This window comes from Sphaerotilus microaerophilus (assembly GCF_023734135.1).
Taxonomy (GTDB): domain Bacteria; phylum Pseudomonadota; class Gammaproteobacteria; order Burkholderiales; family Burkholderiaceae_C; genus Sphaerotilus; species Sphaerotilus microaerophilus.
Genome location: NZ_AP025730.1, coordinates 4,951,595 through 5,007,075, shown reverse-complemented (window position 1 = coordinate 5,007,075; position 55,481 = coordinate 4,951,595). Strand labels below are relative to the sequence as shown.

Sequence of the window (55,481 nt, the reverse complement as noted above, 5' to 3'; positions counted from 1 at the left end):
GCGTCTCGAAGGCGAAGGCGTCGAAGCGGGCCTTCACCTCCGGGTCGGCCACCGCGCGGGCGACATCGGCGTTGATTTTGGCGCGCAGCGCGTTCGACAGCCCCTTGGGGGCGGCGAGCACGACGAAGGAGTTGACCTCGAAGCCGGCGGGCCCGCCCGCCTCGCCCACGGTGGGCACATCGGGCAGCTGCGGCAGGCGCTTGGGCGCGGCCACGGCGAGGTAGCGCAGCTTGCCGGCCCTGTAGACGCCCTGGCTGGAGGGGATGGACGCCCAGGCCCAGGCCAGCTCGCCGCTGCCGACGTTGCCGTACAGCTGGCCGACGTCCCGGAAGGCGACGTGCGACATCTTGGTGCCGGTGGCCTCTTCGAGCTGCTCGCCGCCCAGGTGGCCCGGGCTGCCGACGCCCCAGGAGCCGTAGCTCAGCGTGCCCGCGGCGGCCTTGGCGGTGCCCACCAGATCGCCCAGGGTCTTGTACGGCCCGGCGGCGGACACCGTGACCATGAAGGGCGTGCGGAACAGGACCGCCACCGGGTCGAAGGTCTGCAGCGTCACGAAGCCGCGCTGCTTGTACAGGTGCGGCAGCGCGGCGAGGTGCTCGCTGTCGAGCTGCAGCAGGGTGTAGCCGTCGGCCGCCACGCGGCGTGCCGCCTCGATGGCGATGAAGCCGCCGCCGCCCGGCTTGTTCTCGATGTTGACGCGCTGGTTCCAGAGCTTGCTGAGCTTCTCGCCCACCATGCGCAGCACGGCGTCCGGGCCGCTGCCGGGCGCGAAGGGGGTGATCAGCGTGACCGGCCGGTTCGGAAAGTCCACCGCCGACTGCGACGATGACTGCGCCTGCGCCGCCGGGGCGAGCAGGGCCGCGCCGAGCGCCCCGGCCAGCATGGCGAGCAGGCGGGTCTGGCGGCGCAGGAAGCGGCGGCGGGGGGAGGCAGCGGGCATGGGGCGGTCACCGGGGAGGAGGTGCCGCATTCTAGGGAGGCGGTCCGCATGCTGACGAGTCGGTGCGGACCCGCAGCTCTGTCGCCCAGGTCCCTCCCGAGACCGCCCGCCGGCCGAGCCTCAATCGATCTGGATCTTCGCGTCCGTCGCCACCTTGCGCCACTTCTCCACCTCGGCGGCGGTGTGGCGGGCCAGCGCCTCGGGGGCGTACTGGGCCTCGGGCAGCAGGTGGATGCCCTGGTCGCTCATCTTCTTCTGCCAGTCCTTGTCGGCCAGGGCCTTGAGGTAGGCAGCGTGCAGCTTCTGGATCACCTCCCGGGGCGTGCCCTTGGGGGCGTACAGGCCGTACCAGGTGGCCGCCTCGAAGCCCGGCAGCGTCCGCTCGGCCAGCGGCGGCACGCCGGGGCACCGCTGCGGCATCGCTGTCAGCGAGGTCAGTACGATCGCGCGCAGCCGCCCGCGTCGAGCAGGACATCGGCGTGACGACCCTGCCGCGCGAACGTGCCGAGGCGCTGCGGGCCGAGCCGAATTCACCGGCCCTGCGCATCCTGCGCCGCTACCTGGACGCCAACGGCGAGGCCTTCGAAATCACCGTGACGCTGCACCCGATGGGGCGCTTCACCTTCTCGATGACGCTGCAGCGCTCGCGGGAGTGAATCCGCGGGTGACCGGAGAGCGCACTGGTCACCTCGATGGCGCTGCCTGCAGCACCGCCCGGGCCAGCATCTCCGGTTCCTGCCCCGGCAGCATGCCGTCGATGACCAGCTGTGACAGGCCGTGCACCAGCGCCCAGGCCTTCAGCATGGTCAGCACGGCCTGCTGGTCCGTGGGGCCGCCCGGCCCCGTCTTGGCCGAGGCGGCGCAGCGGAAGGCCAGCGAGGCCTGTTCGATCGCCTGTTGAAGCGCCGGGTGGGCCGATCGGTCGGCCACCGCCGGGCCGAACATCAAGCGGAAGCGGCCGGGCCGGGCCACCGCAAAGCGCACGTAGGCCAGCCCCATGGCCTGCAGTGGTGAGGCATCGGCCCTGGCCTGAGTGGCCTGGAAGGCCTCGTTCATCGCCTGGCCAAAGGCCTCGAAGCCGAGCACCGCCAGGGCGCCGAGGTAGGCGTCCCGATCCCTGAAGTGGCGGTACGTGGCCGTGGCCGACACGCCCAGGCGCCGGGCGGCCTCCCGCAGCGTCACCGCCACCGGGCCGCCTTCGTCCAGCAACTCGTCACCCACCGCGAGCAGGGCGGCACGCAGGTCGCCATGGTGGTAGCGGGTCTTTCCTGGGTCTTGACGAGAGGTCATGGTCCCGACGATCATGCCAATGTTATCAACGTTAACATTGCAGCCATGCGCCTCCTGATCTCGACCGTCGGCAGCAGCGGTGACGTGCTGCCCTTCGTGCGTCTGGCCGCGCAGATGCGCCAGCGCGGGCACGAGGTGATCCTCTACGCCAACCCGATGCACGAGGCCCTGGTGGCGCCGGCGGGGGTGGTGTTTCGCCCGCTCGGCAACGCCCAGGCGCAGCGCACGGCCCAGGCCGACGCGCGCATCAACGAGTCCCGTTCCGGACTCACCCTGGTCGCGGCCTTCGTGATCAATCACGCGCGGCCGACCTGGGAGGCGATGAAGGCCGACGTTGTGCCCGGCCAGACGCTGCTGCTGGGCTCGACCTTCGCGTTCGGCGCCCGCCTGCTGCGCGAGACCGACGGCCTTCCCTTCGTCGCCGCGCAACTGGCGCCCTCGGTGTTCCGCTCCGAGCACCGCGCACCGCGACTGTCACCCATGGGCAGCACACTGGAGCGTTGGCCCCGCCCGCTCAAGCGCCTGCTCTGGCGCGGCATGGACCGCCGCTTCCTCGATCCACTCTTCACCGAGCCGCTCAACCGCCTGCGCGCCGAGCTGAACCTGCCGCCAGTCTCGCGGGTGATGCACCACTGGATCCACGAGGGCGAGGCCCTGCTCGGCCTCTTCCCGCCCGGCTTCGCGCCGCGCCAGCCCGACTGGCCCGCGGCGCTGGAAATCACCGGGTTCCCCCTCCTCACTGAGCCGGTACCGCCGCTCGCCCCCGAACTGGACCACTTCCTGACCAGGGCGTAACTGTTGGGGTCAGGTCTTGCATTTTGCCAACAGATGTCCAGTACGATCATGAATGACAAAAGACAAGACCTGACCCTTACCATGCCGCTATGCCGCTCAGGGGGATGTCCCAGCGCCGCCCGGCTGGCCATAATCGACGCAGCGACAGGCCGGCAACCAAGCAATCCCCATGATGATCTGCCTGCCGCCTACTCACGCAGAGGATGGTGCATGGTTCAGTTCAATACGGTTTATCTGCCGCTGGCTGCCCAGCCGCCCGCTTGCCTGCGCCTCGGGGGCGGCAGATAAACGCTAGCTGTTAGGCATCACATTCAACCAGTCGTGCGCTCCATCATCCTCATTCTTGCGACCGTCTTAGCCTCAGCCTGCAACAACGGGGGCGGCTACTACGTATCCACGCAAGCGGCGGCGTCAGCACCTGTGCCCGGCACTCCAAGACCGCCTGAGATGGTCCTGCCTCTCGAAGTCGATCTCAAGGTTGCCGAGACGTTCGTCCGCATCGGCTATGGCCTCGAGAAGGGTTTTCAGTCCACCGGCTTCCTGACCCCCAGGCTACGGACCGTTCAAGCGGTTCCGCTTATCAAGATGGTCAAGCAGTACAACGACTTCGAAGGGGAACGGGTTGCTGCTGCAGTGCAAGACCTACGTGGCAAGGTGTCAGGCGTCGAGTTCGGCCGCGATGGTTCACCCGTCCTCTTTATCGAGCTCCCCTACTGGACGCACCAACGCGAAGAGACAATGATCGAAGGCACGGGCGTGAAGATCGACGACAAAGACACCGAGCAGTTCATCACTCACTTGCGGAAAGTCTTCGTCAGCGACCTTAAGGCGTCTGAGTTCTCGGTCCGCGGTAGGACAGTGCGCGTCTGGTGGAGTTGACGGTGACGCCTAGTCAGGAGACGATTTGACACAGACGTGTCCTGACGAGTTTCCCACTACTTGAAGCCTGCAATACTTGATTTGCTCCTGGGCCACCTGACGATTGTCAGTCGAGCGCGATTGTGGGCGGCGGTAAGGTGGTGATCTCGATAAGTCGGTCAGCGTCCACGCTCCGTTGACCGCCCCTCAAGTCACCGGCGCCGGGTTGAACAGCACCAGCGCGTTGTGCAGCTTCCAGTGCTCGGCCCAGGTCTTTCGGCCGGAGGCCACCTCCAGCAGCAGGTGGAACAGGGCCCAGCCGGCTTCTTCGATGGTCTGCTCGCCGTCGGCGATGCGCCCGGCGTTGAGGTCCATCAGGTCGTGCCAGCGCCGGGCGAGGTCGCTGCGGGTGGCAACCTTGACCACCGGGCAGGCGGCCAAGCCGTAGGGCGTGCCGCGGCCGGTGGTGAAGACGTGCAGGTTCATGCCGGCGGCCAGCTGCAGCGTGCCGCAGATGAAATCGCTGGCCGGCGTGGCGGCGTAGACCAGGCCGCGCTGGCCGGGCCGGAGCTTCTCGCCCGGCGCCAGCACGTGGGCGATGGGCGCACTGCCGCTCTTGATGATCGAGCCCATCGCCTTTTCGGCGATGTTGGACAGGCCGCCGGCCTTGTTGCCGGGCGTGGTGTTGGCGGCGCGGTCGACCTGGCCGCGGTCGAGGTAGCGGTCGTACCAGCCGAGCTGGTCGATGATCTGCTGCGCCACCTGTGGCGTTGCCGCGCGGGCGGTGAGCTGCTCGACGGCGTCGCGCACCTCGGTGTTCTCGCTGAACATCACGGTGGCGCCGGCACGCACCAGCAGGTCGGCGCAGAAGCCCACCGCCGGGTTGGCGGTGACGCCGGAAAACGCGTCGCTGCCGCCGCACTGCACGCCCAGCACCAGCTCGCTGGCGGGCACGGTCTCGCGCTGGCGGGCGTTCAGGCGCTCCAGGTGGGGGCGGGCGTGCGCGACGATGTCATCGAGCATCGAGGTGAAGCCCACGTGCGCCTCGTCCTGCAGGCAGACCACATCGAGCGGTTCTTCCGAGGGGGGGCCTCCGGCGCTTCCAGTGCTCCCGGCGATCGGGATGCTGCCGGGGGGCAGCAGGCGCTCGGGCTGCAGCTTCTCGCAGCCCAGGCTGACGACCAGCACCTCGCCGCCGAAGTTGGGGTTGAGCGAGAGGTGGCGCACGGTGCGGATCGGGATCACCGCGTCGGGCGCGTCGATCGCCACGCCGCAGCCGTAGCTGTGCTCCAGCGCGACCACGCCGTCCACGTTCGGATAGTGCGGCAGCAGCTCCTCGCGGATGCGCCGCGCGGCGTGCTCGACCACGCCGGCCACGCACTGCACGGTGGAGGTGATGGCGAGCAGGTTGCGCGTGCCCACCGAGCCGTCGGCGTTGCGGTAGCCCTGGAAGGTGTGGCCGGTCAGCGGCTCGACCGGCGGGCGGGCCGCGGTGGCCATCGGCAGGCCGTGGAGCTCGCGCGCGGCGGGCATGCGCAGGCGCTTTTCGTGTACCCAGCTGCCGGCCGGGATGGGCTGCAGCGCGTAGCCGATGGGCACGTCGTAGCGCCGCACCACCTCGCCCTCGGCGAGGTCGGCCAGCGCCACCTTGTGGCCCTGCGGCACACGCTCGCGCAGCACGAGCCCGGCGCCGACCGGGCCGGGCAGCATGGTGCCGGCCGCCAGCCCGCCGTCGTTGGCGACGATGGCGACGTTGTCCGCTGCGTGCATGCGGATGACGAGCGGGGGGCGGGTGGAACTCATGGCGCCTTCAGTGAGAGTGGGTCGGTGACGTTGTTTGTTGTCGTACAACATGGATCATAGTTTCAGGTCCCTGCCACGGTGTCAAGTCAGCCGATTGACGGGTTTACCCTGTGCGATTGGTCGTCGCATCAGGGTGCCAGGTGGGTTGACACTGCGTCGTCATGTTGTACGATGACTAACGACAATTTCCTTCCCGCTTTGACGGAAGCACACGGAGACACCCGATGAAGAAGCTGTTCGCCCTGGCCGCTGCGTTCACCCTTGGCGCTGCGCTGATGTCCCCCGCCTTCGCCTGGCCGGACAAGCCCGTCACGCTGGTGGTGCCCTTCCCGCCGGGCGGTGCCTCCGACACGGTGGCCCGCGCCATCGGCCAGAAGCTGCAGGAGCGGCTGGGCCAGACCTTTGTGGTGGAGAACAAGGCGGGCGCCACCGGCACCATCGGGGCTGCCCAGGTCAAGCGTGCGGCGCCGGACGGCTACACCTTCCTGGTGACCTCGCTGGGTCCGCTGGTGATCGCGCCGCACCTGCTCAAGGCGGTGCCCTACGAGGCCGGCAAGGACTTCGACTACCTCACCGTGCTGGTGGCCGCGCCCAACGTGCTGGTGGTGCCGGCCAACTCGCCGCACAAGTCGGTGGCCGACGTGCTGGCCCACCTCAAGGCGAATCCGGACAAGATGAGTTTTGCCTCGTCGGGCAACGGTTCGTCCGACCACCTGACGGCCGAGCTGTTCTGGCTGCAGACCGGCACCTCCGGCGCCCACATCCCCTACAAGGGCGGTGGCCCGGCCATCTCCGACCTGCTGGGCGGCCAGGTGGACGCCGGCTTCATGAACATCAACTCGGTGCTGCAGCACATCAACGCCGGCAAGCTCAAGGTGCTGGCCATCACCAGCGAAAAGCGCTCGCCGCTGCTGCCCAACGTGCCGACGCTGGGCGAGTCGGGCATCAAGGGCGCCGACGTGCAGTCCTGGCAGGCCGTGGTCGGCCCCAAGGGCCTCCCGGCCGACGTCCGCGCAAAGATGCATGAAGGCCTGCTGGCCGCGCTGGCCGACCCCAAGGTCAAGCAGCAGTTCACCTCGGTGGGGCTGGAGATCGTGGGCAACACGCCCGAGCAGTTCGTGGCCTACCAGGCGCGTGAGAACGCGCGCTGGAAGCAGCTGATCGAGACCCGCAAGATCACCGCGGATTGAACCCCCCGTTGCGGCTGACGCCGCTCCCCCCCCCAGGGGGGCGCCTCCAGCGGACCGGCAGAGCCGGATCCGCGGCGGCTGCTTGCCAAATACCCATCGTCTGCCATGTCCTCTCACGCTCCCACCATCCAATCGCTGCGCGCCATCCCCGTTGCGGGGCGCGACGGCATGCTGCTCAACCTCAGCGGCGCGCACGCCCCCTTCTTCACCCGCAACCTGCTGGTGCTGACCGATTCGGCCGGCCGCACCGGCGTGGGCGAGGTGCCCGGCGGCGAGAAGATCCGCCAGACGCTGGAGGACGCGGCCGCACTCGTCGTCGGCGTGGGCAGCCACCTGGCGGTGCTGCAGGCGGTGCAGAAGGCCTTTGCCGACCGTGACCGCGGCGGGCGCGGGCTGCAGACCTTCGACCTGCGCATCACGATCCACGCGCTGGCCGCCATCGAGTCGGCGATGCTGGACCTGCTCGGCCAGCACCTCAACCTGCCGGTCTGCGACCTGCTCGGCGAGGGTCGGCAGCGCGATTCAGTCGAGATGCTGGGCTACCTCTTCTTCGTCGGCGACCGCACGAAGACCGACCTGCCCTACCACTCGGAGCCGGACGCGGACAACGCCTGGTTCCGCCTGCGCCACGAGGCGGCGATGACGCCCGAATCGGTGGTGCGCCTGGCCGAGGCCGCGCGCGAGAAGTACGGCTTCAACGACTTCAAGCTCAAGGGCGGCGTGCTGGCCGGTGATGCCGAGGTGGACGCCGTCACCGCGATCCACGAGCGCTTCCCGGACGCGCGCGTCACCCTCGACCCCAACGGCGGCTGGCTGCTGAAAGATGCCATCCGCCTGGGCCAGCGCATGCGCGGCGTGGTCGCCTACGCCGAGGACCCCTGTGGCGCCGAAGGCGGCTTCTCCGGCCGCGAGGTGATGGCCGAGTTCCGTCGCGCCACCGGCCTGCCCACGGCCACCAACATGGTGGCCACCGACTGGCGCCAGTTCGTGCATGCGCTCAGCCTGCAGAGCGTGGACATCCCGCTGGCCGACCCGCACTTCTGGACCATGGCCGGCTCGGTGCGCGTGGCGCAGACCTGCCGCGACTGGGGCCTGACCTGGGGCAGCCACTCGAACAACCACTTCGACGTCAGCCTGGCGATGTTCACGCATGTGGGCGCCGCCGCGCCCGGCAAGGTCACCGCCATCGACACCCACTGGATCTGGCAGGACGGCCAGCGCCTGACGAAGGAGCCGCTGCCCATCGTCGGCGGCCACGTCGCGGTGCCGAAGAAGCCCGGCCTGGGCATCGAGCTGGACATGGTCGAGGTCGAGAAGGCCCACCAGCTCTACCTGCAGCACGGCCTGGGCGCGCGCGACGACGCCATCGCGATGCAGTGCCTGATCCCCGGCTGGACCTTCGACCCGAAGCGGCCCTGCCTGGTGCGCTGACCGCAGAACAGGACCCCCCATGAGCCGCCCCCCTTATTCCCCTTTCCCCAACACCTTCCGCCAGGCCCTGCGCGCCGGCCGCACCCAGATCGGCTGCTGGCTGTCGCTGGGCAGCCCGATCACCACCGAGGTGGTCGGTGTGGCCGGCTTCGACTGGCTGCTGCTGGACGCCGAGCACGCGCCCAACGACGTGCTGACGCTGATCCCGCAGCTGATGGCGCTCAAGGACAGCCCGAGCGCGCCGGTGGTGCGCCCGTCCTGGAACGACACGGTGCAGATCAAGCGGCTGCTGGACGCGGGCTGCCACAACTTCCTGATCCCGATGGTGGACAGCGCCGAGCAGGCCCGCGCCGCGGTGGCCGCCACCCGCTACCCGCCGCAGGGTGTGCGGGGGGTGTCGGTCTCGCAGCGCAGCAACCGCTACGGCGCGGTGCCGGACTACTTCCAGCGGGTCAACGACGAGATTTGCGTCATCGTGCAGATCGAGACCCGCGCCGCGGTGGCTGCCGCCGCCGAGATCGCCGCGGTGGAGGGGGTGGACTGCCTCTTCATCGGCCCCTCTGACCTCGCCGCGGCCTACGGCCACCTTGGCCAACCCAACCACCCGGAGGTGCAGGCCGCCATCGCCGAGGTGCAGGCCGCCGCCCGCGCCGCCGGCAAGCCCACCGGGATCCTGTCACCGGCCGAAGCCGATGCGCGCCGCTACCTGGCCCAGGGCATGACCTTCGTCGCCGTGGGCAGCGACCTGGGCGTGCTGCGCATGCAGACGCAGGCACTGGCCGACAAGTTCCGCGACCCGGGCGCCGGACCGATCGCCGCTCAGTATTGAATCCGAAAGAAGCATTCCATGACGACCTCTTCGACTCCCTCCCTCAACCTCGGCTTCATCGGCCTGGGCATCATGGGTGCGCCGATGGCCGGCCACCTGCTGGCCGCCGGGCACCAGCTCTTCGTCAACACCCGCAGCGCGGTGCCGGCCGCGCTGACCGATGCGGGCGCCGTCGCCTGCGCCAGCGCCCGCGAGGTGGCCGAGCGCGCCGACATCGTCTTCACGATGCTGCCGGACACCCCGGACGTCGAGAAGGTGTTGTTCGGTGAGAACGGTGTCGCTTCCGGTCTGACTTCCAATGGTGGCGCCGGCAAGCTGGTCGTCGACATGAGCAGCATCTCGCCGATCGAGACCAAGCAGTTCGCCGCGCGCCTCGCCGCGCTGGGTGCGGACTACCTGGACGCCCCCGTTTCCGGCGGCGAGGTGGGCGCCAAGGCCGCCAGCCTGACCATCATGGTCGGCGGCAGCGAGGCGGCCTTCGCCCGCGTGCAGCCGCTATTCGCGCTGATGGGCCGGAACATCACCCACGTCGGCCCGGTCGGCGCCGGCCAGACCACCAAGGTGGCCAACCAGATCATCGTGGCGCTGAACATCGCCGCGGTGGGCGAGGCGCTGGTCTTCGCCAGCAAGGCCGGTGCGGACCCGGCCAAGGTGCGCCAGGCGCTGATGGGCGGTTTCGCGTCCAGCCGCATCCTGGAGGTGCATGGCGAGCGCATGATCAAGCGCACCTTCAACCCGGGCTTTCGCATCGCCCTGCACCAGAAGGACCTGAACCTGGCGCTGCAGGGCGCCCGTGCGATGGGCGTGGCGCTGCCGCAGACGGCCAACGCCGCGCAGCTGATGAACGCCTGCGCCGCCCAGGGCTGGGACCAGCTGGACCACTCCGCGCTGGTCAAGGCGTTGGAACTGATGGCGGGCCACGAGGTGGCACAGGCGCCGGCTGCCTGAGCTGGCTTACCCTCGGCCTCCCGTTCCGACCCCTGCAATGTGATGACCACCACCCCGACCGATGCCGAGGCGCGCGCGCTGCTGCGCCGCCTGTTCGATGCCGCCATCGCCTCGGCCCAGCCGGCGCTGTGCCTGCCACCGCACCTGCCGTCGGCCGAGGAACTGGCGGCGGTGCAGGCCGCGGGTGGGCGCATCGTCGTGATCGGCGCCGGCAAGGCCTCGGCGGCGATGGCCGCAGCGCTGGAGGCGCACTGGCAGCCGCTGGCCGCCAGCCAGGGCCTGCGCTGGGAGGGCCTGGTGGTGACGCGCTACGGCTACGCCCAGCCCTGCGCGCACATCCAGATCATCGAGGCGGCCCACCCGGTGCCCGATGCCGCCGGGCTGGCCGCGGCCGAGCGGCTGCTGGCCTACGTGCAGGGGCTGAGCGAGCGCGACCTGGTGATCTGCCTGATCTCCGGCGGCGGCTCGGCGCTGCTGCCGCTGCCCGCGCCCGGGCTGACGCTGGCCGACAAGCAGGCCATCAACCGCTCGCTGCTGGCCTCGGGCGCCACGATCCGCGAGATGAACGGCCTGCGCCGCCACCTCTCGGCGATCAAGGGCGGCCGCCTCGCCGCCGCCTGCCACCCGGCGCGGCTGCTGACGCTGGCGATCTCCGACGTGCCGGGTGACGACCCGGTGGACATCGCCTCGGGCCCGACCGTGGCGGACGCCACCACCTGCGCTGACGCGCTGGCCATCGTGCGGCGCTTCGGCATCGAGCTGCCGGCCGCGGCGCGGGCGTGGCTGGAGAGCGGCCAGGGCGAGTCGGTCAAGCCCGGCGACCCGCGGCTGGCGCGTGCCGAGCTGCGGCTGGTGGCGGCGCCGCAGCTGGCGCTGGAGGCGGCGGCCGAGGTGGCGCGTGCGGCCGGCTGGTCGGCGCACATCCTGGGTGATGCGCTGGAAGGCGAGGCGCGCGACGTCGGCAAGGTGCTGGCGGGCATCGCGCTGCAGACGGCGCGCCGCGGCCAGCCCTTCACGCCGCCCTGCGTGTTGCTCTCCGGCGGCGAAACCACCGTGACGCTGCGCGGCCAGGGCCGCGGCGGGCGCAACGTGGAGTGCCTGCTGTCGCTGGCGCAGGCGCTGGGCGGCGAGCCTGGCGTGTGGGCGCTGGCCGGGGACACCGACGGGGTGGACGGTGCGGAGGAGATCGCCGGAGCGATCGCCACGCCGGACACGCTGGCACGTGCCTGGGCGCAGGGGATGAACGCGCTCGACCGGCTGGCGGACAATGACGGCCACGGGTTCTTCGGCCGTCTCGGCGATTCGGTGGTCACGGGGCCGACGCTCACCAACGTGAACGACTTCCGCGCCCTCCTGATCGCCGGCCGCTGAGGCCACTGAAGGAAGCGGGAAGCGCCGATGTCCTGGCTGCCCGCCGCCAACCTCCTGCCGCCTTCTCGACGGCCTTCTCGACTGTCATCACGCCTGCCCATGAACGCTCCCTCTGCTGCATCGACCATCCCCCGACGCCGCCCCCGCACGCTGGCGCTGGAGCTGGTCGATGCGTTGGCCGAGCGCATCCGTGACGGCCGGCTGGCCACTGGCGACAAGCTGCCCACCGAGGCGGCGGTGATGGCGGAGTTCGGCGTCAGCCGCACGGTGGTGCGCGAGGCGATCTCCAAGCTGCAGGCGGCCGGGCTGGTCGAGACGCGCCACGGCGTGGGCACCTTCGTGCTCGGCCTGGGCGATGCGGGCGAGGGCCCGGGCTTTCGCATCGCACCCGAACAGATGGCCACGCTCAACGACGTGATCGCGGTGCTGGAGCTGCGCATCGGCGTGGAAACCGAGGCCGCCGGGCTGGCGGCGCAGCGCCGCACGGTACAGAACCTGGGCGTGATGCGCGCCGCGCTGGACGAGATGGCCGCGGCCGTCGAGGGCGGCCACGACGCCGTGCAGGCCGACTTCCAGTTCCACCGCGAGGTCACTCGCGCCACGCAGAACAGCCACTTCGCCGAGCTGATGGATGCGCTCGGCCTGCAGGTGATCCCGCGTGTGCGCCTGGAGCCGGGCCAGGCGCCCACGCCCGAGCGCCAGGCCTACCTGCGCCGGGTACAGGCCGAGCACGAGAGCATCTACGACGCGCTGGTGGCGCAGGACGCCGACGCCGCCCGCGCCGCGATGCGCACCCACCTGGCCAACAGCCGGGAGCGGCGGCGCAAGGCAGCCGCGGCGGGCTGAACCGGGTCCGGGTCTGGGGCCGGGGTCGGGGTCGGGCCCGGGCTCAGTCAGGCCCAGGTCGGCCCAGCAGACCGGGTCAGGCCGGCGATGCCGACGGTGACAGCGCTGCGCGCAGGCGCGGCCACTGCATCACCAGCGCGCAGGTGACCCAGCACAGCCAGGCCGACCAGAGCGTGTGGCTGGGGTAGTGCGCGCCGCGCAGCATCTGTGCCGCGCCGAACAGGCCGCCGACCAGCAGCACGCCCGCCAGCCAGGCGCGCGCGAAGCCCGGCCGGTGCCACCGCATCAGGAAGTACACCGCGAAGAAGGCGAAGGCCGCCACCGCGTGGCCGGAGGGGAAGCAGTGCCCGCCGCCGCCGTCCGTGACGCCAAAGGCCCAGTGCGACACATACTGCGCCCGGCCGCCAAACTCGGCCAGGTCCCAGGGGCAGCTGGTGTGGCTGCTGCGCTTGATGCCCGGCACCAGCACCAGGCAGGCCAGGGTGGCCGCCAGGGCGCGCCAGCGTTCGCCGCGCGCCGGGCCGGGCAGCAGCGGCCGCAGCGTGTCCACCAGCAGCAGGCCGAAGATGAGCCAAGCCAGCGCCCGCCCGCCGTCGTGCATCAGGCTGCTGGTCAGCCAGGCGTCGCGCCAGGCAAAGCCCTGCGCGTTGCCGACCAGGTGCATCACGGGCCGGTCCAGGCCGGAGCCGTCCCAGGCCAGCAGCAGGGCGGCGCCGGCCAGCGCCCAGGCCAGGTCGGTGCGCAGGCGGTGGCGGGGCGGCGCGGCAGTTGCTCCGGCGGACTTGGCGGCGGACATGGGTGGCGGCTCGCTCGGGGTCAGTGGGCCGCGGTCGCCGCGGCGGGGGGCGCGCTGTTCACCATACTGGGCGGCGTGCTGCGGCAGTCCTGCGTCAGGTCCCAGCGTGGCTCCTGCACGCTGCTGCGCACGTCGAGCAGGCCCAGCAGGGTGTGGAAGAGGTGGTCGTGGCTGGCCGGCTCGGCCGCTCGCCGCTGCAGGCAGGCCGTGTCAAGGCCCAGCGCCTGCGTGAAGCCGGGGGAGAACCACATCAGCATCGGCACCTTGGTCTGCACATCCGGCGCGATGGCGTGCGGGATGCCGTGCAGGAAGAGGTTGTTCTCGCCGAGCGACTCGCCGTGGTCGGAGGCATAGATCACCGCGCTGTCGACCTGGCCGGCGCTGGCCTGCAGCTGGCGGATCAGGCGGGCGACCACGTGGTCGGTGTAGAGCAGGGCGTTGTCGTAGGCGTTGACGATCTGCTCGCGGCTGCACAGGCGCAGGTCGTCGCTCTCGCACGCAGGGGTGAAGCGGTTGAACGCTGCCGGGTAGCGGCGGAAGTAGGACGGGCCGTGGTTGCCCAGCTGGTGCAGCACCAGCAACTGCACGCCCTTGGCGCTGGCGAGCCGCTGGTCCAGGCCCTGCAGCAGACCCTCGTCGAGGCAGCGGCCTTCGGCGCACAGGCCGGGCAGCTTGAGGGACTCGACGCTGTCGTTGGGCAGGCCGTCGCACACGCCCTTGCAGCCGGACTGGTTGTCGCGCCAGTGCACCGCCACGCCGGCACGGGCCGCCACATGGAGCAGGCCCTCGCTGCCGCGGATGCGCGACTCGTCGTAGTCGCGCCGGCCCACCGGGGCGAACATGCAGGGCAGCGACACCTCGGTGTTGGTGCCGCAGGCGGTGACGTCCTTGAAGGGAATCACCGGCAGTTGTGCCAGCTCGGGGGTGGTCTGGCGGGCATAGCCGTTCAGGCCCCAGTTGGCCGCGCGGGCCGTTTCCCCGACCACCAGCACCAGCAGGCGGGGGCGGGTGGCCGTGGCAGCCCAGCTCGGGCCGGGCCTGGCATCCGTGCCGATCGCCTGGCGCGGCAGCGCGGCGCCCTTGGCGTCGGCCGCGACCACCGCACCCAGTGACCAGAGGTAGTTCGCCGGGGTGATGAGGTAGCGCACTTCCTTGTGGTTGCGCATCAGCGAGGAGAAGGGCTGGAACACCGCCATCAGCGCACCGACGGCCGCCACCGCGGCCAGCAGCAGCGCGCCCAGGCGCACCAGCGCGGCGCGCCGCCAGGGGCGCTGCACCACGCGCACCCGCCACAGCAGCAGCAGCGGCAGCACGGCGTAGATCAGCAGGTGCGGCAGCAGCGTCCAGGTGAACAGCTCGCGCGCCTCGTGGACATCGGTGCGCAGCACGTTGCGCAGCATCGAGGGGTCCAGGAAGACGCTGTAGCTCTTCATGAAGAAGGTGGCAAAGGCGGTGGCCACCGTCAGCACCGCCAGCAGCGGCTTGACGGTCCAGCGGTTGGACACCAGCGCCAGCAGCAGGAAGTGCAGCGCCACCAGCAGCACGCCCAGCGCCAGGGCGAACCCCCAGCTGGCCGGGTCGGCCAGGCCGCGGTCCTTCAGCGCCGCACCGAAGAACAGCCGGTTCGCCGCCAGGGCCCAGAACAGGCTGGCCACCAGCAGCACCTGTTCGACGGTGGCCGGAATCGCAAAGCGCTGCGGCAGGTCGGGCGTCTCGGAGGTGGCGGGGCGTTGGAGACGCAGGGCAGGTCGGAACATGGCCCGTATTGGAACCGCATGGGCTGAAGCATGCGTGAAGTGGCTGCGCGAACCCGCTGCAGCGGTGGTACCTTTGCCCTCAGACCTGACTGTGCGATCCACCGACCGACCATGCGTTTGCTCCTGATCGAAGACGACGACATCCTGGGCGAGGGCCTGCGCGACTACCTGCGCGCCGAGGGCCATGGCGTGGACTGGTGCCGGCGCCTGGCCGACGCCGCGGCCTACCGCGGCGAGCCCTATGACGGCCTGCTGGTCGACTGGCAGCTGCCCGACGGCTCGGGCCTGGACTGGCTGCGCGAGCAGCGCCACCGAGGCGACACCACGCCGGCGCTGATGCTGACGGCGCGCGACCGGCTGAGCGACCGCATCCAGGGCCTCGACAGCGGGGCGGACGACTACCTCGTCAAGCCCTTTGCGCCCGAGGAGCTGGCCGCGCGCCTGCGCGCCATCACCCGCCGCGTGAGTGGGGGCACGGCGGCCCGGCGGCGCTTTGGCGAGGTGGAGATCGACCTGGCTGCCCGCAGCGCCACGGTGGGCGGCGTGCCGGCGGACCTGACTGCGCGCGAGTGGGCGGTGCTGGAGGCCCTGGTGCTGCGCGCCGGGCGCATCGTCGCCAAGACGGACCTGGAGAGGCTGGTGCTGGGCTTCGAGTCCGAGCTGGCCAGCAACGCACTGGAGGTGCACGTCTCGGCCCTGCGCCGCAAGCTCGGCCGCGAGTTGATCGATACGGTGCGGGGCCTGGGCTACCGCGTCGGGGTGCCGCAGTGAGGAAACGCCGGGCTGCCCCCCGTTTCCTCAACCCCCTTGGGGGGGCTGACGCGAAGCGGCAGGTTCGGGGGCTGGCATGACCTTGCCCGCGATCGGCCGCCGCCTGGCGCGCTCGCTGCTGGGCTGGTCGCTGGTGTGGAGCCTGGCGGTGGCCGCGGCGGTCTGGCTGGCGGCCAAGGACGAGGCGGTCGAGCTGCTCGACGACACGCTGATGAGCTCGGCCGAGGTGCTGGCCTCGCTCATGGTGGACCTGCCCGCGGCGGTGGCGGCACCGCCGGCGCGGGTGACGGTGGTGACCGATCACGGCTCGGGGCGTTTTGCCTGGCAGGTGGTCGGGCCACAGGGGCAGCTGCTGGTGCGCTCCTCGCTGGCGCCGGCACAGCCCTGGGTGCTGCTGCAGCAGCCGGGCTTCGGGGTTGCGGGGACCTGGCGTCTGTATGCGCTGGCGCTGGGTGCAGGTGGGCGTGTGCTCTACGTCGGGCAGACCTTCGAGGAGCGCTATGAAGCGCAGGCCGACATCGCGCTGAGCGCGGCGCTGGCGGCCCTGGCGCTGGGGCTGCTGGGCCACGTCTGGCTGCGCGCGCGCGTCAGCCACGAGCTCGCGCCGCTGAACCGCCTCAGCCAGCGGCTGAGCGGCTACGACCCCCTGGCGGCAGGGGCCTCGCTGGGGGCTGCCGAGCGCGAGGAGCTGCAGCCGGTGCAGGCGGCGATCGACGAGCTGGCGCGCCGGCTGGCGCGGCGCGTGGCCCATGAGCGGGCCTTCACCGCCCACGCGGCGCATGCCCTGCGCACGCCGCTGGCGGGCATCGACGCCCAGCTCGCCGTGGCGCTGCGCGAGGCGCCGGCCACGCTGCAGCCGCGCCTGCAGCGGGTGCGCGATGCGGCCGGGCGGCTGCAGCGGGTGGTGGCGGCGCTGCTGGCGCTGTTTCGCAGCGGCGTGGAGCTGCAGCCCCAGCCGGTGGACCTGGGGACGCTGCTGGCCCGGCTGCCCGCCGACGGCCTGCAGGTGGAGGTGCCGGCCGGCGCCACCCTGGTGGCCGACCCCGACCTGCTGACCGCCGCCCTGGTGAACCTGCTGGACAACGCGGTGCGCCACGGCGCGCACCGGGTGCGGGTGAGCCTGCCGCGGCCCGGCCAGGTGCGCCTGGAAGACGACGGGCCCGGCGTGCCGGCCGAGCGCCGCATCGCGCTGCAGCAGGCGCTGGATGCCCAGGCCTACGAGGGCCGCATGGGCCTGGGGCTGATGCTGGCCGACATGGTGGCGCGCTCGCACGGCGGGCGGCTGCTGCTGCCGCCCACGGCGGCCGGATTCGCCGCCGAGTTGCACCTGGCGCCCTGACCCGGCTTGGGGGGCTTGGCCGCCGCTGCGGTTCACGGTGGAGTGCGGGGTGTTTCGGCCCCTCATCCGCCCTTGGCGGCCGGTGGCGTTTCCTAGCATCAAAGGGTCGAAGGTCCGGTCCGTGGGGGGCCGCGCCTGCGACGGATTCGAGCGCTGCCGACCACCATGTCCGACCTCTCCCTGCCGCCGCTGACCCTGGTTCCGCTTGACGAGGAACTGCACCGCGCCCAGCCGGGGGCCGCGTCCGCCGGGTCCGGAGCGCGCCTGGAACCCTTTGCCTGGCCCACCCCGCCGCTGGCCGCCTACCCGTCGCCCACCTGCCAGATCGAGCCCGAGCCCTGCGTGGTGGAGAGCCGCACCGGCAGCTTTGTCTCGGGGCTGCTGACGGTGTTCGAGCCGGTCGAGGGCGTGGCGCGCGTGCAGATACCGGGCGAGAAGGCGGCGACGCCGCTGCGCTTCTCCCAGATCCGCCGCCTCACGCTGCAGCGCCCGCTGCGTGCGCTGACGCTGCAGACCGACGCCGACGCGGCGGTCGACCCGGCCCAGGCCCCCGTGCTGACCCACCACCCGGTGCAGCCCTACGAGGTGCTGTTGTTCGGTGGCACGACCTATACCGGCCAGACCGTGACCCACGTCGAGACCGAGGCCGGCCTGTTCCTGTTCGAACCCAAGGACGACCGCGGCTCGGTGGAGCGCCATTTCATCCCGCGCGCACTGATCGAGCGCAGCCAGGTGGGCGAACGCCTGGGCGACCTGCTGGCCGAGGGCGACAGCGAGCGCAGCCGGCAGATCGAGCAGGGCCTGGAGGCGCAGAAGAAGCTGCGCGCGCAGAAGCTGGGCGACATCCTGCTGGCGCGCCAGGTGGTCACCCCCGAGCAGCTGCTGGTGGCGCTGGACAAGCAGGCGCGCATGCCGCTGGTGCGCCTGGGCGAGGCCCTGGTGGCGCTGGGCTTCACCGACGACGAGCAACTGCAGCGCGCCCTGCGCCAGCAGGAGGCGGAGCGCACCCAGCCGCTGGGCGAGGTGCTGGTGCAGCGCGGCCTGGTCAGCCAGGAAGAGGTGCGCGTCGCGCTGGCGCGCAAGATGGGCTACCCGGTGGTGGACGTCACCACCTTCGCCCCCGACGCCGAGGCGCTGCGCCTGGTGCCGCAGGACCTGGCACGCCGCCTGAGCGTCCTGCCGCTGCTGCGCCGGGGCGGGCGCCTGGTGGTGGCGATGGACGACGCCACCCGCGACGACCTGATCAACACCCTCAAGGACGTGGCGCAGTGCGCCGTGCTGCCAGCGCTGGCGGGTGCCGGCGACCTGCAGACGGCCATCGAGCGCGCCTACCGGGACCTGGTGGCGGCCAGTGCTGCCGGTGCGGCGGAGATGCCGGCCTTCCCGGTGCTGACGGCCGAGCTGATCGATACAGCTCGGCCGCCCCGATCGGGTCGCCCGGCGTCGGCCCGCGCCGCGGGCAGGCCCGCTGCGGCGGTCTCGGCGACATCGGCGACATCGCCGGCGTCGGGCCACATGGTCTTCGACCCCACCACCAGCCGGCCGGGCCGCGCGGCGGGCGCCAGCGTGGCCGGCGCGCTCGATGTCGCTGCTGCGCCCAGTGCGCCGGCGCTGGCGGCCGCACTGGCCGATGCCCGTGCACAGCGGGCCGGCGTTGGCGGCAGTGGCCACGGCAGCCACAGTAGTCACAGTGGTCACTCGGGTGGCGGCAGCGAGTTGCGCGGCCGTGCCCGCCTGGAGCGGGCCGACAGCCCGGTGGTGCAGGCCATCGTCAGCCTGGTCAGCGAGGCCCTGGTCAAGGGCGCCAGCAGCATCCACCTGGAATGCCTGCCGGGCGAGGAGGGCGTCCAGGTGCGCCTGCGCCGCGAGGGCCAGCTGGAGACGCTGCCCGCTCTGCCGGCGGCCCTGCGCGGCACCCTGATCCCGCGCATCAAGGCGCTGGCCGAGCTGGACGTCACCGACAACCGGCGCGCCCAGCAGGGGCGGCTGTCCTTCGGCCGCATCGCGCCGGCGCACAAGATCGACCTGCGCATCGCCACCGTGCCCAGCGTGGGGGGGCTGGAGGACCTGGTGATCGGCCTGCCCGCCAGGCTCAAGCCGATGAAGCTTGACGGCCTGGGTTTTTCGACCGACGACCTGGAGCGCTACACCCAGCTGCTCAACCGCCCCGCGGGCCTGATCCTGCACGCCAGCCCGCCGCGCAGCGGCCGCACCACCACGCTGCATGCGGCGCTGGCACACCTGAACCGGCCCGAGCGCCGGCTCTGGTCCATTGAGGAGCGCATCGAACTCAGCCAGCCGGGTCTGCGCCAGATCGAGTTGCGCCCCGGTGGCGGCCAGGACGTGGAGCAGGCCCTGCGGGGACTGCAGCATGCCGATGCCGACGTGATCATGGTGGCCGACCTGCGCGAGCCCGGCGCCGCCCGGGCGGCGGTGGATGCCGCGCTCAATGGCCGGTTGGTGCTGGGGGCGCTGCCCGCGCGCGGCGCGGCGGACGCGTTGATGCGCCTGCTCGACCAGGGCATCGAGCCCTGGAACCTGAGCGATGCCCTGCTGGGCGTGCACAGCCAGCGCCTGGCCCGGCGCCTGTGCAGCAGCTGCCGCATGAGCCGCCCAGCCAAGGACAACGAGGTCAACGAGTGGCTGGACGCCTACCTGCACGGCAGCCCGGTGGAGGATGCCGAGGCCGAACGTGACGCGCTGCTGCGCAGCTGGATCGAGCGCTTCGGCCGCGAAGGCAAGCTGCGCCGCTACCAGAGCCCCGGCTGCGAGCGCTGTGGCAGCAGCAGCCAGGGGCGCTACCGTGCGGTCCATGAGCTGCTGGTGGTCGGGCGCGAGATGCGCCGCCTGCTGCGCGCCGGTGCGCCCGCCTGGAACCTGCAGCGCCAGGCGATGAAGGATGGCATGCGGACCCTGCGCCAGGATGCCTGCGAGAAGATGCTGTCCGGCCAGATCGGGCTGGACGAGGTCCGGCACATCGCGCTGGACATCTGACCGCCCTGGATCGGCCCCCGGCCGATCCGTCCGTGGGGCTCAGCGCCCCCGCAGGAAGAGCTGGTCCAGCTCGCGCAGGCCGATCTGCCGCCAGGTCGGCCGGCCGTGGTTGCACAGGTCGGCGCGCTCGGTGGCCTCCATGTCGCGCAGCAGCGCGTTCATCTCGGGCAGCGTGAGCTGGCGGCTGGCGCGCACCGCGCCGTGGCAGGCCATCGTGGCGAGGATCTCGTCGTGGGCGCGCGCCACCAGGGCCGAACCATCCCGTCCATCCGTCTCCGCCAGCTCGCCCAGTACCGCGCGGGCCAGCGCCACCGGGTCCGCACCGCGCAGGGCCGCCGGCAGGGCGCGCACTGCGAGCACGCCGGGCGACAGCGGTGCCACGTCCAGCCCCAGCTGCGCCAGCACCGCCGCCTGCGCCTCGGCGCAGGCCACCTCGGCCGGCGTGGCGGCGAAAGTGGCCGGGATCAGCAGCGGCTGGGAGGCGAAGGCGCTGCCTTCGGCCGATCCGGCCCCGCTGCGGCTGGCGGCGTACTGCGCCTTGAGCCGCTCGTAGACGATGCGCTCGTGCGCAGCGTGCATGTCGACCACCACCAGCCCGCGGGCGTTCTCGGCCAGGATGTAGATGCCGCCCAGCTGCGCCAGCGCGCGCCCGAGCGGCCACTGGGAGTCGGCCGGTGGCGTCGCGGCATCGGCGGTGGCTGCGGCCATCGACGCGGGCGCCAGGCCCAAGGGCGGGGCGGCGGCGATCGACCAGGCGGGCGCGCCTTCGCGCACCTGCAGCGCCGCGGCCGTCTCCAGGGCCAGCCCGGCCTGGCGCAGCGTGGGGCGCTCGTCGCGCGGCCAGGCCGGCCAGCCAGCGGGGGACGCTGGGGATGTGGGCGACGCGGGCGACGGCACAGCAACGGGCGAGCCGTCTGCGGGGAGATCCGGCGTTGCCGATCCTGCGTCCAGCTCGGCCGTGCGCGGCGGGGCCAGCACGTTCTCGACCGCGTGGCGCAGCGCCTGGTGCACCTCGCGCCCATCGCGAAACCGCACCTCGATCTTGGTCGGGTGCACGTTCACGTCCACCCGCTCGGGGGCGATGCCGATGAAGAGCACCCAGCTCGGCTGGCGGCTGCCGTGCAGCACGTCCTCGTAGGCGCTGCGCACGCCGTGGCCCACCAGGCGGTCGCGCACGTACCGGCCGTTGACGTAGGCGTACTGCGTGTCGGCGCGGGCGCGCGCCAGCTCGGGCAGGCCGACGCGGCCCTCGATCATCAGCGGCCCGGCCTGCCAGGCCACCGCCCGGCTGCCGGTGATGAAGTCCTCGCCCAGCACGTCGCGCAGGCGCTGCTCGGCGCTGGCCGGGCGCCACTGCTCGACCAGCCGGCCCTCGTGCCAGACCGCAAAGCCGCAGTCTGGCCGCGCCAGCGCGTGGCGGCGCACCGCTTCGAGGCAATGTGCCAGCTCGGTGGCGTCGGTCTTCAGGAACTTGCGCCGCGCCGGCGTGGCGAAGAACAGCTCGCGCACCTCCACCGTGGTGCCCACCGCGCGCGCGGCCGGGCTCAGCTCGCCGCTGCGTGCGTCCAGACGCAGCGCATGCGCGGCGTCGGCGGTGCGGCTGGTGACACTGACCTCGGCCACCGAGGCGATGGCGGCCAACGCCTCGCCGCGAAAGCCCATCGTTGCCACGCGCTCCAGCTCGGCCAGCGAGCCGATCTTGCTGGTGGCATGGCGCTTGAGCGCCAGCGGCAGCTCGGCAGCGGGGATGCCGCCGCCGTCGTCCTCCACCACGATGGCGCGCACGCCGCCGGCCGACAGGCGCAGCGTGACCTGGCGGGCGCCCGCGTCCAGGGCGTTGTCGACCAGCTCGCGCACCACCGAGGCGGGGCGCTCCACCACCTCGCCGGCGGCGATCTGGCTGACCAGCTCGTCGGGCAGCTCGCGGATGGCGCGGCGCGGCGGCAGGGCGATGGCAGGCGCGGGGATCGCCAGGTCGGTCTCGGGGAGAAGGAGGTCAGACATCGACCACCATTCTAGGAAGCGGGGCCCACCGCTGCCGCGGCGGGGGTGCTCGCCGGTTCCCGGCGGGCGTTCACAGGTTCTCAGCTGCGCCAGCGCCCGTCCGGCGTGACTTGCACCAGCTCGACGAAGCGCGAGCCCGACAGCTCGCGGCGGCTGAAGTCGACCTCCAGCCCGGCGATCGTCATCTTCAGGCCGTCGAGCACCGCGTGCAGCCGCGCCGGGCTGGTGTCGCGCCCGCAGCGCTGCAGGGCCTCGACCAGCACCTTGGCGCTCAGCCAGCCCTCCACGCCCGGGTAGCCGATCGGCACGCGCGAGGCGGTGGCCTGGCGGCGGAACTCGATCAGCGCGGCGTCGCGGGTGCTCCAGGGATTGGGCATCACCTGCGCGACCGACAGGGCGCGGCCACGCTCGCCCAGGCGCAGGATGTGCTCGTCCTGCGCCACCAGCGACAGGCCATAGCTCGCCGGCTGCTTGCCCAGGGCCTGGGCGGCGTAGAGCACCGGCACGGCCAGCCGTCCGGGCACGGCCAGCAGCAGCGCCTGCGGGCTCAGCGCCAGCAGCTTGCGCGCGGCCTCCTGCGGCACCCCCGCGTCCGCCGTGACGGCGGCCTGGCCCAGCAGTTTCAGCTGGCGGGCGGCGCAGGCGTCGCCCAGCACCCGCAGCAACTCACCGCCTGCCGGCCCCGGCTCGTGCAGGATCGCCACGCTCGTCAGCCCGGCCTCGGCGACGTGGCGGACCAGCGCCTCGGCCTCGCGGGCCAGGCCTGCCCGCAGGAAGTAGGCGATGCGGCTGCCCTCCAGGCGCAGGCTGTCGCTCACCTCCTGCCCGGCCACGGCCGGCACGCCGGACTGCCGCAGCAGCTTCAGCGACGCCAGCGTGCCCTCGTTGCCGGCACAGCCGAACAGCGCGGTGGCCTGCTCGCGCTGCACGAAGCGCCGGGTGGCGGCCAGAGATTCCTCGGCCTGGCCGTGGTCATCCACCGATTCCCAGCGGATGCGCCGGCCCCGGATGCCACCGGCCTGGTTGATCTGGTCGAAGACCAGCCTTGCGCCAGCACTGAATGCCGCCAGCCGGCCGGCCAGCGGCCCGCTCAGCGGGGCGAACTGCCCGAGCACCAGGTCGGGCACCGCGGCGTGGGCGCCCACCGGATGCAGCCACAGGGGGGCGGTGGGGGCCGCGAGGGAGGCGATGAGGAAGGGTCGGCGTTGCATGGCGAGGGGGTTGGCGTGGCGCCGAGTGTGCCCCCTGACCAAGGGGTGTGCTGCCGTGCGGGGCAGTTGGAACCCCGCAACGTGCACGAGTGCTCAGGAAGCCGTCATGGACCGACCCGGATAATCGCGCCCCCATGGACCTGCTGCTTTCCCTGCTCGATTTCGTGCTCCACGTCGACCGCCACCTGATGGCCTTCGTGCAGGCCTACGGCCCGTGGATCTACGCCCTGCTGTTCCTGATCATCTTCGTCGAGACGGGCGTGGTGGTGATGCCCTTCCTGCCAGGTGACTCGCTGCTGTTCGTGGTGGGCGCGATGTGCGGCGTCGGCCTGATGGACCTCTGGCTCTCGCTGGGCCTGCTGTTTGCCGCCGCGGTGGCGGGCAACCAGAGCAACTACACCATCGGCCGCTGGATCGGGCCGAAGGTGTTCCAGTGGGAGGACAGCCGCTGGTTCAACCGCCGCGCCTTCAACCAGGCGCACGAGTTCTACGAGCGCTATGGTGGCGTCACGATCGTGATCGCCCGCTTCATGCCCTTCGTGCGCACCTTCGCGCCCTTCGTGGCCGGCGTGGCGCAGATGACGCGGCGCAAGTTCACCTTCTTCGACGTCACCGGCGGCGCGCTCTGGGTGGGTGGCATCGTCACCGCCGGCTACCTCTTCGGCAACATCCCCTGGGTGAAGTCGAACCTGGAGAAGATCATCTGGGCGCTGATCGTGGTGCCCGGCCTGCTGGCGATGTTCGGCGCCTGGCGCGCGCGCCGCAAGGAAGCGCAGCAACTCGCCGCCGCACAGGGGCGCTGATCCCGGGAACCCGGGCCGGGGTCAGCGCGCCAGCTCGTGCAGCGCGCTGGCCAGCAGCCCCAGCGGCGCCAGTGCCGCAAAGCCCTGGATGAGGCGACGGAACACCGGCGTGGCGCGGTGCAGTTCCAGGTACTCACGCAGCAGCAACTGGGCCTTGACCCAGGCGATGGCGGCCACCGCGGCGGTCATCCAGAAGCGCGTGCCGCCGTCATGCGCCACCCCGGCGGCGGCCACGCTCAGCCCGGTCAGCGCCATCAGGGCCCACCAGGCCAGGGTCGTCGTGCTGGGGCGATGCATGGCCGGGCTCCTCAGGCAAACGCGTAAAAGAGGCTGAAGATCATCAGCCAGACCAGGTCGGTGGCGTGCCAGTAGACGGCCAGCGACTCCAGGCCGCGGCAGTCCTCGGCCGAGTAGGCCCCGGTGCGCAGCCGCACCCAGCCCCAGGCCATGCCCAGCAGGCCCCAGCTGGAGTGCACGAAGTGGTTGATCGTCAGGTAGTAGTACACGACCACGAAGATGCCGGCCCCGGCGTCCAGCCCCTGGCCCTGGTTCCAGTGCCACTCGGCCAGCTTGATGGCGGGGTAGGCCAGCCCGACGGCGAGTGCCAGCAGCAGCCAGCGCTGCGCCGCCACGCGCCGGCCCTCGCGCATGGCGCGCAGCATGCGGGTGAGCAGGTAGCCGCTGGTCACCATCACCAGCGTGATCAGCACGCCGCCCAGCGTCCACAGCCGCGCCGCCCCGGTCTGGAAGTCCTGCGGGTGGAACCAGCGCGAGCTGAAGTAGATGGTGAAGAACACCGCGAACTCGATGAACTCCAGGCAGATCGCCACCCACATCGCCCGGTGGCCGGGCAGGGTCGGCGCAGCCGGCCGTGCGGCGGCGGGTGCCGAGGCGGGGGCCGGGGTGGGGGGGTCAGGCAGCGTCAGCGTGGCCATGGGCGGATCATCCTTCGCCCGCGGCCGACCCTGCCGGCAACGTCGTGTCGGAGTTATCCCAGATCAAGAACCGGCTGCGCTCCCCGGCACGTGCCCCTGCGCAGCCGCCTGCACCGCAGCCTGCACGCCCGGACGGCGGCGCACGAAGCGGATCGGCTGCTCGCGCAGCGGCCGGGGGGCGGCACCCATGCTGACCAGCGCCTGGTCCAGCGCCCGGCCGGCGTCGTCGGCCAGTGCCGCCTGGCGGGCCCGGGCGATGGCGTCAGCGCGTTCGTCGTCGCCGGCAAAGGGCACCTGCCGCGCCAGCTGGTCGAGCACATGCAGCAGCGCCGCCTTGCCGCGCTCGTTGGTGCTGCCGTAGCCCTTGATCAGCCGCCCGCAGAGCGCAACCTCGTGGCCGCTGGCCCAGTGGCGGCGCGTCAGGTCCACCACACCCGCCAGCCAGTGCTCGATCAGCGCCTGCTCCTGCGCAAAGCGCTGGCCGCGAGGGCGCAGTGAGCGCATCGCGCCGAGCGTGCGCAGCGCCAGCGCGCCGCGCAGCGTGTGCGTGCCCAGCGTCAGCTTGAACGACCAGGGGGCGAGGCCGCGGCGCTGGCGGCGCTCGTCCCAGCGCTGCAGCGCACCGGCCAGCGGCGCGCTCAGCAGGCCGGCGATCTCGGGGATGCCCGGCTTGAAATGATCGAACACCTTCAGCACGTCGCCGTTCCCCGCGCGCGCCTCGGCACGGATGCGCGCCAGCCGCGCGGCGCGCAGCTTCAGGTCGGCCACGCGCACGATGTCGTCGAAGGCCATCCACAGCGCCAGCCAGCGCGCCATCTCGCGGGTGGTGGCCCAGGACTGCGCCGCGTGCGGGTCGGCCTCGCGCTCGGCCGCCAGCACGCGCTCCAGCCGGTCGGCGTACACGCTGGCGTAGTCCGCATCCTGGTACTCGACCAGCCGGGCATGGCCCAGCGCGAGCATCGGGTGCACGGCGGCCGGGAAGCGGCAGGCCAGCTCCGGCGGCAGCAGGGGCGGCGCCGGCACGCCCGGTGCCGCAGCGATGACCTTGCGCAGCGCCTCGCCCTGTTCGCGCTGGCGCTGCACCTGCTCGTAGGCGGCGGCAAAGCCGCGCCGGCTGGCCTCGGCGGTGCGGCCTCCGGTGCCGATGGCGGCCTCGTACAGCGCGCGCGCAAAGGGCAGCACCCCGCTGGCGGCCACCGCACCGAGCATCACCGCGCTGACGATGGTGCCGGCCTCCCGCGTGAGCGCGGCCATGTCGAGCAGGTGCTGCTCGCGGCTGTGCTGGCGCAGCACGGCCACCAGCCGGTCGCTGTCGAGCCGGCCATCGCCCAGCGGCATGCGCTCGGCGGTGGTCAGTGCGCGGGCGCGGCTGCTGATGACCTGGCTGCGCTCGGCCGAGGTCACCCCCAGGCTGACCTGGCGGGCCGTCTCCAGCAGCTCGGAGGAGACCAGCAGGTCCACCTGACCCGGCACCGGGTAGAGGCTGAACACCGGCCGGCGGCCGGTGGGGGCGGCGGGGTCGGGGGGCCGGGGCGCGAACTCCAGGTAGTAGGTGGTGGCGCCGGTGCGCTGCGCTACGCCGGGGATCGAGGTGCTCTGCACCGCATGGCCGGCGCGCTGCGCCACCTCCACCAGCCAGTCGGCCAGCACGCCACCGCCTTCGCCGCCCAGGGCGCAGAGCAGCAGGGTGATCGGGTGGTTCGTCGTGTCGATGTTCATCTTGGGGCCTCCTCAGGCGCTGCGCAGCAACCGGCCGACGATCGCCTGGCGCAGGGACGCCACCAGCCGCTCGTGCCAGGCCGGGTTCTGGATCACCTCGGCCTTGTAGAAGCTGGGGCAGAGCGTGGCGGCGTGGGCGTTGGCGCCGCACAGGCCGCAGCCGACGCAGCCGTCCAGCACCGTGGCGACGGGGTCCACCTTCAGCGGGTCCGGGTTGTCCTTCAGGCTGAGCGTCGGGCAGCCGGACAGCCGGATGCAGGCGTGGTCGCCGCTGCAGACATCCTCGTCCACGCCGAAGCGGCTGCGCACCACCCGCGCGCCGCGCTGCAGCAGGCCGGCGATCCAGGGCTTGATGCGGCGCTGGCGTTCCAGCTGGCACTCGCCCTCGGCGACGATGACCTTCAGCCCGCCCTGCGCGGTGGTGAAGGCCTCGATCAGCGTGTCGCGCATCGCGCCGACCTCGTAGCTGTGCAAGCTGCGCAGCCAGGTCACGCCCAGGCCGCGCAGCGTCTCCTCGATGGTGCGGTTGCGGTCGACCAGGCTCTGGTGCTTGTCGGCCGCCGCCGCCTTGATCTCCTCGTCGGGCGTGGAGATGATGTCCTGCGTACCGGTGGCCGAGGTGTAGCCGTTCTTCATGATCAGCAGCACCACGTCGTCGCCGTTGAACAGCGCGCTCTGCACGCCGGTGACCAGGCCGTTGTGCCAGAAGCCGCCGTCGCCGACGATGGCCAGCGTGCGCCGCGCCATCAGCGGCGCGACGCCCGCGGTGCTCGCCAGGCTCATGCCGTAGCCGAGGATGGAGTGGCCCGACGAGAAGGGCTCGAAGGTCGCAAAGGCGTGGCAGCCGATGTCCGCGGCGATGTGCACCCGGCCGACCTCCTGCTGCGCCAGCTTCAGCGCCGAGAACACCGGCCGTTCCGGGCAGCCGATGCAGAAGGCCGGCGGGCGCGGCGGCAGCGGCGCGCCCAGCGCCTGCGCCGCCTGCTCGCGGCGCTGGCGGTTGCCGGCCAGCCAGGCGGTGGCGGCGCTGGCGTCATGGCGCGGCAGGTAGCGCGCCACGAAGGGCGCCAGCCCCTGCGCGATCACCTCCACCGTGTACTCGCCGCCGTTGGGCAGCCCTTCGCTGCCTGTTCCTTTGCCGTGCAGCGGGGTCTGCAGGTCCTGCCGGCGCAGCAGCGTGGCCAGCTCCTGCTCGATGTACTCCGGCTGGCCCTCCTCCAGCAGCAGCACGCCGCGCTTGTCGCGGCAGAAGTCGAGCAGCTCGTCGTGCACCAGCGGGTAGGTGACGTTGAGCACGTGGATCGGGATCTCGCTGTCGCCGTACGCATTGGCCAGGCCGAACTGCTGCAGCGCGCGGATCGCCGCGTTGTACAGGCCGCCCTGCACGATGATCCCCAGGTCGGCGTGGGTGCCCGCAAAGGTCTCGTTCAGCCGGTGCTCGGTGATGTAGCGCCGCGCGGCGGGAATGCGCTGCTCCCCCTTGAGCTTCTCGTGGCGGAAGGTCACCGGCGGGTGGGCCAGGCGCATGTAGTCGAAGGCGGCTGGCTCGGCCTGCAGCGCGCGGGTGGAGATGGCCGGCGCGCGGTTGTCCCGGCACTCGAAGCTGCCCTGCACGTGGCAGGCGCGGATGCGCAGCTCCAGGATCGCCGGCATGTTCGACGCCTCGGACAGCGCGAAGCCGTGCTCCACCATTTCCACCATGCGCGCCAGGTCCGGCCGCGGGTCGAGCAGCAGCATGCAGCTCTTCATCGCGAAGGCGTGGGTGCGCTCCTGGATCACGCTGGCGCCCTCGCCGTAGTCCTCGCCGACGACGATCAGCGCGCCGCCGGTCACACCGGGCGAGGCCAGGTTCGACAGCGCATCGCTGGCCACGTTGGTGCCGACGATCGACTTCCAGGTCACCGCGCCGCGCACCGGGTAGTGGATCGACGCGCCCAGCATCGCCGCGGCCGAGGCCTCGTTCGAGCAGGCCTGCACGTGCACGCCCAGCTCGTCCAGGTAGGGGCGCGCCTGCACCATCACGTCCAGCAGGTGGGAGATCGGCGCGCCCTGGTAGCCGCCGACGTAGGACACGCCACTCTGCAGCAGCGCCTTGGTGATCGCCAGGATGCCCTCGCCATGGAAGGTGCTGCCCGCGCCCTGGCGCAGCTTCTCGATCTCGCGGCTGAATGACACTTCCATCGCCGGTCTCCTCTGTCTGGTCCGGCCTGCAGTGTCGGCTTCCCTTATTCAGTCGGCAATAGAATGAGGCGACTAAGTAATATCCATGCCATGGATGAGACTGGCGGTATTCCCGACGACCCCCTCGACCCATTCGATCCCTTCGACCGGCTCGACCCTGCCGCACTCGACCTGAACCTGCTGCGCGTCTTCGCCGCGGTGCACCGCTGCCGCAGCGTCAGCCGCGCCGCCGAGCAGCTCGGCATGAGCCAGCCGGCGGCCAGCAGCGCCATCGCCCGCCTGCGGCGCGAGCTGCGCGACCCGCTGTTCGCCCGCGCCCACCACGGCGTGCGGCCCACGCCGGTGGCCGACCAGCTCGCGCGGGCGGTGTCGCAGGCCTTCGGGCTGCTGGCCGAGGCGCTGGGCGATTCGCTGCGCTTCGACCCCGCCCGCTCGCGCCGGCGCTTCCGCCTGCACCTGAGCGACATCGGCGAGGCGCGCTTCCTGCCCGCGCTGATGGCCGAGCTGGGCCAGCGCGCGCCGGGCGTGACGATCGACTGCCGCGTCGCCGAGCCCGAGCGCCTCCCCGGCCTGCTCGACAGCGGCGAACTCGACTTTGCCTTCGGCTACCTGCCCAGCGTCAACAGCACCGCCGCCACCCAGCGCTGGCCGCTGGTCGAGGACCACTACACCCTGTTGCTGCGCCAAGGCCACCCGCAACAGGCCGCGCTGGCCGCGGCCCGCCACGACGACACCGCCCTGCGCGCGGAGATGGGCCAGCTCGGCTACGGCGTGGTGCGTTCGCACTCCGAGACGCTCGCCATCCTGCAGAGCCTGAACCTCTCCGACCGCGTGCGGCTCTCCGCCTCGCACTTCCTCGCCCTGCCGGCCATCGTGCGCCGCAGCGAGCTGGGCGTCGTGATGCCGGCCGAACTCGCCCGCGAATGGGTGCAAGGCGGCGAGTTCAGCCAGATCGACCTGCCCGGCCACTGGCCGGCCTTCGTCGTCTCGCTGCACGTCTCGCGGCTGCGGCAACCCGACGCGGCGCAGGCCTGGCTGGGGGAGGTGTTGCGGGGGTTGTTTGGGGGCGGGGCGGGACCGGCGGGCGCAACGTCGATTCCGCATTGAGTCTCGATGTCTGGGCCCCGTACCGCGTGAGGGTGACGTCAGCGTAATCTACGACTTGTGCGCGCTCCTATCTCAGGGCATCCAGAGACGGGAACACACACAAGTAGATTCAGACGGCCTAGAGGCTGGCCTGCGCGACCGGAGATACTCCTAGTCAGCCAGCATGAAGTCATGCTAGCGCAAAGCTCCAGCCTCGTCCATCTGACACGCCCAGCATGTCCATTGCAAAGAAGCCGCTGAAGACGCTGTTTGAAGCGATGTTCCATGGCAAGCGCACCTATGCGGATTTCATGCGTGAAGTGTCCGAGGACGACCTTGGGCGCACTCACATCCGGCAGGGAGCCAAGCGACGAGAACTTGTCAGCCCGGGCGATCGCCTCCGGGCCTATCACAGCTTCCTGCGCCTGTTCCTGATCGACTTTCTGCCGGTTCACGAGGGGACTGTGTTCTCGTACCGGAAGGGGGTCAGTGCCCGCGCTGCTGTGGAGCAGCACGCGTTGAGCCGCCACTTCTTCGTCACCGACATCGAATCGTTCTTCCCCAGCCTCTCACGCGACATCGTGCGTGGGACGATCACTGATGCGATGGCGGAGATCCCTATCTCGGACTTGCCGGACCATCTGGAGCATGTGCTCGACCTGCTTTGCGTGGACGATGCATTGCCGATCGGGTTCTCGACCTCACCGGGCCTCAGCAACGCTGCGCTCTACGCCTTCGATGTGGCTTTCCACGCATGCTGCCAGCAGCTTGGAGTGATCTATACGCGGTACGCGGATGACATTGTCTTGTCGTCGGGCGAGTGCGCCGCGGTGGAGTCGGGAGAGGAGGTCCTCAATGACCTGCTCGATCGGATGTTCAGCGGCAAGCTGCGGTTGCACCGTGGCAAGTCGAAGTACTTGCACGTTGGCGGAAAGATCAAGCTTCTGGGCATGGTGCTCCTCCCAAATGGGACCATCTCCGTCGACACGTCCGTCAAGGACGAGATCGAAACCATGCTTCACCTGTACCTCCGGGACCGCGAGCGGTTCAACACCATGCTGGAGGCCGGCCCCGCCAAGACCGAGGCTCGGCTTGCCGGTCTGCTGAACTACGTCAACACCGTGGACCAGTCGTATCTGGAGAAGCTGCGGCGCAAGTACGGCGCCGCAGCGGTTGACATGTTTCTACATCGGTCCTTTGGCTGAGGTTCCATGCGGTTCCAGGTAGACATCAGCGACGTCCGGCCGATCAAGACGCTCACATTCAGCGTGGACCTCGACCGAAACGCACCGCTATGCATCGTTGGCCGCAATGGCGCTGGCAAGACTACCTTGGCGAAGGCGATCATGAACTTCGCACTGTCAGACACGTTCCGGCGCACAACGTCCGATGGCGCGCTGCGTGAGAGCAGCTTTGTGCGTTACGCCCTGGACGATGCGTCGTTCGAATTCACCTACGACCCGGCTGTGGGCACGCTGAGCACTCACCAGCCGGTGCCGAAGTCGCTGCGGTCGTTGATCGCCGTTGAGCTGCCGATGCCCCACGGTCAGCGTTTCAGCTACTTCCACGCGCTCTCCGAGGCAGACGCAGAGATCCGCCGGGAGATCATCCTAGACAACGACACCCGGCCTGATGACCTGATCGGATTCCTGACTCGTATTTACGGCGAAGCGCGATTCGAGAGTTTGCGGGAAGTGAGGTTCTCGCGAGGTGCCTGCTGCTTCTATCGCGTCGATGGCGATCGCTACGTCCGGGAAGACTACTTCAGCTCGGGTGAGTTCTTCCTCGTAAACCTCTTTCGACGACTGCAGTCGGGAACCCGGCTTAACTTCATCGACGAGATCGATATTTCCCTTGATGCAGCGGCTCAGGCGCGCCTGGTCGATGAACTGCGCTTGCTGTGCAAGAAGTTTTCGGTCAACGTCGTGTTCACCAGCCATTCGCTCGCGCTCATGCAAACCCTGCGCGAGGGCGAGTTGCTCTATCTCGAGGCAGCCGGCGAGCAATCGACGCTGGAAGAGCGTTCATTTGCGTATGTGAAGAGTCTGCTGTTCGGGTTCCAGGGCTGGGACAGGTACGTCCTCGTAGAGGACGATGCAGCCAGACTGGTCATTCAGCACCACATTGACAGGTACTGTGTCCCAACTTATTACAACTACATCATTATCCCGGTTGGTGGCGTTCCCCAGGTTGTCAGTCTTCTGCAACGGAACCGTGACCAGGGCTTCCTTGCTCCAGCAGATGCGGTCATCGCGATCTTGGACGGAGACCAGGCTGAAACAGGCAACGCTGCAAAGATCGGCACCTACTGCATGCCGCTTTGGTCGCTCGAGAGCGCGTTTGAGACCGTGTACGACCAACCCGACTTCGCGCCTCGACTGCCGGATAGCGTGTGCGCCGCGCTTCCCGCGAAGGGTGTGAAGGGACGGCAAAAGGCCCTCTTCAAGGCATGCCAACGCGAGCGGCTCCTGCCCGACGTGGAGATCGTCGAACTGGCCTGCGCATCCAAGACTGATGAGATTCAAGCGTTCGCCGAAGAGGTTCTCCGCCCATTCCTGTCGTCTCATAGGGGCGCACCGGGCGTTGTGCCCACGGCAACACCGCAGCCTTAGCTCTCTGGCTACGATCCGACCGGCCGAAGTCGGACATCACGCCCCTGAGATCCAGAACACAGCTAGGCGTGCGACAGCAAACCGGCGAATTGAAGAAGGTGAATCGCGCGATGAGACGGCCCCAATCTCCCATCCTTGAGGCCGTGCATGACACGGCCGTGGGTCTGCACCGGGCCGGCGTCATGGATCAGGTCACGCTGCGTGAATTCGACCAGCTCTGCCTGCCGCCGGTCGAGCCCTTGCAGCCCGAACAAATCAAGCAGATCCGCGAAACCACCCGGGTCAGCCAGGCCGTCTTCGCCCGCCTGCTGAACACCAGCGTATCGACGGTTCAGAAGTGGGAAATCGGCCAGAAGAAGCCGACCGGCACGGCGCTCAAGCTGCTGCATCTGGTGCAAAAGCGCGGGCTCGAAGTGGTTACCTGACCCCCTGTCTCCGGGCGGGCTGCCGCCCCTCCACCGCGTCGAGGGCCGTTGGGTCACAGCCCCTTGAGCGGCACCACGTCACGGCCCTTGAAGGTGAACACGGTCACCGCCGAGGAGCGCAGGTCGTGCTTCTCGTCGTAGGCGTACTCGCCGGCGACGCCCGCGTACTTGCCCTTGGCGATGTGCTCGATGATCTTCTTCGGGTCGGTCGACTGCGTGGCCTGGATCGCGGCGGCCAGCAGGCCCACGCCGTCGTAGAACGCGGCGGCGTAGGTCAGCGGGTCGCGCTTGTACTCGGCGCGGTAGCGCTCGATGAACTTCTGGCCCTTCTCGACCTTGTCGAGCATCGAGCCGCCCTGGGTGCAGTAGGCGTTGATGCCCGTGGCGATCTGCGACAGCGTCACCGTCTCCGACGAGCAGATGCCATCACCGCCCAGCAGCGGCATGCTCAGCCCCAGCGAGCGCATCTGGCGCAGCATCGGGCCGGCCTGCGACGAGTAGCCGCCGTAGAAGATCGCGTCCGCCTTGGTGGCGCGGATGCTGGTCAGGATCGAGGTGAAGTCGGTCGACTTGTCGGTGGTGAACTCGGTGGCCACCACCTTGATGCCCAGGCGCTTGGCCTCCTGCACGAACTCGCGCGCCACGCCCTGGCCGTAGGAGGTGCGGTCGTCGATCACCGCCACGGTCCTGATCTTCAGCTCCTGGCCGGCGTAGGTCGCCATCTTGACGCCCAGCTGGTTGTCGCTGGCGCCGATGCGGAACAGGTTCTGATGGCCCTGCTCGGTCACCTTCGGGTTGGACGCCACCGTCAGCACCACCACGCCTGCGTCCGCGAACACCCGCGAGGCCGGCAGCGTCACGCCCGAGTTGTACGGGCCGACGACGAAGGGGATCTTCTTGTCCACCAGCGTCTGCGCCGCCTGCACGCCCTGCTTCGGGTCGGCCGCGTCGTCGTTCAGGTCCAGCTCGAACAGCACCGGCTTGGCGCCGATCTTGAGGCCGCGGGCATTGATCTCCTTGACGGCCAGCAGCGCGCCATCCCGGTTGTCCGTGCCGTTGGCGGCCTGCGGGCCGGTCAGCGGGCTCATGAACCCGAGCCGGATGCGCTCCTGCGCGTCGGCGGGGGCCGCCAGGCCGAGCCCGGCGATGGCAAGCGCCAGGGTGGCGGTCAAACTCTTCATGGGAAATTCCTTCGGGCGATGCAAGGTCGGTACGCAACCCGCCCCGCTCCGGGCGCCCACCCGGCGAGGCCGGCCGGGATTCTGCCGGAGCGCCTGCCGGCGCCCGTCCCGCGTCACGCACGGCTCTGACCCACGTCAAGGCGTGTGCGATGTGGTGCCGGTCTGTGCTTTGCGGCGGATGGGGGCGTCTAGCGCTTGGTCAGGTGGAACGCCACCAAGGCGTTCGCATGCCCGTGGCCGAGTCCGTGCTCGGACTTGAGCAGGGCGACGAGTTCCATGTGCTTGCGATCGCCGGCCGCCTGGAGGATGCCGAACCAGTGGTCGACGGGGTGGCCGTACTTCTTCTCGATCGACGGGAAGTAGGACGCCGGACCTTGGACTTTCGCAGGGGTGGCCATGGGTCGGATCCTCGTGAAGCCGGCACGGCCTTGCGGACATGCCGTTGGGTGCGTCCGGAGTCTGTCACAGGTCCGTCCTCAGGCGCCACAGCTCCGGGAACAGCACCGTGTCCAGCATCTGGCGCAGGTAGCTGATGCCACCGGTGCCGCCGGTGCCGCGCTTGAAGCCAATGACGCGCTCGACCGTGGTGAGGTGGCGGAAGCGCCAGAGGCGGAAGGCGTCTTCCAGGTCGGTCAGTTCCTCGCCGAGCTGGTACAGGTCCCAGTGTGCCGACGGGTCGCGGTAGACCGTCAGCCAGGCCTGCTCGACCGCGTCGCTGGCGGGGTAGGGCAAGGTCCAGTCGCGTTCGAGGTGGCTGGCCGGCACGGGCAGGCCGCGGCGGGCGAGCAGGCGCAGGGCCTCGTCGTAGAGGCCCGGCGCGCGCCAGGCGGCCTCGACGATGGCCAGCAGGTCCGGCCGGTGGGCGTGGGGCCGGAGCATCGCGGCGTTCTTGTTGCCCAGCGAGAACTCGATGCAGCGGTACTGCCAGCTCTGGAAGCCGCTGCTGTGGCCCAGGTAGGGGCGGATCGCGGAGTACTCGGGCGGCGTCATGGTGGCCAGCACGTCCCAGGCGTGCACCAGCTGCTCCATGATCTTCGAGACGCGCGCCAGCATCTTGAAGGCCGGCGGCAGCGCGTCGCGGGCGATGGCGCCCACGGCGGCGCGCAGCTCGTGCAACATCAGCTTCATCCACAGCTCGGAGGTCTGGTGCTGGACGATGAAGAGCATCTCGTTGTGGTCGGGCGAGAGCGGCTTCTGCGCGTTCAGCACGGCGTCGAGCTGCAGGTAGTCGCCGTAGCTCATGTCGCCCGAGAAGTCGAGCTGGGCGCCCTCGGTGGCGACGATGGATTCGCCGCGCGGGCCGGCGGCCCCCTCGGCGTGGTAGGGACAGGTCATGTCACGGCTCCTTTGTGCGTGAACTGCGGCTGCTGCCATTCGCCACTGGCCAGCACCGCCGCCAGGGCTTCGATCGCGTCGAACACGTCGACGAAGCGGGTGTAGAGCGGCGTGAAGCCGAAGCGCAGCAGGTGCGGTTCGGCGGCGCTGCCATCGCCGGCGCGGTAGTCACCGATCACGCCGCGCGCGATCAGCGCCTGCATCACCGCATACCCGTTGATCGAACCGTCGGTCGGAACGCCCAGCGACACCTGGCTGCCGCGCCGCCCGGCGTCCAGCGGGCTGTGGATCGTCAGGCCCGAACCGGCCAGGCGCTCGCGCACCAGCGCGATGAACAGCTCAGACAGCGCGACCGACTTGGCCCGCAGCGCCGCCATACCGCCCAGCGGCTCGGCGGTCAGCAGGCTGTCCACGCCGCACTCCAGCGCGCTCAGGCCGATCACCGAAGGCGTGCCGCAGAGGTAGCGGCCGATGCCCGGCGCCGGCCGGTAGCCAGGCTCGAAGACGAAGGGCGCGGCGTGACCCATCCAGCCCGACAGCGGCTGCCAGAAGCGGTCGGCGTGGCGCGGGTGCGCCCAGACGAAGGCGGGCGCGCCGGGGCCGCCGTTGAGGTATTTGTAGCCGCAGCCCACGGCGAAGTCTGCATTGGCAGCGTTCAGATCCACCGGCACCGCACCCGCCGAATGCGCCAGGTCCCAGAGCATCAGCGCGCCGGCGGCGTGCGCCAGTGCCGTCACCGCCGCCATGTCGGCCATGCGCCCACTGCGGTAGTTGACCTGGGTGAGCATCAGGATGGCGACGTCGGGCCCAAGGCGCGCCGGAATCGCGTCGATGTCCAGCAGCTCCAGCGTCAGGCCGTGCTGCGCGGCCACCGATTCGGCGATGTAGAGGTCGGTCGGGAAGTTGCTGCGCTCGGAGACGATCACCGTGCGGCGCGGGTCGTCGGCGCGGGCGATCTGTGCCGTGGCGCTGAGCACCTTGAACAGGTTGACCGAGGTGGAATCGGCCACCACCAGCTCGCCGGGCTTGGCGCCCACCAGCCGGGCGATCTTGTCGCCCACGCGCTGCGGCAGCGTGATCCAGCCGGCGCTGTTCCAGCTGCGGATCAGGCCCTGGCCCCACTCGGCGGTGACGACTTCCTGCACCCGCGCGGCGGTGGTGGCGGGCAGCACGCCCAGCGAGTTGCCGTCGAGGTAGTTGACGCCCTCGGGCAGCGTGAACTGCACGCGCAGCGGCGCCAGCGGGTCGGCCGCATCGCGCGCGGCGCAGGCGGCTCGGGTGATCGGCTCGGTCATTGTCTTGCCTCCAGGTTCACAAGGCGCGCAGCACCGCACGGACCGGTGATGCGCAGGCGCCGGCCAGCTTCAGTGGCAGTGCGATCAATTCGTAGTCGCCCTCGGGCACGGCATCCAGCACCAGGTTTTCCAGCACGCGCAGGTCGTGCCGGCGCAGGACCTGGTGGGCCTCCAGCGTCTTGCTGTCGGCCGGATCGACCGAGGGCGTGTCGATGCCGACCAGCCGCACGCCGCGCTCGGCCAGCCAGGTCAGCGCCTCGGGCGCGAAGGCGCTGAAGGCGGGGTTCCAGACGGTGTCGGCGCGCGCGCAGCTGCGCAGCAGCACGCGTGGCGGCAGGCCGGACTCGGCGTGGCGCAGCTGCTCGATGCCGATCAGCGGGCCGCAGCCGATGGCGTGGATCACCCGGCAGGGGCCAAGGTAGGCGTCCAGCTCGACCGCGTCGATCGACGCCGCGCCATCGGCGTAGTGCAATGGGGCGTCGGCGTGGGCGCCGATGTGCGGCGACAGCGTCAGCGCGCTGAGGTTGACCGGGCAATCGGGGCCGAGGCGGGCGGTCCAGCGCAGCGCGTAGGGCTCGTCGCCGGGGAAGATCGGCGCCTCGGCGCTGACCAGCGGCGAGATGTCGAAAAGCGCGGGGGTGTTCATGGGGCTGCGACGCTAAGGCGGTTCCGGACGGCGTGGTGTCGGTTCGTTCCAACAGGGCGGGCCAACCCTCATCCGCTGCGCGGTGGCCGCGTGCGCAGCCGGCCCAGCAGCTCGTAGAGCTGCTGCTGCTCGGGCAGGGGCAGGCCCTCGAACAGCGAGCGGATCCATTGCTCGTGCTCGACGGCCATCGCGGCGAAGTCCTCCCGGCCGCGGGCGGTGAGCACGACGCGCCAGGAGCGGCCGTCCTGCGGGTCGGCTTGGCGTTCGACCAGGCCGTCGGCCTCCAGCTGGGTGGTCAGCCCGGTGACGTTGCCGCCGGTGACCATCAGGCAGCGCGACAGCGCGCTCATGCGCAGGCCCTCGGGGTGGCGCTCCAGCTGGGCCAGGTAGTCGAAGCGCGCCAGCGTGGTGCCAAAGCGCTCGCGCAGCCGGCTGCGGATGTCCTGCTCGATCTGCGTGGTGCAGGCCAGCAGGCGCAGCCAGGTGCGCACGGCCAGGTGGTCGTCGTCGGCGGCGCGCGATTCCAGGCCGGGATGCGGTTCGTCCTGCGGAGGCAGGAGGGCAGGGCGCAGGGCGGGCTTCATGGCGGTGCGGGCGGTGTCGGGTGGGCTCAGGGTTTCAATGTACTTTAGTCCTAAAGCTTTAGAACTAAACTAAAACCCGAACCCGCAATGCGCCCTGGAGTGACCCAGCATGAAGATCGTCTGCATCGGTGGCGGCCCGGCCGGCCTGTACTTCGCGCTGCTGATGAAGCAGCTCGACCCCGCGCACGACATCACCGTGGTCGAGCGCAACCGGCCCTACGACACCTTCGGCTGGGGCGTGGTGTTCTCGGACGCGACGATGGACCACATGCGCCAGTGGGACGCGGTGACGGCCGACGAGATCCAGCAGGCCTTCAACCACTGGGACGACATCGAGCTGTGGTTCAAGGGCCGGCGCATCCGCTCGGGTGGCCACGGCTTCGTCGGCATCGGCCGCAAGAAGCTGCTCAACATCCTGCAGGCGCGCTGCGAGGCGCTGGGGGTGGAGCTGGTGTTCGACACCGAGGCGGAGTCGGACCTGGACTACGCCGATGCCGACCTCGTCATCGCCAGCGACGGCATCCACTCGAAGATCCGCGGCCGCTACGCCGAGGCCTTCCGCCCCGACATCGTCACCCGGCCGAACCGCTACATCTGGCTGGGCACGAAGCGGCTGTACGACGCCTTCACCTTCGACTTCCAGCGCACCGAGCACGGCTGGTTTCAGGCGCACATCTACAAGTTCGACGAGACGACCAGTACCTTCATCGTCGAGTGCCCGGAGCACGTCTGGCTGGCGCATGGCCTGGACCGGGCCGACCCGGCCGAATCGATCGCCTTCTGCGAGCGCCTGTTTGCCGACAACCTGCAGGGCGAGCGGCTGCTGAGCAACCTGCGCCACCTGCGCGGCTCGGCCTGGCTGAACTTCCAGCGCGTGGTCTGCGGCCAGTGGTGGCTGAAGAACGAGCATGGCAGCCACGTGGTGCTGGTGGGCGACGCGGTGCACACAGCGCACTTCGCCATCGGCTCGGGCACCAAGCTGGCGCTGGAGGACGCGATCGAGCTGGTGCGGCAGTTCAAGCTGCTGGGCCCCACCTCGGGCGATTCGCCCGAGCACCTCGGTGAGGTGCTGACCCGCTACCAGGCCGAGCGCAGCGTGGAAACCCTGCGCCTGCAGAACGCGGCCTGGAACGCGATGGAGTGGTTCGAGGTCTGTGGCGCGCGCTACTGCGACCAGCTGGAGCCCGAGCAGTTCATGTACTCGATGCTCACGCGCAGCCAGCGCATCAGCCACGAGAACCTGCGCCTGCGCGACGCTGGCTGGCTGGAGGGCTATGAGCGCTGGTTCGCCGGACGAGCCGGCCTGGATGCCGCGCAGGCCGTGCCGCCGATGTTCACGCCCTTCACGCTCAAGGGCCTGCGGCTGAAGAACCGCGTCGTCGTCTCGCCGATGGCGCAGTACAGCGCCGTCGATGGCCTGGTCGGCGACTACCACCTGGTGCACCTGGGCGCGCGCGCCCTGGGCGGCGCCGCGCTGGTGATGGCCGAGATGACCTGCGTGAGCCCCGAGGCGCGCATCACCCCCGGCTGCCCGGGCCTATGGAACGACGCGCAGGGCGAAGCCTGGCGGCGCATCGTGCAGTGGGTGCATGCGCACAGCGACGCCGCCATCGGCGTGCAGATCGGCCATGCGGGGCCGAAGGGCTCGACCTGCGTGCCCTGGCAAGAGGGCGGCATGGACCAGCCGCTGCCCGTCGGCAACTGGCCGCTGCTGGCCGCCAGCGCGCAGCCCTACCTGCCGATCGACAAGGGGGGCCAGCTGCCCCGCGCCATGACCCGCGCCGACATGGACCGGGTGCAGGCGGACTTCGTTGCCGCCGCCACCCGCGCCGCCGAGGCCGGCTTCGACTGGCTGGAGCTGCACTGCGCGCACGGCTACCTGCTCTCCAGCTTCATCTCGCCGCTGACCAACCACCGCACGGATGCGTACGGCGGCCCGCTGGAAAAGCGCCTGCGCTGGCCGCTGGAGGTCTTCGCCGCGGTGCGCGCGGCCTGGCCGGCCGAACGGCCGCTGTCGGTGCGCATCTCGGCGCACGACTGGGTGGACGGCGGCCTGACGCCGGCCGATGCGGTGGAGGTGGCCCGCGCCTTCAAGGCGGCCGGGGCCGACCTGATCGACGTCTCCTCCGGCCAGGTCTCGCCGGACCAGCGGCCCACCTACGGGCGCATGTACCAGACGCCCTTTGCCGACCGCATCCGCCAGGAAGCCGGCATCGCCACGATGGCGGTGGGCGCGATCAGCGAGGCCGACCACGTCAACTCGATCATCGCCGCCGGCCGCGCCGACCTCTGCGCCGTGGGCCGCCCGCACCTGGCCAACCCGGCCTGGACCCTGGCCGAGGCGGCGCGCATCGGCTACACGCCGATCGCCTGGCCGAAGCAGCTGGTCTCGGGCAAGTCGCAGATGGAAGCGCTGGCGCAGCGCGCCGCGCAGCAGGCCGGAGCGGTGAAGTGACGGGCCGGCACATCGTGATCACCGGCGCGGCGCGCGGCATCGGCGCCGCGATCGCCCACCTGCTGGCGGCCGACGGCCACCGGCTGACGCTGCTGGGCCGTCGCCTGGACGCGCTGCAGGCGCTGGCCGCCAGCCTGCCGCCCCCCGCGGAGGGACGGGAAGGGCGGCACCACTGCGTCGTCGCCGACGTGGCCGACGAGGCCCAGGTGCAGGCCGCCTTCGACAGCGCGCGCGCCGCGCTGGGCCCGGTCTGGGGCCTGGTCAACAACGCCGGCCAGGCACAGAGCGCGCCGCTGCACCGCACCTCTGCGGAGCTGTGGCAGCGCATGCTGGCGGTCAACCTGACCGGCTCCTTCCTGTGCTGCCGCGCGGCGCTGGCCGACCTGCGGGCCGGCGGGCAGGGCCGCATCGTCAACATCGCCAGCACCGCCGGCCAGCGCGGCTATGCCTACGTGGCGGCCTACAGCGCCGCCAAGCACGGCGTGGTGGGGCTGACGCGCTCGATGGCGCTGGAGCTGGCGGCCAGCGGCGTCACCGTCAACGCGGTGTGCCCCGGCTACACCGAGACCGACCTGCTGCGCGACAGCGTGGCCAACGTGGTGGCCCAGACCGGCCGCACGCCCGAACAGGCGCGCGCCGAGTTCGCCGCCAGCAACCCGCAGCGCCGCCTGGTTCAGCCCGAGCAGGTGGCCGACGCGGTGCGCTGGCTGCTGGGAGCCGGCGCGTCGGCGATCACCGGCCAATGCATCTCCGTCTCCGGCGGCGAAGTCATGTGAGGACACACCGATGAGCAACACGACATCCACCGACATCGATCCCGGCCTGCTCGCCGGCAACCGCCGAGCGCTGGCCGGCTACCGGGCCACCCACTTCCGCTGGGAGGTGCACGGCGCCGTGGCCATCATCACGCTCAACCGCCCGGAGCGCAAGAACCCACTGACCTTCGAGAGCTACGCCGAACTGCGCGACCTGTTCCGGGCGCTGAAGTACGCCGACGACATCCACGCCGTGGTGCTGGCGGGCGCGGGCAACAACTTCTGCTCCGGCGGCGACGTGCACGAGATCATCGGCCCGCTGGTGCGCCTGGCCGCGCCCGAGCTGCTGATGTTCACCCGCATGACCGGCGATCTGGTGGGCGCGATGCGCGCCTGCCCGCAACCCATCGTCGCCGCACTCGATGGCGTCTGCGCCGGCGCCGGGGCGATCCTGGCCATGGCCTCGGACCTGCGCCTGGGCACGGCGCGCTCGAAGACCGCCTTCCTGTTCAACCGCGTCGGCCTGGCCGGCTGCGACATGGGCGCCTGCGCGATCCTGCCCCGCCTCATCGGCCAGGGCCGCGCCAGCGAGCTGCTCTACACCGGCCGCACCCTGGGCGGCGAAGAGGGCGAGCGCTGGGGCTGGCTGAACCGGCTGGTCGCGCCCGAGGCGCTGCTGGCCGAGGCGCAGGCGCTGGCCGCGCAGCTCTGCGAGGGGCCGACCTTCGCCAACGGCATCACCAAGACCATGCTGCACCAGGAGTGGGCGATGACGGTGGACCAGGCCATCGAGGCCGAGGCGCAGGCGCAGGCGCTGTGCATGCTGACCCACGACTTCCGGCGCGCCTACGAGGCCTTCGCCGCCAAGCAGCGGCCGGTGTTCCAGGGGAACTGACGCGATGGCCGACACCGCCTACCTCGACTGGCCCTTCCTCGACGACCGCCACCGCGCGCTTGCGGTCGAGCTGGACGCCTGGGCCACGGCCCACGTGCCCCACCAACACGGCCTGGACGTGGACGCCGAGTGCCGCGCGTTGGTGAAGTTGCTCGGCGCCGCCGGCTGGCTGCGCCACGCGGTGGGCGGCACCGCCCACGGCGGCGCGGCCGAGGTGATCGACACCCGCAGCATCTGCCTGATCCGCGAGACCCTGGCGCGCCACAGCGGGCTGGCCGACTTTGCCTTCGCCATGCAGGGCCTGGGCTCGGGGGCGATCAGCCTGGCCGGCTCGCCCGAGCAGCGCGCCGCCTGGCTGCCCAAGGTGGCCGCCGGCGAGGCGATCAGTGCCTTCGCGCTGTCCGAGCCCGAGGCCGGCTCCGACGTGGCGGCGCTGGCCTGTGCCGCGCGGCGGGAATCGTCGAATGGGGGCGACGGCTACGTGCTCGACGGCGAGAAGACCTGGATCAGCAATGGCGGCATCGCCGATGTCTACGTGGTCTTTGCCCGCACCGGCGAGGCGCCCGGCGCCCGCGGGATCAGCGCCTTCATCGTGCCGGCCGGCACACCCGGCTTCGAGATCGCCGAGCGCATCGACGTGATCGCGCCTCACCCGTTGGCACGGCTGCGCTTCAGCGGCTGCCGCATCCCGGCGAGCGCACGCATCGGCGCGGCGGGCGAAGGGTTCAAGGTGGCGATGCGCACGCTGGACGTGTTCCGCACCTCGGTGGCCGCCGCCGCGCTGGGTTTTGCCCGCCGGGCGCTGGACGAGGGCCTGCGGCGCGCGACCACCCGCAAGATGTTCGGCGGCGTGCTGGCCGACTTCCAGCTCACCCAGGCCAAGCTGGCGCAGATGGCCACCACGATCGACTCGGCCGCGCTGCTGACCTACCGCGCTGCCTGGCAGCGTGACCAGGGCCGCAACGTGACCCGCGAGGCGGCGATGGCCAAGATGGTGGCCACCGAGGGCGCGCAGCAAGTGATCGACGCGGCGGTGCAGCTCTGGGGCGGCCTGGGCGTGGTCAGCGAGCAGCCGGTGGAGCGGCTCTACCGCGAGATCCGTGCGCTGCGCATCTATGAAGGGGCGACCGAGGTGCAGCAGCTCATCATCGCCCGCGAGTTGCTGAAGGAGGTGAGCGCATGATCCGCAGTGCACACCAGGACACCTTTGCGCGGGAACACCTGCCGGCCCCCGAGGCGCAGCCGCAGTTCCTCTTCGATCGGCCCGAGCTGCAGTTCCCCGAGCGGCTGAACTGCGCCAGCGAGCTGCTGGACCGACACATCGCCGAGGGCCGGGGCGACCGGGTGGTGATTCGCGCGCCCGGCGGCTTGGTCTGGACCTACGCCGAGCTGCAGGACCGGGCCAACCGCATCGCCGAGGTGCTGGTCGGCGAGATGGGCCTCGTGCCCGGCAACCGCGTGCTGCTGCGCGCGCCGAACAACCCGATGCTGGCGGCCTGCTGGTTCGGCGTGATCAAGGCGGGCGGCATCGCGGTGGGCACCATGCCGCTGCTGCGCGCCAAGGAGCTCAAGGCCATCATCGAGAAAGGCCAGGTCACACACGCGCTGTGTGATGTGCAACTGGCCGAGGAGCTGGCGATGGCGCGGCCCGAGGTGCCGGTGCTGCGGCAGCTGCGCCACTTCAGCGGGGACGGGTCGGACCTCTCGCCCGACGGACTGGAGGCTGCGATGGCCCGGCAGAGCGGGCACTTCACCCACGTGGACACCGCGGCGGACGACTGCTGCCTCTTCGCCTTCACCTCCGGCACCACCGGCATCCCGAAGGCGACGATGCACTTCCACCGCGACGTGATGGCGGTGTGCGCGGGCTTCCCGCGCCACATCCTGCGGCCCCGAGCGGACGATGTCTTCATCGGCAGTCCGCCGCTGGCCTTCACCTTCGGCCTGGGCGGCCTGCTGCTGTTCCCGATGACCGTGGGCGCGAGCACCGTGCTGCTGGAGAAGGCCGGCCCGCCGCAGCTGCTGGACGGCATCCAGGCCTTCGGCGCCACCACCCTGTTCACCGCGCCCACCACCTACCGCACGCTGGCCGCGCGCGGCACCGAGCTGCGCCGCACGCCGCTGCGCCAGTGCGTCTCGGCCGGCGAGGTGCTGCCCGCCGCCACCCGCGCGCAGTGGAAGGACGCCACGGGCATCGAGCTGATCGACGGCATCGGTGCCACCGAGCTGCTGCACATCTTCATCTCGGCCGACGAGGCCCACAGCCGCCCCGGCGCCACCGGTCGCGCAGTGCCGGGCTACCGCGCCCGGGTGGTGGATGACGACGGCCGCGAGGTTCCGCCTGGCACGGTCGGCAAGCTGGCAGTGCAGGGCCCCACGGGCTGCCGCTACCTGGACGACGCGCGCCAGGCAGGCTACGTCCGTGACGGCTGGAACCTCACCGGCGACGCCTACCTGATGGACGCCGACGGCTACTTCTTCTATCAGGCGCGCACCGACGACATGATCGTCTCGGCCGGCTACAACATCGCCAGCCCGGAGGTGGAGGATGCGCTCATGACCCACCCAGCGGTCGCCGAGTGCGCCGTGATCGGCGTGCCCGACGAGCAGCGCGGCCAGATCGTCAAGGCCTTCGTGGTGCTGCGGCCGGGCCAGGTGGGCGATGACGCGATGGCCCGGCTGCTGCAGGATCATGTCAAGCAGGCCATCGCGCCCTACAAGTACCCGCGCGCCGTTGCCTTCCGCAGCGACCTGCCGCGCACCCAGACCGGCAAGCTGCAGCGCTTCAAGCTCAAGGATTCGCAATGACCAAGCAAGTGCTGCAACCGGCTGGCTGGGCCGTGCCCAAGGGCTACGCCAATGGCGTGGCCGCCAGCGGCAGGCTGGTCTTCGTGGCCGGCCAGATCGGCTGGAACGCCGCCAGCCAGTTCGACAGCGACGATCTGGTCGACCAGGCCCGCCAGGCGCTGCTGAACGTGCGTGCGGTGCTGGCCGAGGCCGGCGCCGGCCCCGAGCACATCTGCCGCATGACCTGGTACCTGATGGACAAGCGCGACTACCTCGCCCGTGCCGCCGACATCGGCCGCGCCTACCGGGAGGTGCTGGGCCGCGAGTTCGCCGTCGCGATGAGCGCCGTGCAGGTAGCGGCGCTGGTGGAGGACCGCGCGAAGGTGGAAATCGAGGTGACGGCGGTGGTGCCCGGCGGTTGAGGCAGTCTGCCACGGTGGCTTTGGCGGAGGGAGGCAGCGCACAATCGAGCGACTCTCTCGCTTCCCAGCCGCCCACCGGCCCGCTCCATGCCCGCTGTCTCCCTCCCGCCCGCCGCCCTGCGCCTGACGATCGATCCGGCGTCGCTGCCCTTTGCCGACACCGCCGAGCTGATCGGGCAGCCGCTGCCCTGGATCGGCCAGGAGCGGGCCGAGCAGGCGGCGCGGTTCGGGCTGACGATGCAGGCGCCGGACTACCACCTGTTCGTGCTGGGCGAGGTGGGCACGGGCCGCAGCACGCTGATGCAGCAGATGATGCGCGAGGTGGCGGCGAGCCGGCCGGTGCCGCCGGACCTGGTTTACCTGCACCACTTCGAAAACCCCGAGCAGCCGCGCGCGCTGCGCCTGCCCGCCGGCGAGGGGCGGCTGCTGCGCCAGCTGATGGGCGACTTTGCCAAGACGCTGCACGAGCAGATCCCGAAGCGGCTGGCGTCACCGGAGGCCAAGGCAGCCATCGAGCGCATCGAGGCTGCGGCGCAGGCCGAGGACGAGCGCACCTTTGTCGAGCTGGCGGCCTGTGCCGAGGCGCACCACTTCGCGCTGCTGCGCGAGGAGGGCCACTTCATCTTCACCCAGCGCGACGAGGCCGGCGAGCCGCTCACCGCCGCCAAGGTGCTGACGCTGAGCCTGGCGCAGCGCGCCGCCAACGAGGCGGCCGAGGCGGCGCTGCGTGCGGAGATCGCGCCGCACCTGGAGGCGATGCAGGTGCGCGAGCTGGCCAAGCGCGAGGCGCTGGCGGCACTGCGGCGGCAGATGGTCAAGCCGCTGCTGGAGCATGCGCTGCAGGCCATCCGCGCGGCGCTGCGCAAGCAGATCAAGGACGGGCGCAAGCTGGCGCAGTACCTCGACGGCGTGCAGGCGGACGTGCTGGACAACCTGGCGCTGTTCCAGCCTGCCGCCGTGGACGGCGATGTGGACGAGGCCGAGCGCGTCGCCGGGCTGATGGCGCTGACGGCGCGGCTGCGCGTCAACGTGGTGGTCGACCACGCCGAGGCCCACCACGCGCAGCAGGGCGCGCCGGTGATCGTCGATGACAACCCGACGTGGCGCTCCCTGTTCGGCAGCATCGAGTACGAGAGCGAGAACGACGTGCTGGTCACCGACTTCTCGCGCATCCGCGCCGGCAGCCTGCTCAAGGCGCATGGCGGCTTCCTGCTGCTGCACCTGCGTGACCTGATGAGCGACCCGCAGGTCTGGGAGAAGCTGCGCCGCTTCCTGCGCAGCGGGCGGCTGCAGATCGAGGAGCCGGGGCTGGCGGTGGCGCCGATCTCGGCGGTGTCGCTGCAGCCCGAGCCAGTGGACGTGCAGGTCAAGATCGTGCTGATCGCCTCGGTGGAGGAGTACTACCTGGTGCAGGAGGGCGACCCGGAGTTCGCCCGGCGCTTTCGCTGCAAGGTGGACTTTGCCGAGAGCTTCGGCGCCTCGCCCGGCTCCTACCTGGCCAGCGCGATCTTCGTGGCCCAGCTCTGCGAGCAGCACGGCCTGCCGCAGGCCTCGGCCGCGGCGGTGGCGGCGCTGATCGAGGCGACCCACCGCGAGGCGGAGGACCAGCGCCGCCAGAGCGCGCTGTTCGGCCGCACCGAGGCGCTGCTGCTGGAAGCAGCCGCCCTGGCCCAGGCACGCGGCGCGGCGCGGGTGGCCCCTGAGGACCTGCTGGCCGCCCGGCAGGCGCAGCGCCACCGCCACGACTACCCCGAGCAGCGCCTGCAGGAGAGCATCGTCGACGGCGAGCGGCTGATCGCCGCCAGCGGCGAGCGCGTGGGCCAGGTCAACGGGCTGACGGTGGTCGACCCCGGCGACCACGCCTTCGGCTTCCCGGTGCGGGTGACCGCGCGCAGCCACGCGGGCGAAGAGGGCCTGCTGGACATCCAGCGCGAGGTGGAGATGGCCGGGCCGATCCACAGCAAGGGCGTGCTGATCCTGCACAGCCACCTGGCGGCGCTGTTCGCGCACATCGCGCCGCTGGCGATGAACGGCTCGGTGGTCTTCGAGCAGGAGTACAGCGGCGTGGAGGGCGACTCGGCCTCCTGCGCCGAGTTCTACGCGCTGCTGTCCAGCCTGGCGGGCACGCCGCTGCGCCAGGGCATCGCGGTGACGGGGGCGATCAACCAGCACGGCGAGATGCTGCCGGTGGGCGGCATCAACGAGAAGGTCGAGGGCTGGTTCCGCACCTGCGAGGGCCTGGGGCTGGACGGCCGCCAGGGCGTGCTGATCCCGGCGCGCAACGCCCACCACCTGATGCTCGACGAGCGGGTGGTCGAGGCGGTGGCCGCAGGGCGATTCCACCTCTACACCGCCGATTCGGCCGCCGAGGGCATGGAGCTGCTCACCGGGCTGGCCTATGGCGCGCTGGAGCACGGCAGCTACCCGCCGGGCACGGTGCTGGGCCGGGCGCAGCGCACGCTGCAGGCCTACCGCCGCGCCTGCGAGGGGCCCGACGAGGGGCACGCGGGGCGCGGCCACCGCCACCCGGGCGGGGTGCGGGGCTGGCCGCGGCGCTGAGCCGCAGGCCTGCCGCGATCCTGCTGCTGACTCAGATTGCCGCCGCCGGGTCGTCCTGCACGGCGGCTTCGCCCCCGGCGACGAAGCGCGTGACGTGGCGCGGGCGCAGCCAGGCGCGCTGGCCGGCGTCCAGCCCCAGCTGCTCGCGCAGCGACTGCCAGCGCGCGCGCGGCAGCTCGACGTCCACGTAGCTGCCGTCGTCGCGCTTGAACTCCAGCCGGGTGCGAGGGCCCACCGTCAGCGCCTGGCTGAAGGTGACCGGCCAGACCGTGCCTTCTGCGTGACCGTCGTCGAGCTTCAGCGGCTCGCCCAGCACCTCCAGCTCGTGCGGGCGCACGTAGGTGACGTCCTCGTGCGCGGTGGCACCGCCCGGGCTGTGCCCCAGCCGGCCGTGGAAGAGGTTCACGTCGCCCAGGAACTGCAGCACGAAGGGCGTGGCCGGCCGGTCGTAGACGTCGTCCGGGCTGCCCTGCTGCTCGATGCGGCCCTTGTTGAGCACGACGATGCGATCGGCCACCTCCATCGCCTCTTCCTGGTCGTGGGTGACGAAGACGCTCGTGACATGCACCTCGTCGTGCAGGCGGCGCAGCCAGCGGCGCAGCTCCTTGCGCACCTTGGCGTCGAGCGCGCCGAAAGGCTCGTCGAGCAGCAGCACCTTGGGCTCCACCGCCAGCGCACGCGCCAGGGCGATGCGCTGGCGCTGGCCGCCGGAGAGCTGGTGCGGGTAGCGGTCGGCCACCCAGTCCAGCTGCACGAGCTCCAGCAGCTGCATGACCTTGCGCTTGATCTCGGCGTCGCTCGGGCGGGAGCGAATGCCGGAGCCGGGCTTCGCCCGGGTCGGCCGCACGCGCAGGCCAAAGGCGACGTTCTCGAAGATCGTCATGTGGCCGAACAGCGCGTAGTGCTGGAAGACGAAGCCGACGTTGCGCTCGCGCACGTGGGTGTGGGTGGCGTCTTCGCCATGGAAGAGCACGCTGCCGCTGTCGGCCACTTCCAGCCCCGCAATGATGCGCAGCAGCGTCGTCTTGCCGCAGCCCGAGGGGCCCAGCAGCGCCACCAGCTCGCCCGAGGGGATGTCCAGGTCGATGTGGTCGCAGGCCACCGTGGCGCCGAAGCGCTTGTTCAGGTTGCGGATCTCGATGCTCATCGGGCTTCCTTCTTCATGCGCTGTTCCACTGAGAACTTGGCCCCCAGCGTCACCAGCGCCAGGCCGGCCAGCAGCGAGGCGACGGCGAAGGCGGCGGCGAACTGGTATTCGTTGTAGGCAATCTCGATGTGCAGCGGCATGGTGTTGGTCTGGCCGCGGATGTGGCCGGAGACCACGCTGACCGCGCCGAACTCGCCCATCGCCCGGGCGTTGCACAGGATCACGCCGTACAGCAGCGCCCACTGGATGTTGGGCAGGGTGACGCGGCGGAACATCTGCCAGCCGTTGGCGCCCAGCACCCGGGCGGCCTCCTCCTGCTCGATGCCCTGGGCCTGCATCAGCGGGATCAGCTCGCGCGCGACAAAGGGGAAGGTGACGAAGACGGTGGCCAGCACGATGCCCGGCACCGCGAAGATGACCTTGAGGTCGTGGTCGCGCAGCCACTCGCCGAACCAGCCCTGCAGCCCGAAGACCAGCACGTAGATCAGGCCGGCGATGACCGGGCTGACCGAGAACGGCAGGTCGATCAGCGTGAGCAGCAGGTTCTTGCCGCGGAAGTCGAACTTGGTGATCGCCCAGGCGGCGGACACGCCGAAGACGACGTTCAGCGGCACGCTGATCAGTGTGGCGATCAGGGTGAGCTGGATCGCGCTGAGCGCGTCGTCGTCGGTGATGGCGGCCAGGTAGACGCCCCAGCCCTTCTTCAGCGCCTCGACGAAGACGGTGGCCAGCGGCACGAAGAGGAACAGGGTCATGAAGCCCAGCGCCAGGGCGATGAGCAGCCAACGGACCCAGGCGGGTTCTTCGGTGGCCGTGCGCCCCTCGCCCGTCGAGTACGCCGGTCGATCCCCCGAGGGGATGCGGGCCGGCTTGGGAGCGGCCCGGCGCTCGGCCCGCAGGTGGGTGACGGCAGCGGCAGTCATAGCATCCCTTGACGGCGGCGGGCCCAGGCCTGCAGGCTGTTGATCGCCAGCAGCAGGGCGAAGGACACGCCGAGCATCACCACGGCCACCGCGGTGGCGCCGGCGTAGTCGTACTGCTCGAGCTTGCTGATGATGATGAGCGGCGTGATCTCGCTGATCATGGGCATGTTGCCGGCGATGAAGATGACCGAGCCGTACTCGCCCAGCGCGCGGGCGAAGGCCAGCGCGAACCCCGTCAGCAGGGCCGGCGACAGGATCGGAAAGACCACCTTGGCAAAGGTCTGCCAGCGCGTGGCCCCGAGCGTGGCAGCGGCTTCTTCGAGCTCCTGGTTGACGTCTTCGAGCACCGGCTGCACGGTGCGCACGACGAAGGGCAGGCCGATGAAGACCAGCGCCACCCACACGCCCAGCGGCGTGAAGCTGACCTGGAAGGGCAGCCACTGGCCGAGCCAGCCGTTCTGGGCCCAGATGGCCGTCAGCGCGATGCCGGCCACCGCGGTGGGCAGCGCAAAGGGAAGGTCCACCAGGGCGTCGACGAGGCGCTTGAACGGGAAGTCGTAGCGCACCAGCACCCAGGCAACGATCAGGCCGAACAGGGCGTTGAGGGCAGCGGCCAGCAAGGACGCGCCAAAGGTCAGCCGGTACGAGGCCAGCACCCGCGGCGTGGTGGTGGCCTCCAGGAACTGGCCCCAGCTCAGTGTGGCCGTCTTCAGGAAGGCCGCCGACAGCGGCACCAGCACGATCAGGCTGAGGTACAGCAGCGCAAAACCGAGCGCCAGGTCGAAGCCCGGCAGCACGCTGTGGCGCCGCAGCAGGGTGCGGGTGAAGATCATCGCGATCCCGCCCTCACTTGCGCGTGAAGACCTGATCGAAGGTCCCGCCGTCGGCGAAGTGCGTCTTCTGCGCCTTCGTCCAGCCGCCGAAGACGTCCTCGATGGTGAAGAGCGTTACCTTCGGGTACTGCTTGGCGAACTTGGCGGCCACCGCCGGGTCGATCGGGCGGTAGTAGTTCTCTGCCGCAATGGTCTGGCCCTCGGGCGAATACAGGTACTCCAGGTAGGCCTGCGCGACGGCGCGGGTGCCTCGCTTGTCGACCACCTTGTCGATCACCGTCACCGGCGGCTCGGCCAGGATGGACAGGCTGGGCGCGACGATGTCGAACTTCTCCGGTCCCAGCTCCTTGAGCGCCAGCAGCGCCTCGTTCTCCCAGGCCAGCAGCACGTCGCCGATGCCGCGCTCGACGAAGGTGGTGGTCGCGCCGCGCGCGCCCGAGTCCAGCACCGGCACGTTCTTCAGCAGCGCGCCGACGAAGTTCCGCGCCTTGGCCTCGCTGCCGGTCTTCTTCAGCGCGTAGCCCCAGGCGGCCAGGTAGTTCCAGCGCGCGCCGCCGGAGGTCTTGGGGTTCGGGGTGATGACGGACACGCCCGGCTTGACCAGGTCGTCCCAGTCCCGGATGCCCTTGGGGTTGCCCTTGCGCACCAGGAAGACGATGGTGCTGGTGTAGGGCGAGCTGTTGTGCTTCAGGCGCTTCTGCCAGTCGGCGGGGATGAGTTTGGCTCGTTCGGCCAGTTCGTCGATGTCGTAGGCCAGCGCCAGCGTCACCACGTCGGCCTCCAGCCCGTCGATCACCGAACGGGCCTGCTTGCCCGAGCCGCCGTGGCTTTGCTTGACGGTCACGCTGTCGCCGGTCCTGGCCTTCCAATGCGCCGCGAAGGCCCTGTTGAAATCGACGTAGAGCTCGCGGGTCGGGTCGTAGGAGACGTTGAGCAGCGTGATGTCCCTGGCTTGCACCGGGAGCGCAAAGCTCAGGCTGAGCGCTGCCACCGCCAGAAGATGGCGGGCAACGGTGCGGACGGAGGAGGGGGGCGAAGCGGTCATGGCGAGGGTCCTTGGATCGATCGCCGGCATGCTAGGAACGCCGCCTGATTCCCGGAACGAAGGATTGCGAGGTTGCTTATGCGCAGAGCGAATGAGTCCGCCCGTCGTCTTCTTATGCGTAGATCAACTAACGAAAGAACAAATCAGTCGTTTGTTGTTCGATGGTGCGTTTCCACAATCGCCGCTTCCCCTGGACCCATCGACCCGGCGGCTGCAGAGACCGCTGATGCCCTGCGTGAACTTCCAACAATTGAGATCCGTGCGGGAGACCGTGCGCCGCGGCTTCAACCTCACCGAGGTGGCTGCTGCGCTGCACACCTCGCAGCCCGGCGTGAGCCGGCAGATCCGTGAGCTGGAGGAGGAGCTGGGCGTGGACATCTTCGTGCGTGCCGGCAAGCGGCTGACCGGGCTGACGCCCCCGGGCGAGACGGTGCTGCCGATCGTCGAGCGGCTGTTGGTCGAGGCCGAGAACCTCAGGCGCGCCGGGGCGGACTACGCCGCCGTGGGCCGCGGCACGCTGACGATCGCCGCCACCCACTCCCAGGCTCGCTACGCCCTCCCGCACGCGGTGCGCGACTTTGCCCGCAGCTACCCGGAGGTGGAGTTGCACCTGCACCAGGGCTCGCCCCGGCAGGTGGCCGAGATGCTGCGCAGCGGCGAGGCGGACATCGGCATCGCCACCGAGGCGCTGGCCGAGTTCGACGACTTGGTGGCCCTGCCCTGCTACCGCTGGACCCACGCGGTGGTGGTGCCACGCGGCCATGCCCTCGCCCAGGAGGCGGCCACCGGCCTGGGACTGTCGCTGCAGCGCCTCGCCGGCTTCCCGCTGATCACCTACGAGCCCGGCTACACCGGGCGCGGCCACATCGACGAGGCCTTCCAGCGGCACGGCCTCGCGCCCAACGTGGTGCTGGGCGCGATGGATGCGGATGTCATCAAGACCTACGTCGAGCTGGGCATGGGGGTGGGCATCGTCGCCTCGATCGCCTACGACGAGGAGCGCGACACGGCGCTGCAAGCCATCGACGCGCGCCATCTGTTCGCCACCAACCTGACCCGGCTGGCACTGCGCCGCGGGGCCTTCCTGCGCAGCTACGTCTACGACTTCATCCAGAGCTTCGCGCCCCCGCTCACCCGCGCAGTGGTGGAGCAGGCCCAGCGGGCGGAGGCGGCCGGGGTGTTCGAGATCTGAGCGGGCGGCACGCACGGAGGGCGGGCTTGGCGGCCGCCTCCCCTAAGATCCGCGCCTTTGCCGCCCGATCTCCCTGCACCGTCATGCAAGCCCCTTCCGGCAACCCCGCCCCCGCTACCGCCCAGGACTTCGCCGGCCACACGCCCATGATGCAGCATTACTTGTAAACTCAATAATATCAACAACTTAGGTTGTTGTTACATCATTTGGCTACGCCATAGCTACAAGTTTGCGGCCCCCTGCTGTGTCGCCTCCGAGCAGCTGGCGCGCCGAGCACCCTCCAGTTCGGCATGCTCGAAAGCTGGCGCAAAGGCCTCGAGTTCATGCTGCGCCATGCCGACCTCAGGCATCACCGCAATGTGTCGCCATCGACTGACTGCGGACACCACATCCGCCAGCACTTGTCTGGCTTCATCTGCGCTCAGCTCAAACCGCGCGGCTTGCGCCAGCAGCGTCTCCACCGAGGTGATGGGCCCGGTGTCTTCGCTGAGCCAGGTCTTGGACTCGCGCTCCTTGTCCGGGAACGGATTCAGGTCGAAAGCCGGCGCCAGGCGCCACAGGTTGGCATCGGCGTAGAGGAAGCCAATGTTGTGGAGGTGGTCGTCCACGTTGGTGACCAGGTGGTTGAACACCATCCGCCGCCACAACTGCTGTGCGTCTCGCTTGAAGGCGAGGCACTTTGAGCGCATCGCGTCGACCAACTCGGTGTACGCGCGCTCGTCGCCCCGGTTGGACTGCAGCAGCGTGGCCCCGGAGATGTACGGGATGCGCGCCTGCTCCGCGGTGCGGTCGAAACGGCGGATGACCGCCACCGGTTCGCCTTGGACCGTGACGATGCGGGCCGAGGCCACCTCAATACCCGCCAGCTGCGCCAGGCGCAGCGCCAAGACCTCGCCGCGGGTCACACTGCGCTCGTCTTGCACGCTCGGGAACTTGCCCAGGGCCAGTGCGCCATCTTCATCGACGATGCTGCACTTGGGCCGAAGGCCGCCCAGCGAGGTTGCCTTGCCAAGGAGGTACCTCAAGTCCTCAGCCGATTCCTTGCTCTGCTCTACGGCGCGACTGGCAGAGAGCATGTGCTCAAGCTCCAACAACGCGGGCGTAGTGCGCTGCCCCGTCGCAACGCTGCGCAGATAGCGCTTGCTGGCATCGCGCAAGCGCAAGGCGCCGATTCGGCTGTGGTCGTCGACCGCGCAGAGGTAGTCCAGCTCGGTCAGCGGGCCGAGCGCCGGATTCTTTTGTCGCTCCTTGGCGTGCGCACGTGCGATGACCCGCCGACCCCAGCTATCAGGCTCGGTGTCTGCCAGCGCAAAGAAGAACACAGAGTCCTCCTTGGTCGCAGCCCGGCGAACCTGGTGGCCCACGGTCTTGTCCAGGTCGGGCGACACGTCGAAGAAGCGCGGGTCTGAGAGCCAGCTTTCACTATAGGCGAACTGGGAGAACTCCCGCTGCCCGGCACGCACGTACACCAGCTTGCCCACGGCATGCTCAGCCGCGCCGAGAAACACATCCAGCTCGACCTGCGTTGCGCTTGGCTTTCGTTGCGACGCCATCGTCAGAACGAACCCGATTCAGGGGTGCGCGCGCGGGTTCGGATGCGTTGCGGCAGCGCCTCGTCCATCAGCGTCAGCCCCACGCTGTCCTGCGGGGTGTCCAAGAGGGCTTCAAGCTTGTCGAGCTCCCCGAAGACCTGCAACGCGCGGGCTACATGCTGCAGCGCCATGCCCGAATGTCCCTGCTCCATCCGGCGAACGGTGTTCAACGAAGCGCCGATGCGCTCCGCCAGCATCTGCTGCGACATGTGACGGCGCCGCCGAGCCAGCGAGATGTTCTGACCCAGCCGTGCCAGTGCCCGCTCAACGGGAAGGGGAATTGGACTTGTCATAGCTTTACCGCCCACAGCAAGACTGCTATTTCTGTTAAGAGCCCTTATAAGGTGCAATATATGACTCATTGAAACGCAGGTCAAGCTCATCAAGAACAGAAACCCTCATAAGAGCGATTAGGCTCATTAAAAGCTCTTACGAGAGATATAAATTCTATTTCCCGCCGTAAAACCAGCCTCCCAGCGGACCGGACGGGGCCTTACCCGCGGAGCTCAGGCCGCAGACCGGTCGCCCCACATAATGATGACCATGCCCATCAAGCTCACCGAGACGCCCACCAGGTCGGCCGTTGTTGGCCGTACGCCATCAACGGCCCACAGCCACATCACGGCGACCAGGATGTAGACACCGCCGTAGGCTGCGTACACCCGGCCGGACGCCGTCGGGTGCAAGGACAGCAGCCAGGCAAACAAGCCAAGGCTCAATGCGGCAGGCGCCAGCAGCCAGGCAGTCTTGCCCTGCTTCAGCCACAGGTAGGGCAGGTAGCAGCCCACAATCTCGGCGACGGCCGTGACAACAAAGAGAGCCAGCGTCTTGAGGATGTCCATGACCTCATTGTCGACACCCGAATCACCGCAAGAAAATCCTTGCCCCTCAAGTCGCTTGA

Annotated in this window: 50 protein-coding genes (1 of these 50 cut by a window edge); 25 read left to right on the top strand and 25 right to left on the bottom strand. The window is 70.6% G+C overall.

Annotation, left to right across the window (positions count from 1 at the left end; genetic code table 11):
- Both NGK70_RS21395 and NGK70_RS21390 read right to left on the bottom strand, forming a co-directional pair.
- Nucleotides 1-883: the 5' portion of a Bug family tripartite tricarboxylate transporter substrate binding protein gene (locus NGK70_RS21395; protein WP_251973856.1), read on the bottom strand. 95 nt of this gene lie to the left of the window's left edge; the window shows 883 of its 978 coding nt (coding positions 1-883); its start codon is at nt 881-883; its stop codon lies off the left edge, out of view.
- Between the two features lie 177 nt (nt 884-1,060).
- Nucleotides 1,061-1,474, bottom strand: coding sequence for a tripartite tricarboxylate transporter substrate-binding protein (locus NGK70_RS21390; RefSeq protein ID WP_428985543.1), 414 nt, complete (start codon nt 1,472-1,474; stop codon nt 1,061-1,063).
- On the opposite strand from NGK70_RS21390, the gene NGK70_RS21385 reads away from it, so the two are divergent.
- On the top strand, nt 1,420-1,596 hold the full coding sequence (locus NGK70_RS21385; RefSeq protein WP_251970491.1) for a UTRA domain-containing protein: 177 nt from the start codon (nt 1,420-1,422) through the stop codon (nt 1,594-1,596). The two genes, NGK70_RS21390 and NGK70_RS21385, sit on opposite strands and share 55 nt — an antisense overlap.
- A gap of 28 nt (nt 1,597-1,624) precedes the next feature.
- Here the strand turns inward: NGK70_RS21385 and NGK70_RS21380 are convergent, their stop codons facing one another.
- A complete protein-coding gene (locus NGK70_RS21380; protein ID WP_251970490.1) occupies nt 1,625-2,230 on the bottom strand; it encodes a TetR/AcrR family transcriptional regulator in 606 nt (201 codons plus the stop codon).
- 45 nt (nt 2,231-2,275) lie between these two features.
- Between NGK70_RS21380 and NGK70_RS21375 the strand changes: the two genes are divergently transcribed.
- Together NGK70_RS21375 and NGK70_RS21370 are read left to right on the top strand one after the other, a co-directional pair.
- Nucleotides 2,276-3,025, top strand: a complete 750-nt coding sequence (locus tag NGK70_RS21375) for a glycosyltransferase (RefSeq protein ID WP_251970489.1) — start codon at nt 2,276-2,278, stop codon at nt 3,023-3,025.
- A 447-nt stretch (nt 3,026-3,472) separates the two neighbouring features.
- The gene (locus NGK70_RS21370; protein WP_251970488.1) at nt 3,473-3,904 is read left to right on the top strand and encodes a hypothetical protein; all 432 of its coding nucleotides are present in this window, start codon (nt 3,473-3,475) and stop codon (nt 3,902-3,904) included.
- A 186-nt stretch (nt 3,905-4,090) separates the two neighbouring features.
- Here the strand turns inward: NGK70_RS21370 and garD are convergent, their stop codons facing one another.
- Nucleotides 4,091-5,686, bottom strand: coding sequence for a galactarate dehydratase (garD, locus tag NGK70_RS21365; protein WP_251970487.1), 1,596 nt, complete (start codon nt 5,684-5,686; stop codon nt 4,091-4,093).
- 224 nt (nt 5,687-5,910) lie between these two features.
- Here garD and NGK70_RS21360 point away from each other — a divergent pair, with 224 nt between their 5' ends.
- From NGK70_RS21360 to NGK70_RS21335, 6 genes are all read left to right on the top strand, one after another.
- Nucleotides 5,911-6,876, top strand: a complete 966-nt coding sequence (locus tag NGK70_RS21360) for a Bug family tripartite tricarboxylate transporter substrate binding protein (RefSeq protein ID WP_251970486.1) — start codon at nt 5,911-5,913, stop codon at nt 6,874-6,876.
- A gap of 105 nt (nt 6,877-6,981) precedes the next feature.
- Nucleotides 6,982-8,307, top strand: coding sequence for a glucarate dehydratase (gudD, locus tag NGK70_RS21355; protein ID WP_251970485.1), 1,326 nt, complete (start codon nt 6,982-6,984; stop codon nt 8,305-8,307).
- A gap of 19 nt (nt 8,308-8,326) precedes the next feature.
- Nucleotides 8,327-9,136: a 2-dehydro-3-deoxyglucarate aldolase gene (garL, locus tag NGK70_RS21350; RefSeq protein ID WP_251970484.1), complete on the top strand. Its 810-nt coding sequence runs from the start codon at nt 8,327-8,329 to the stop codon at nt 9,134-9,136.
- Between the two features lie 18 nt (nt 9,137-9,154).
- On the top strand, nt 9,155-10,084 hold the full coding sequence (locus NGK70_RS21345; RefSeq protein WP_251970483.1) for a 2-hydroxy-3-oxopropionate reductase: 930 nt from the start codon (nt 9,155-9,157) through the stop codon (nt 10,082-10,084).
- Nucleotides 10,085-10,126: 42 nt separating this feature from the next.
- Nucleotides 10,127-11,455 (top strand): glycerate kinase type-2 family protein, encoded by a 1,329-nt coding sequence (locus NGK70_RS21340; RefSeq protein WP_251970482.1) that lies wholly within the window; start codon nt 10,127-10,129, stop codon nt 11,453-11,455.
- A gap of 99 nt (nt 11,456-11,554) precedes the next feature.
- On the top strand, nt 11,555-12,301 hold the full coding sequence (locus NGK70_RS21335; RefSeq protein WP_251970481.1) for a FadR/GntR family transcriptional regulator: 747 nt from the start codon (nt 11,555-11,557) through the stop codon (nt 12,299-12,301).
- 76 nt (nt 12,302-12,377) lie between these two features.
- Here the strand turns inward: NGK70_RS21335 and NGK70_RS21330 are convergent, their stop codons facing one another.
- On the bottom strand, nt 12,378-13,097 hold the full coding sequence (locus NGK70_RS21330; RefSeq protein WP_251970480.1) for a phosphatase PAP2 family protein: 720 nt from the start codon (nt 13,095-13,097) through the stop codon (nt 12,378-12,380).
- Nucleotides 13,098-13,117: 20 nt separating this feature from the next.
- The gene (locus tag NGK70_RS21325) at nt 13,118-14,854 is read right to left on the bottom strand and encodes a phosphoethanolamine transferase (RefSeq protein ID WP_251970479.1); all 1,737 of its coding nucleotides are present in this window, start codon (nt 14,852-14,854) and stop codon (nt 13,118-13,120) included.
- 111 nt (nt 14,855-14,965) lie between these two features.
- Between NGK70_RS21325 and NGK70_RS21320 the strand changes: the two genes are divergently transcribed.
- From NGK70_RS21320 to NGK70_RS21310, 3 genes are all read left to right on the top strand, one after another.
- Nucleotides 14,966-15,625 (top strand): response regulator transcription factor, encoded by a 660-nt coding sequence (locus tag NGK70_RS21320; protein WP_251970478.1) that lies wholly within the window; start codon nt 14,966-14,968, stop codon nt 15,623-15,625.
- 76 nt (nt 15,626-15,701) lie between these two features.
- The gene (locus NGK70_RS21315) at nt 15,702-16,964 is read left to right on the top strand and encodes a sensor histidine kinase (protein WP_251970477.1); all 1,263 of its coding nucleotides are present in this window, start codon (nt 15,702-15,704) and stop codon (nt 16,962-16,964) included.
- A gap of 165 nt (nt 16,965-17,129) precedes the next feature.
- Nucleotides 17,130-19,958 (top strand): GspE/PulE family protein, encoded by a 2,829-nt coding sequence (locus tag NGK70_RS21310; RefSeq protein WP_251970476.1) that lies wholly within the window; start codon nt 17,130-17,132, stop codon nt 19,956-19,958.
- A gap of 39 nt (nt 19,959-19,997) precedes the next feature.
- On the opposite strand, the gene mutL is transcribed toward NGK70_RS21310, so the two are convergent.
- Both mutL and NGK70_RS21300 read right to left on the bottom strand, forming a co-directional pair.
- Nucleotides 19,998-21,962: a DNA mismatch repair endonuclease MutL gene (mutL, locus tag NGK70_RS21305; protein ID WP_251970475.1), complete on the bottom strand. Its 1,965-nt coding sequence runs from the start codon at nt 21,960-21,962 to the stop codon at nt 19,998-20,000.
- 80 nt (nt 21,963-22,042) lie between these two features.
- Nucleotides 22,043-23,173: an ABC transporter substrate-binding protein gene (locus NGK70_RS21300; RefSeq protein ID WP_251970474.1), complete on the bottom strand. Its 1,131-nt coding sequence runs from the start codon at nt 23,171-23,173 to the stop codon at nt 22,043-22,045.
- A 134-nt stretch (nt 23,174-23,307) separates the two neighbouring features.
- Here NGK70_RS21300 and NGK70_RS21295 point away from each other — a divergent pair, with 134 nt between their 5' ends.
- Nucleotides 23,308-23,976, top strand: a complete 669-nt coding sequence (locus NGK70_RS21295) for a DedA family protein (protein WP_251970473.1) — start codon at nt 23,308-23,310, stop codon at nt 23,974-23,976.
- A gap of 21 nt (nt 23,977-23,997) precedes the next feature.
- Here NGK70_RS21295 and NGK70_RS21290 read toward each other — a convergent pair whose 3' ends face one another.
- The 4 genes from NGK70_RS21290 to NGK70_RS21275 form a co-directional block, all read right to left on the bottom strand.
- Nucleotides 23,998-24,273 (bottom strand): cytochrome C oxidase subunit IV family protein, encoded by a 276-nt coding sequence (locus tag NGK70_RS21290; RefSeq protein WP_251970472.1) that lies wholly within the window; start codon nt 24,271-24,273, stop codon nt 23,998-24,000.
- Between the two features lie 11 nt (nt 24,274-24,284).
- Nucleotides 24,285-24,911, bottom strand: a complete 627-nt coding sequence (locus NGK70_RS21285) for a cytochrome c oxidase subunit 3 (RefSeq protein ID WP_251970471.1) — start codon at nt 24,909-24,911, stop codon at nt 24,285-24,287.
- Nucleotides 24,912-24,974: 63 nt separating this feature from the next.
- The gene (locus NGK70_RS21280; RefSeq protein ID WP_251970470.1) at nt 24,975-26,630 is read right to left on the bottom strand and encodes an indolepyruvate oxidoreductase subunit beta family protein; all 1,656 of its coding nucleotides are present in this window, start codon (nt 26,628-26,630) and stop codon (nt 24,975-24,977) included.
- Between the two features lie 12 nt (nt 26,631-26,642).
- The gene (locus NGK70_RS21275; protein WP_251970469.1) at nt 26,643-28,811 is read right to left on the bottom strand and encodes a thiamine pyrophosphate-dependent enzyme; all 2,169 of its coding nucleotides are present in this window, start codon (nt 28,809-28,811) and stop codon (nt 26,643-26,645) included.
- A gap of 90 nt (nt 28,812-28,901) precedes the next feature.
- Between NGK70_RS21275 and NGK70_RS21270 the strand changes: the two genes are divergently transcribed.
- The 4 genes from NGK70_RS21270 (at nt 28,902) to NGK70_RS21255 (ending at nt 32,934) form a co-directional block, all read left to right on the top strand.
- The gene (locus NGK70_RS21270; protein ID WP_251970468.1) at nt 28,902-29,918 is read left to right on the top strand and encodes a LysR family transcriptional regulator; all 1,017 of its coding nucleotides are present in this window, start codon (nt 28,902-28,904) and stop codon (nt 29,916-29,918) included.
- A gap of 215 nt (nt 29,919-30,133) precedes the next feature.
- Complete coding sequence (locus NGK70_RS21265) at nt 30,134-31,102, top strand: reverse transcriptase domain-containing protein (protein ID WP_251970467.1); 969 nt, start codon at nt 30,134-30,136, stop codon at nt 31,100-31,102.
- A 6-nt stretch (nt 31,103-31,108) separates the two neighbouring features.
- Nucleotides 31,109-32,509 (top strand): OLD family protein, encoded by a 1,401-nt coding sequence (locus tag NGK70_RS21260; RefSeq protein ID WP_251970466.1) that lies wholly within the window; start codon nt 31,109-31,111, stop codon nt 32,507-32,509.
- 68 nt (nt 32,510-32,577) lie between these two features.
- Nucleotides 32,578-32,934 (top strand): helix-turn-helix domain-containing protein, encoded by a 357-nt coding sequence (locus NGK70_RS21255; protein ID WP_310742549.1) that lies wholly within the window; start codon nt 32,578-32,580, stop codon nt 32,932-32,934.
- 53 nt (nt 32,935-32,987) lie between these two features.
- Here the strand turns inward: NGK70_RS21255 and NGK70_RS21250 are convergent, their stop codons facing one another.
- The 6 genes from NGK70_RS21250 to NGK70_RS21225 form a co-directional block, all read right to left on the bottom strand.
- Entirely contained in the window at nt 32,988-34,115 is a 1,128-nt protein-coding gene (locus NGK70_RS21250) for a branched-chain amino acid ABC transporter substrate-binding protein (RefSeq protein ID WP_251970465.1), read from the bottom strand.
- Between the two features lie 188 nt (nt 34,116-34,303).
- The gene (locus tag NGK70_RS21245) at nt 34,304-34,513 is read right to left on the bottom strand and encodes a DUF4287 domain-containing protein (protein WP_251970464.1); all 210 of its coding nucleotides are present in this window, start codon (nt 34,511-34,513) and stop codon (nt 34,304-34,306) included.
- 64 nt (nt 34,514-34,577) lie between these two features.
- Nucleotides 34,578-35,450: a tryptophan 2,3-dioxygenase gene (gene kynA / locus NGK70_RS21240; RefSeq protein WP_251970463.1), complete on the bottom strand. Its 873-nt coding sequence runs from the start codon at nt 35,448-35,450 to the stop codon at nt 34,578-34,580.
- Nucleotides 35,447-36,745, bottom strand: coding sequence for a kynureninase (gene kynU / locus NGK70_RS21235; RefSeq protein ID WP_251970462.1), 1,299 nt, complete (start codon nt 36,743-36,745; stop codon nt 35,447-35,449). Before kynU ends, kynA begins: the two co-directional genes overlap by 4 nt.
- Before the next feature lie 16 nt (nt 36,746-36,761).
- A complete protein-coding gene (kynB, locus tag NGK70_RS21230; protein WP_251970461.1) occupies nt 36,762-37,391 on the bottom strand; it encodes an arylformamidase in 630 nt (209 codons plus the stop codon).
- A 68-nt stretch (nt 37,392-37,459) separates the two neighbouring features.
- Nucleotides 37,460-37,975 (bottom strand): MarR family winged helix-turn-helix transcriptional regulator, encoded by a 516-nt coding sequence (locus NGK70_RS21225; RefSeq protein ID WP_251970460.1) that lies wholly within the window; start codon nt 37,973-37,975, stop codon nt 37,460-37,462.
- A 109-nt stretch (nt 37,976-38,084) separates the two neighbouring features.
- Here NGK70_RS21225 and NGK70_RS21220 point away from each other — a divergent pair, with 109 nt between their 5' ends.
- The 7 genes from NGK70_RS21220 to NGK70_RS21190 all read left to right on the top strand — a co-directional run bounded on the left by NGK70_RS21220 (nt 38,085) and on the right by NGK70_RS21190 (nt 47,848).
- Nucleotides 38,085-40,430 (top strand): bifunctional salicylyl-CoA 5-hydroxylase/oxidoreductase, encoded by a 2,346-nt coding sequence (locus tag NGK70_RS21220; protein WP_251970459.1) that lies wholly within the window; start codon nt 38,085-38,087, stop codon nt 40,428-40,430.
- On the top strand, nt 40,427-41,206 hold the full coding sequence (locus NGK70_RS21215) for an SDR family NAD(P)-dependent oxidoreductase (RefSeq protein WP_251970458.1): 780 nt from the start codon (nt 40,427-40,429) through the stop codon (nt 41,204-41,206). The genes NGK70_RS21220 and NGK70_RS21215 overlap by 4 nt, the downstream gene beginning before the upstream one ends.
- Nucleotides 41,207-41,216: 10 nt before the next feature.
- Nucleotides 41,217-42,080 (top strand): enoyl-CoA hydratase family protein, encoded by an 864-nt coding sequence (locus NGK70_RS21210; RefSeq protein WP_251970457.1) that lies wholly within the window; start codon nt 41,217-41,219, stop codon nt 42,078-42,080.
- A 4-nt stretch (nt 42,081-42,084) separates the two neighbouring features.
- Entirely contained in the window at nt 42,085-43,263 is a 1,179-nt protein-coding gene (locus NGK70_RS21205) for an acyl-CoA dehydrogenase family protein (protein ID WP_251970456.1), read from the top strand.
- A complete protein-coding gene (locus NGK70_RS21200) occupies nt 43,260-44,888 on the top strand; it encodes an AMP-binding protein (protein WP_251970455.1) in 1,629 nt (542 codons plus the stop codon). The genes NGK70_RS21205 and NGK70_RS21200 overlap by 4 nt, the downstream gene beginning before the upstream one ends.
- Nucleotides 44,885-45,289, top strand: coding sequence for a RidA family protein (locus NGK70_RS21195; protein WP_251970454.1), 405 nt, complete (start codon nt 44,885-44,887; stop codon nt 45,287-45,289). Before NGK70_RS21200 ends, NGK70_RS21195 begins: the two co-directional genes overlap by 4 nt.
- A gap of 87 nt (nt 45,290-45,376) precedes the next feature.
- A complete protein-coding gene (locus NGK70_RS21190; protein WP_251970453.1) occupies nt 45,377-47,848 on the top strand; it encodes a Lon protease family protein in 2,472 nt (823 codons plus the stop codon).
- A gap of 31 nt (nt 47,849-47,879) precedes the next feature.
- Here the strand turns inward: NGK70_RS21190 and NGK70_RS21185 are convergent, their stop codons facing one another.
- Genes NGK70_RS21185 through NGK70_RS21170 form a run of 4 tightly spaced genes read right to left on the bottom strand, consistent with a single transcriptional unit; the run spans nt 47,880 to nt 51,796 of the window.
- Nucleotides 47,880-48,995: a sulfate/molybdate ABC transporter ATP-binding protein gene (locus NGK70_RS21185; protein WP_251970452.1), complete on the bottom strand. Its 1,116-nt coding sequence runs from the start codon at nt 48,993-48,995 to the stop codon at nt 47,880-47,882.
- On the bottom strand, nt 48,992-49,918 hold the full coding sequence (cysW, locus tag NGK70_RS21180) for a sulfate ABC transporter permease subunit CysW (protein WP_251970451.1): 927 nt from the start codon (nt 49,916-49,918) through the stop codon (nt 48,992-48,994). The genes NGK70_RS21185 and cysW overlap by 4 nt, the downstream gene beginning before the upstream one ends.
- The gene (gene cysT, locus NGK70_RS21175; protein WP_251970450.1) at nt 49,915-50,751 is read right to left on the bottom strand and encodes a sulfate ABC transporter permease subunit CysT; all 837 of its coding nucleotides are present in this window, start codon (nt 50,749-50,751) and stop codon (nt 49,915-49,917) included. The genes cysW and cysT overlap by 4 nt, the downstream gene beginning before the upstream one ends.
- A gap of 13 nt (nt 50,752-50,764) precedes the next feature.
- A complete protein-coding gene (locus tag NGK70_RS21170) occupies nt 50,765-51,796 on the bottom strand; it encodes a sulfate ABC transporter substrate-binding protein (RefSeq protein WP_251970449.1) in 1,032 nt (343 codons plus the stop codon).
- Nucleotides 51,797-52,031: 235 nt separating this feature from the next.
- Between NGK70_RS21170 and NGK70_RS21165 the strand changes: the two genes are divergently transcribed.
- Nucleotides 52,032-52,988, top strand: a complete 957-nt coding sequence (locus NGK70_RS21165; protein WP_251970448.1) for a CysB family HTH-type transcriptional regulator — start codon at nt 52,032-52,034, stop codon at nt 52,986-52,988.
- A gap of 221 nt (nt 52,989-53,209) precedes the next feature.
- On the opposite strand, the gene NGK70_RS21160 is transcribed toward NGK70_RS21165, so the two are convergent.
- The 3 genes from NGK70_RS21160 to NGK70_RS21150 all read right to left on the bottom strand — a co-directional run bounded on the left by NGK70_RS21160 (nt 53,210) and on the right by NGK70_RS21150 (nt 55,422).
- Nucleotides 53,210-54,541: a type II toxin-antitoxin system HipA family toxin gene (locus NGK70_RS21160; protein ID WP_251970447.1), complete on the bottom strand. Its 1,332-nt coding sequence runs from the start codon at nt 54,539-54,541 to the stop codon at nt 53,210-53,212.
- 2 nt (nt 54,542-54,543) lie between these two features.
- The gene (locus tag NGK70_RS21155; RefSeq protein WP_251970446.1) at nt 54,544-54,873 is read right to left on the bottom strand and encodes a helix-turn-helix domain-containing protein; all 330 of its coding nucleotides are present in this window, start codon (nt 54,871-54,873) and stop codon (nt 54,544-54,546) included.
- Between the two features lie 213 nt (nt 54,874-55,086).
- A complete protein-coding gene (locus NGK70_RS21150) occupies nt 55,087-55,422 on the bottom strand; it encodes a YnfA family protein (protein WP_251970445.1) in 336 nt (111 codons plus the stop codon).
- Nucleotides 55,423-55,481 lie beyond the last annotated feature (59 nt).

Bases quoted from the DNA above. Each gene is read 5' to 3' on its own strand.
- NGK70_RS21170 (WP_251970449.1), bottom strand. From the start codon at position 51,796: ATGACCGCTTCGCCCCCCTCCTCCGTCCGCACCGTTGCCCGCCATCTT.
- cysW (WP_251970451.1), bottom strand. From the start codon at position 49,918: ATGACTGCCGCTGCCGTCACCCACCTGCGGGCCGAGCGCCGGGCCGCT.
- mutL (WP_251970475.1), bottom strand. From the start codon at position 21,962: ATGTCTGACCTCCTTCTCCCCGAGACCGACCTGGCGATCCCCGCGCCT.
- NGK70_RS21370 (WP_251970488.1), top strand. From the start codon at position 3,473: ATGGTCCTGCCTCTCGAAGTCGATCTCAAGGTTGCCGAGACGTTCGTC.
- NGK70_RS21205 (WP_251970456.1), top strand. From the start codon at position 42,085: ATGGCCGACACCGCCTACCTCGACTGGCCCTTCCTCGACGACCGCCAC.
- kynB (WP_251970461.1), bottom strand. From the start codon at position 37,391: ATGAACACCCCCGCGCTTTTCGACATCTCGCCGCTGGTCAGCGCCGAG.
- NGK70_RS21330 (WP_251970480.1), bottom strand. From the start codon at position 13,097: ATGTCCGCCGCCAAGTCCGCCGGAGCAACTGCCGCGCCGCCCCGCCAC.
- NGK70_RS21195 (WP_251970454.1), top strand. From the start codon at position 44,885: ATGACCAAGCAAGTGCTGCAACCGGCTGGCTGGGCCGTGCCCAAGGGC.
- kynA (WP_251970463.1), bottom strand. From the start codon at position 35,450: ATGACCTGTCCCTACCACGCCGAGGGGGCCGCCGGCCCGCGCGGCGAA.
- NGK70_RS21275 (WP_251970469.1), bottom strand. From the start codon at position 28,811: ATGGAAGTGTCATTCAGCCGCGAGATCGAGAAGCTGCGCCAGGGCGCG.
- NGK70_RS21340 (WP_251970482.1), top strand. From the start codon at position 10,127: ATGACCACCACCCCGACCGATGCCGAGGCGCGCGCGCTGCTGCGCCGC.
- NGK70_RS21345 (WP_251970483.1), top strand. From the start codon at position 9,155: ATGACGACCTCTTCGACTCCCTCCCTCAACCTCGGCTTCATCGGCCTG.
- kynU (WP_251970462.1), bottom strand. From the start codon at position 36,745: ATGACCGAGCCGATCACCCGAGCCGCCTGCGCCGCGCGCGATGCGGCC.
- NGK70_RS21185 (WP_251970452.1), bottom strand. From the start codon at position 48,995: ATGAGCATCGAGATCCGCAACCTGAACAAGCGCTTCGGCGCCACGGTG.
- NGK70_RS21325 (WP_251970479.1), bottom strand. From the start codon at position 14,854: ATGTTCCGACCTGCCCTGCGTCTCCAACGCCCCGCCACCTCCGAGACG.
- NGK70_RS21155 (WP_251970446.1), bottom strand. From the start codon at position 54,873: ATGACAAGTCCAATTCCCCTTCCCGTTGAGCGGGCACTGGCACGGCTG.
- garD (WP_251970487.1), bottom strand. From the start codon at position 5,686: ATGAGTTCCACCCGCCCCCCGCTCGTCATCCGCATGCACGCAGCGGAC.
- NGK70_RS21315 (WP_251970477.1), top strand. From the start codon at position 15,702: ATGACCTTGCCCGCGATCGGCCGCCGCCTGGCGCGCTCGCTGCTGGGC.
- NGK70_RS21335 (WP_251970481.1), top strand. From the start codon at position 11,555: ATGAACGCTCCCTCTGCTGCATCGACCATCCCCCGACGCCGCCCCCGC.
- NGK70_RS21150 (WP_251970445.1), bottom strand. From the start codon at position 55,422: ATGGACATCCTCAAGACGCTGGCTCTCTTTGTTGTCACGGCCGTCGCC.
- cysT (WP_251970450.1), bottom strand. From the start codon at position 50,751: ATGATCTTCACCCGCACCCTGCTGCGGCGCCACAGCGTGCTGCCGGGC.
- NGK70_RS21220 (WP_251970459.1), top strand. From the start codon at position 38,085: ATGAAGATCGTCTGCATCGGTGGCGGCCCGGCCGGCCTGTACTTCGCG.
- NGK70_RS21380 (WP_251970490.1), bottom strand. From the start codon at position 2,230: ATGACCTCTCGTCAAGACCCAGGAAAGACCCGCTACCACCATGGCGAC.
- NGK70_RS21300 (WP_251970474.1), bottom strand. From the start codon at position 23,173: ATGCAACGCCGACCCTTCCTCATCGCCTCCCTCGCGGCCCCCACCGCC.
- NGK70_RS21295 (WP_251970473.1), top strand. From the start codon at position 23,308: ATGGACCTGCTGCTTTCCCTGCTCGATTTCGTGCTCCACGTCGACCGC.
- NGK70_RS21200 (WP_251970455.1), top strand. From the start codon at position 43,260: ATGATCCGCAGTGCACACCAGGACACCTTTGCGCGGGAACACCTGCCG.
- NGK70_RS21265 (WP_251970467.1), top strand. From the start codon at position 30,134: ATGTCCATTGCAAAGAAGCCGCTGAAGACGCTGTTTGAAGCGATGTTC.
- NGK70_RS21310 (WP_251970476.1), top strand. From the start codon at position 17,130: ATGTCCGACCTCTCCCTGCCGCCGCTGACCCTGGTTCCGCTTGACGAG.
- NGK70_RS21245 (WP_251970464.1), bottom strand. From the start codon at position 34,513: ATGGCCACCCCTGCGAAAGTCCAAGGTCCGGCGTCCTACTTCCCGTCG.
- NGK70_RS21270 (WP_251970468.1), top strand. From the start codon at position 28,902: ATGGATGAGACTGGCGGTATTCCCGACGACCCCCTCGACCCATTCGAT.
- NGK70_RS21210 (WP_251970457.1), top strand. From the start codon at position 41,217: ATGAGCAACACGACATCCACCGACATCGATCCCGGCCTGCTCGCCGGC.
- gudD (WP_251970485.1), top strand. From the start codon at position 6,982: ATGTCCTCTCACGCTCCCACCATCCAATCGCTGCGCGCCATCCCCGTT.
- NGK70_RS21160 (WP_251970447.1), bottom strand. From the start codon at position 54,541: ATGGCGTCGCAACGAAAGCCAAGCGCAACGCAGGTCGAGCTGGATGTG.
- NGK70_RS21250 (WP_251970465.1), bottom strand. From the start codon at position 34,115: ATGAAGAGTTTGACCGCCACCCTGGCGCTTGCCATCGCCGGGCTCGGC.
- NGK70_RS21375 (WP_251970489.1), top strand. From the start codon at position 2,276: ATGCGCCTCCTGATCTCGACCGTCGGCAGCAGCGGTGACGTGCTGCCC.
- NGK70_RS21290 (WP_251970472.1), bottom strand. From the start codon at position 24,273: ATGCATCGCCCCAGCACGACGACCCTGGCCTGGTGGGCCCTGATGGCG.
- NGK70_RS21190 (WP_251970453.1), top strand. From the start codon at position 45,377: ATGCCCGCTGTCTCCCTCCCGCCCGCCGCCCTGCGCCTGACGATCGAT.
- NGK70_RS21360 (WP_251970486.1), top strand. From the start codon at position 5,911: ATGAAGAAGCTGTTCGCCCTGGCCGCTGCGTTCACCCTTGGCGCTGCG.
- garL (WP_251970484.1), top strand. From the start codon at position 8,327: ATGAGCCGCCCCCCTTATTCCCCTTTCCCCAACACCTTCCGCCAGGCC.
- NGK70_RS21320 (WP_251970478.1), top strand. From the start codon at position 14,966: ATGCGTTTGCTCCTGATCGAAGACGACGACATCCTGGGCGAGGGCCTG.
- NGK70_RS21280 (WP_251970470.1), bottom strand. From the start codon at position 26,630: ATGAACATCGACACGACGAACCACCCGATCACCCTGCTGCTCTGCGCC.
- NGK70_RS21285 (WP_251970471.1), bottom strand. From the start codon at position 24,911: ATGGCCACGCTGACGCTGCCTGACCCCCCCACCCCGGCCCCCGCCTCG.
- NGK70_RS21225 (WP_251970460.1), bottom strand. From the start codon at position 37,975: ATGAAGCCCGCCCTGCGCCCTGCCCTCCTGCCTCCGCAGGACGAACCG.
- NGK70_RS21260 (WP_251970466.1), top strand. From the start codon at position 31,109: ATGCGGTTCCAGGTAGACATCAGCGACGTCCGGCCGATCAAGACGCTC.